At 56.8% G+C, this 52,131-nt stretch carries 56 protein-coding genes and 9 pseudogenes; 40 read left to right on the forward strand and 25 right to left on the reverse strand.

All coding sequences use genetic code 11. The features are described 5' to 3' along the window. Positions 1-64: 64 nt before the first annotated feature. A complete protein-coding gene (locus ACT4MF_RS15835) occupies positions 65-883 on the reverse strand; it encodes a UbiA family prenyltransferase (RefSeq protein ID WP_444683468.1) in 819 nt (272 codons plus the stop codon). 88 nt (positions 884-971) lie between these two features. On the opposite strand from ACT4MF_RS15835, the gene ACT4MF_RS15840 reads away from it, so the two are divergent. The 8 genes from ACT4MF_RS15840 (at position 972) to ACT4MF_RS15875 (ending at position 7,007) form a co-directional block, all read left to right on the forward strand. Next, entirely contained in the window at positions 972-1,454 is a 483-nt protein-coding gene (locus ACT4MF_RS15840) for a metal-dependent transcriptional regulator (RefSeq protein WP_444683467.1), read from the forward strand. Positions 1,455-1,525: 71 nt separating this feature from the next. Next, positions 1,526-1,759, forward strand: a complete 234-nt coding sequence (locus ACT4MF_RS15845) for a DUF2249 domain-containing protein (RefSeq protein WP_444683466.1) — start codon at positions 1,526-1,528, stop codon at positions 1,757-1,759. Positions 1,760-1,884: 125 nt separating this feature from the next. Continuing rightward, entirely contained in the window at positions 1,885-2,364 is a 480-nt protein-coding gene (locus tag ACT4MF_RS15850; RefSeq protein ID WP_444683465.1) for a redoxin domain-containing protein, read from the forward strand. Between the two features lie 76 nt (positions 2,365-2,440). Next, on the forward strand, positions 2,441-2,794 hold the full coding sequence (locus ACT4MF_RS15855; protein ID WP_444683464.1) for a glutamyl-tRNA reductase: 354 nt from the start codon (positions 2,441-2,443) through the stop codon (positions 2,792-2,794). A gap of 225 nt (positions 2,795-3,019) precedes the next feature. Next, complete coding sequence (gene nirK, locus ACT4MF_RS15860; protein WP_444683463.1) at positions 3,020-4,090, forward strand: copper-containing nitrite reductase; 1,071 nt, start codon at positions 3,020-3,022, stop codon at positions 4,088-4,090. A 209-nt stretch (positions 4,091-4,299) separates the two neighbouring features. Beyond that, on the forward strand, positions 4,300-6,138 hold the full coding sequence (locus ACT4MF_RS15865) for a multicopper oxidase family protein (RefSeq protein ID WP_444683462.1): 1,839 nt from the start codon (positions 4,300-4,302) through the stop codon (positions 6,136-6,138). A 186-nt stretch (positions 6,139-6,324) separates the two neighbouring features. Next, positions 6,325-6,705: a cupin domain-containing protein gene (locus ACT4MF_RS15870; RefSeq protein ID WP_444683461.1), complete on the forward strand. Its 381-nt coding sequence runs from the start codon at positions 6,325-6,327 to the stop codon at positions 6,703-6,705. After that, positions 6,702-7,007 carry a cupin domain-containing protein gene (locus ACT4MF_RS15875; RefSeq protein WP_444683460.1) on the forward strand — a complete coding sequence of 102 codons (306 nt, stop codon included), beginning with the start codon at positions 6,702-6,704 and terminating at the stop codon, positions 7,005-7,007. Before ACT4MF_RS15870 ends, ACT4MF_RS15875 begins: the two co-directional genes overlap by 4 nt. A gap of 305 nt (positions 7,008-7,312) precedes the next feature. Here the strand turns inward: ACT4MF_RS15875 and ACT4MF_RS15880 are convergent, their stop codons facing one another. Then, positions 7,313-7,465: a DUF7837 family putative zinc-binding protein gene (locus ACT4MF_RS15880; protein ID WP_186313447.1), complete on the reverse strand. Its 153-nt coding sequence runs from the start codon at positions 7,463-7,465 to the stop codon at positions 7,313-7,315. Positions 7,466-8,861: 1,396 nt separating this feature from the next. On the opposite strand from ACT4MF_RS15880, the gene ACT4MF_RS15885 reads away from it, so the two are divergent. The 5 genes from ACT4MF_RS15885 (at position 8,862) to ACT4MF_RS15905 (ending at position 15,302) form a co-directional block, all read left to right on the forward strand. After that, positions 8,862-9,497 (forward strand): helix-turn-helix domain-containing protein, encoded by a 636-nt coding sequence (locus tag ACT4MF_RS15885; RefSeq protein WP_342765018.1) that lies wholly within the window; start codon positions 8,862-8,864, stop codon positions 9,495-9,497. A 2,611-nt stretch (positions 9,498-12,108) separates the two neighbouring features. Then, positions 12,109-12,498, forward strand: coding sequence for a hypothetical protein (locus tag ACT4MF_RS15890; protein ID WP_444683459.1), 390 nt, complete (start codon positions 12,109-12,111; stop codon positions 12,496-12,498). Positions 12,499-12,578: 80 nt separating this feature from the next. Further along, positions 12,579-12,830, forward strand: coding sequence for a hypothetical protein (locus ACT4MF_RS15895; RefSeq protein ID WP_137703760.1), 252 nt, complete (start codon positions 12,579-12,581; stop codon positions 12,828-12,830). Positions 12,831-13,177: 347 nt separating this feature from the next. Further along, a complete protein-coding gene (locus tag ACT4MF_RS15900) occupies positions 13,178-13,708 on the forward strand; it encodes an HNH endonuclease (RefSeq protein ID WP_137703761.1) in 531 nt (176 codons plus the stop codon). 1,084 nt (positions 13,709-14,792) lie between these two features. Then, positions 14,793-15,302, forward strand: a complete 510-nt coding sequence (locus ACT4MF_RS15905; protein ID WP_137703762.1) for a hypothetical protein — start codon at positions 14,793-14,795, stop codon at positions 15,300-15,302. A 2,171-nt stretch (positions 15,303-17,473) separates the two neighbouring features. On the opposite strand, the gene ACT4MF_RS15910 is transcribed toward ACT4MF_RS15905, so the two are convergent. Continuing rightward, positions 17,474-18,793 (reverse strand): methyl-accepting chemotaxis protein, encoded by a 1,320-nt coding sequence (locus ACT4MF_RS15910; RefSeq protein WP_444683458.1) that lies wholly within the window; start codon positions 18,791-18,793, stop codon positions 17,474-17,476. A gap of 442 nt (positions 18,794-19,235) precedes the next feature. On the opposite strand from ACT4MF_RS15910, the gene ACT4MF_RS15915 reads away from it, so the two are divergent. Beyond that, the gene (locus ACT4MF_RS15915; RefSeq protein WP_444683457.1) at positions 19,236-19,541 is read left to right on the forward strand and encodes a MarR family transcriptional regulator; all 306 of its coding nucleotides are present in this window, start codon (positions 19,236-19,238) and stop codon (positions 19,539-19,541) included. Positions 19,542-19,562: 21 nt separating this feature from the next. Here the strand turns inward: ACT4MF_RS15915 and ACT4MF_RS15920 are convergent. The 3 genes and pseudogenes from ACT4MF_RS15920 to ACT4MF_RS15930 all read right to left on the reverse strand — a co-directional run. After that, a pseudogene (locus ACT4MF_RS15920) lies at positions 19,563-20,297 on the reverse strand (IS5 family transposase); the annotation flags it as partial. Positions 20,298-20,332: 35 nt separating this feature from the next. Next, complete coding sequence (locus ACT4MF_RS15925) at positions 20,333-22,288, reverse strand: transposase (RefSeq protein WP_444683456.1); 1,956 nt, start codon at positions 22,286-22,288, stop codon at positions 20,333-20,335. A 53-nt stretch (positions 22,289-22,341) separates the two neighbouring features. Then, positions 22,342-22,885, reverse strand: a pseudogene (locus ACT4MF_RS15930) (IS6 family transposase); the annotation flags it as partial. Positions 22,886-22,934: 49 nt separating this feature from the next. Here ACT4MF_RS15930 and ACT4MF_RS15935 point away from each other — a divergent pair. From ACT4MF_RS15935 to ACT4MF_RS15950, 4 genes and pseudogenes are all read left to right on the forward strand, one after another. Then, positions 22,935-23,239, forward strand: a pseudogene (locus ACT4MF_RS15935) (DUF6788 family protein). Between the two features lie 89 nt (positions 23,240-23,328). Further along, positions 23,329-23,691, forward strand: a pseudogene (locus ACT4MF_RS15940) (DUF7437 domain-containing protein); the annotation flags it as partial. A gap of 84 nt (positions 23,692-23,775) precedes the next feature. Further along, positions 23,776-24,177, forward strand: coding sequence for a type II toxin-antitoxin system death-on-curing family toxin (locus ACT4MF_RS15945; protein WP_444683455.1), 402 nt, complete (start codon positions 23,776-23,778; stop codon positions 24,175-24,177). 30 nt (positions 24,178-24,207) lie between these two features. After that, on the forward strand, positions 24,208-24,378 hold the full coding sequence (locus tag ACT4MF_RS15950; protein WP_444683454.1) for a hypothetical protein: 171 nt from the start codon (positions 24,208-24,210) through the stop codon (positions 24,376-24,378). 86 nt (positions 24,379-24,464) lie between these two features. Here ACT4MF_RS15950 and ACT4MF_RS15955 read toward each other — a convergent pair whose 3' ends face one another. Next, entirely contained in the window at positions 24,465-24,725 is a 261-nt protein-coding gene (locus ACT4MF_RS15955) for a winged helix-turn-helix domain-containing protein (RefSeq protein ID WP_444683453.1), read from the reverse strand. A 121-nt stretch (positions 24,726-24,846) separates the two neighbouring features. Here ACT4MF_RS15955 and ACT4MF_RS15960 point away from each other — a divergent pair, with 121 nt between their 5' ends. After that, positions 24,847-25,107: a HalOD1 output domain-containing protein gene (locus ACT4MF_RS15960; RefSeq protein WP_444683452.1), complete on the forward strand. Its 261-nt coding sequence runs from the start codon at positions 24,847-24,849 to the stop codon at positions 25,105-25,107. Continuing rightward, positions 25,100-25,464, forward strand: a pseudogene (locus ACT4MF_RS15965) (transcription initiation factor IIB family protein); the annotation flags it as partial. The gene ACT4MF_RS15960 and the pseudogene ACT4MF_RS15965, both read left to right, overlap by 8 nt. Here ACT4MF_RS15965 and ACT4MF_RS15970 read toward each other — a convergent pair. Both ACT4MF_RS15970 and ACT4MF_RS15975 read right to left on the reverse strand, forming a co-directional pair. Further along, a complete protein-coding gene (locus tag ACT4MF_RS15970) occupies positions 25,461-25,949 on the reverse strand; it encodes a hypothetical protein (RefSeq protein ID WP_444683451.1) in 489 nt (162 codons plus the stop codon). The pseudogene ACT4MF_RS15965 and the gene ACT4MF_RS15970 overlap by 4 nt on opposite strands. 17 nt (positions 25,950-25,966) lie before the next feature. After that, on the reverse strand, positions 25,967-26,518 hold the full coding sequence (locus ACT4MF_RS15975; RefSeq protein ID WP_444683450.1) for a DUF7342 family protein: 552 nt from the start codon (positions 26,516-26,518) through the stop codon (positions 25,967-25,969). A 204-nt stretch (positions 26,519-26,722) separates the two neighbouring features. Here ACT4MF_RS15975 and ACT4MF_RS15980 point away from each other — a divergent pair, with 204 nt between their 5' ends. Together ACT4MF_RS15980 and ACT4MF_RS15985 are read left to right on the forward strand one after the other, a co-directional pair. After that, positions 26,723-27,316 (forward strand): DUF7437 domain-containing protein, encoded by a 594-nt coding sequence (locus tag ACT4MF_RS15980; protein ID WP_444683449.1) that lies wholly within the window; start codon positions 26,723-26,725, stop codon positions 27,314-27,316. After that, complete coding sequence (locus tag ACT4MF_RS15985) at positions 27,313-27,822, forward strand: PIN domain-containing protein (RefSeq protein WP_444683448.1); 510 nt, start codon at positions 27,313-27,315, stop codon at positions 27,820-27,822. Before ACT4MF_RS15980 ends, ACT4MF_RS15985 begins: the two co-directional genes overlap by 4 nt. 277 nt (positions 27,823-28,099) lie before the next feature. Here ACT4MF_RS15985 and ACT4MF_RS15990 read toward each other — a convergent pair whose 3' ends face one another. Continuing rightward, the gene (locus tag ACT4MF_RS15990) at positions 28,100-29,464 is read right to left on the reverse strand and encodes a restriction endonuclease (protein WP_444683447.1); all 1,365 of its coding nucleotides are present in this window, start codon (positions 29,462-29,464) and stop codon (positions 28,100-28,102) included. 159 nt (positions 29,465-29,623) lie between these two features. After that, positions 29,624-30,310, reverse strand: coding sequence for a nucleotidyltransferase domain-containing protein (locus ACT4MF_RS15995; protein WP_444683446.1), 687 nt, complete (start codon positions 30,308-30,310; stop codon positions 29,624-29,626). Between the two features lie 176 nt (positions 30,311-30,486). Here ACT4MF_RS15995 and ACT4MF_RS16000 point away from each other — a divergent pair, with 176 nt between their 5' ends. Next, positions 30,487-31,317 carry a type IV toxin-antitoxin system AbiEi family antitoxin domain-containing protein gene (locus tag ACT4MF_RS16000; protein ID WP_444683470.1) on the forward strand — a complete coding sequence of 277 codons (831 nt, stop codon included), beginning with the start codon at positions 30,487-30,489 and terminating at the stop codon, positions 31,315-31,317. 5 nt (positions 31,318-31,322) lie between these two features. Next, positions 31,323-32,126 carry a nucleotidyl transferase AbiEii/AbiGii toxin family protein gene (locus ACT4MF_RS16005; protein WP_444683445.1) on the forward strand — a complete coding sequence of 268 codons (804 nt, stop codon included), beginning with the start codon at positions 31,323-31,325 and terminating at the stop codon, positions 32,124-32,126. Between the two features lie 197 nt (positions 32,127-32,323). On the opposite strand, the pseudogene ACT4MF_RS16010 reads toward ACT4MF_RS16005, so the two are convergent. Next, a pseudogene (locus ACT4MF_RS16010) lies at positions 32,324-32,572 on the reverse strand (transcriptional regulator TrmB); the annotation flags it as partial. A gap of 73 nt (positions 32,573-32,645) precedes the next feature. Between ACT4MF_RS16010 and ACT4MF_RS16015 the strand changes: the two are divergent. Both ACT4MF_RS16015 and ACT4MF_RS16020 read left to right on the forward strand, forming a co-directional pair. After that, positions 32,646-32,983, forward strand: a pseudogene (locus ACT4MF_RS16015) (DUF6788 family protein). Between the two features lie 38 nt (positions 32,984-33,021). Continuing rightward, positions 33,022-33,390 (forward strand): UPF0175 family protein, encoded by a 369-nt coding sequence (locus ACT4MF_RS16020; protein WP_444683444.1) that lies wholly within the window; start codon positions 33,022-33,024, stop codon positions 33,388-33,390. 228 nt (positions 33,391-33,618) lie between these two features. On the opposite strand, the gene ACT4MF_RS16025 is transcribed toward ACT4MF_RS16020, so the two are convergent. Continuing rightward, a complete protein-coding gene (locus tag ACT4MF_RS16025; protein WP_444683443.1) occupies positions 33,619-34,731 on the reverse strand; it encodes a transposase in 1,113 nt (370 codons plus the stop codon). 89 nt (positions 34,732-34,820) lie between these two features. On the opposite strand from ACT4MF_RS16025, the gene ACT4MF_RS16030 reads away from it, so the two are divergent. Beyond that, positions 34,821-35,312, forward strand: coding sequence for a PIN domain-containing protein (locus ACT4MF_RS16030; protein WP_444683469.1), 492 nt, complete (start codon positions 34,821-34,823; stop codon positions 35,310-35,312). A gap of 42 nt (positions 35,313-35,354) precedes the next feature. Here ACT4MF_RS16030 and ACT4MF_RS16035 read toward each other — a convergent pair whose 3' ends face one another. Genes ACT4MF_RS16035 through ACT4MF_RS16050 form a run of 4 tightly spaced genes read right to left on the reverse strand, consistent with a single transcriptional unit; the run spans position 35,355 to position 37,690 of the window. Continuing rightward, positions 35,355-36,008, reverse strand: coding sequence for a restriction endonuclease (locus ACT4MF_RS16035; protein WP_444683442.1), 654 nt, complete (start codon positions 36,006-36,008; stop codon positions 35,355-35,357). Beyond that, the gene (locus ACT4MF_RS16040; RefSeq protein ID WP_444683441.1) at positions 36,001-36,249 is read right to left on the reverse strand and encodes a hypothetical protein; all 249 of its coding nucleotides are present in this window, start codon (positions 36,247-36,249) and stop codon (positions 36,001-36,003) included. The genes ACT4MF_RS16035 and ACT4MF_RS16040 overlap by 8 nt, the downstream gene beginning before the upstream one ends. After that, on the reverse strand, positions 36,246-37,361 hold the full coding sequence (locus ACT4MF_RS16045; RefSeq protein WP_444683440.1) for a hypothetical protein: 1,116 nt from the start codon (positions 37,359-37,361) through the stop codon (positions 36,246-36,248). The genes ACT4MF_RS16040 and ACT4MF_RS16045 overlap by 4 nt, the downstream gene beginning before the upstream one ends. Continuing rightward, a complete protein-coding gene (locus ACT4MF_RS16050) occupies positions 37,361-37,690 on the reverse strand; it encodes a PadR family transcriptional regulator (protein WP_512053312.1) in 330 nt (109 codons plus the stop codon). The genes ACT4MF_RS16045 and ACT4MF_RS16050 overlap by 1 nt, the downstream gene beginning before the upstream one ends. A gap of 387 nt (positions 37,691-38,077) precedes the next feature. Here ACT4MF_RS16050 and ACT4MF_RS16055 point away from each other — a divergent pair, with 387 nt between their 5' ends. The 4 genes from ACT4MF_RS16055 to ACT4MF_RS16070 all read left to right on the forward strand — a co-directional run bounded on the left by ACT4MF_RS16055 (position 38,078) and on the right by ACT4MF_RS16070 (position 40,877). After that, positions 38,078-38,380 carry a winged helix-turn-helix domain-containing protein gene (locus tag ACT4MF_RS16055; protein WP_512053313.1) on the forward strand — a complete coding sequence of 101 codons (303 nt, stop codon included), beginning with the start codon at positions 38,078-38,080 and terminating at the stop codon, positions 38,378-38,380. A gap of 93 nt (positions 38,381-38,473) precedes the next feature. Beyond that, positions 38,474-39,424, forward strand: coding sequence for a helix-turn-helix domain-containing protein (locus ACT4MF_RS16060; protein ID WP_444683718.1), 951 nt, complete (start codon positions 38,474-38,476; stop codon positions 39,422-39,424). Then, on the forward strand, positions 39,421-40,290 hold the full coding sequence (locus tag ACT4MF_RS16065) for a hypothetical protein (RefSeq protein WP_444683717.1): 870 nt from the start codon (positions 39,421-39,423) through the stop codon (positions 40,288-40,290). The genes ACT4MF_RS16060 and ACT4MF_RS16065 overlap by 4 nt, the downstream gene beginning before the upstream one ends. Before the next feature lie 338 nt (positions 40,291-40,628). Then, positions 40,629-40,877: a hypothetical protein gene (locus ACT4MF_RS16070; protein ID WP_444683716.1), complete on the forward strand. Its 249-nt coding sequence runs from the start codon at positions 40,629-40,631 to the stop codon at positions 40,875-40,877. On the opposite strand, the gene ACT4MF_RS16075 is transcribed toward ACT4MF_RS16070, so the two are convergent. Further along, positions 40,803-42,101: a HEAT repeat domain-containing protein gene (locus tag ACT4MF_RS16075; RefSeq protein WP_444683715.1), complete on the reverse strand. Its 1,299-nt coding sequence runs from the start codon at positions 42,099-42,101 to the stop codon at positions 40,803-40,805. The two genes, ACT4MF_RS16070 and ACT4MF_RS16075, sit on opposite strands and share 75 nt — an antisense overlap. An 82-nt stretch (positions 42,102-42,183) precedes the next feature. Between ACT4MF_RS16075 and ACT4MF_RS16080 the strand changes: the two are divergent. Next, positions 42,184-42,445 (forward strand): annotated as a pseudogene (locus ACT4MF_RS16080) (RNA polymerase subunit sigma-70); the annotation flags it as partial. 541 nt (positions 42,446-42,986) lie between these two features. Here the strand turns inward: ACT4MF_RS16080 and ACT4MF_RS16085 are convergent. Together ACT4MF_RS16085 and ACT4MF_RS16090 are read right to left on the reverse strand one after the other, a co-directional pair. Next, positions 42,987-43,268 (reverse strand): helix-turn-helix transcriptional regulator, encoded by a 282-nt coding sequence (locus ACT4MF_RS16085; RefSeq protein WP_444683714.1) that lies wholly within the window; start codon positions 43,266-43,268, stop codon positions 42,987-42,989. 167 nt (positions 43,269-43,435) lie between these two features. Next, positions 43,436-44,215, reverse strand: coding sequence for a transcriptional regulator TbsP domain-containing protein (locus ACT4MF_RS16090; RefSeq protein WP_512053314.1), 780 nt, complete (start codon positions 44,213-44,215; stop codon positions 43,436-43,438). 258 nt (positions 44,216-44,473) lie between these two features. Here ACT4MF_RS16090 and ACT4MF_RS16095 point away from each other — a divergent pair, with 258 nt between their 5' ends. From ACT4MF_RS16095 to ACT4MF_RS16125, 7 genes are all read left to right on the forward strand, one after another. After that, positions 44,474-44,833 (forward strand): hypothetical protein, encoded by a 360-nt coding sequence (locus ACT4MF_RS16095; protein WP_444683712.1) that lies wholly within the window; start codon positions 44,474-44,476, stop codon positions 44,831-44,833. A 442-nt stretch (positions 44,834-45,275) separates the two neighbouring features. After that, positions 45,276-46,013, forward strand: a complete 738-nt coding sequence (locus ACT4MF_RS16100) for a hypothetical protein (protein ID WP_444683711.1) — start codon at positions 45,276-45,278, stop codon at positions 46,011-46,013. A 106-nt stretch (positions 46,014-46,119) separates the two neighbouring features. Beyond that, positions 46,120-46,650, forward strand: a complete 531-nt coding sequence (locus ACT4MF_RS16105; protein WP_444683710.1) for a hypothetical protein — start codon at positions 46,120-46,122, stop codon at positions 46,648-46,650. A gap of 107 nt (positions 46,651-46,757) precedes the next feature. Beyond that, positions 46,758-47,684, forward strand: a complete 927-nt coding sequence (locus tag ACT4MF_RS16110; RefSeq protein WP_444683709.1) for a hypothetical protein — start codon at positions 46,758-46,760, stop codon at positions 47,682-47,684. 319 nt (positions 47,685-48,003) lie between these two features. Continuing rightward, entirely contained in the window at positions 48,004-48,165 is a 162-nt protein-coding gene (locus tag ACT4MF_RS16115) for a hypothetical protein (protein WP_444683708.1), read from the forward strand. A gap of 181 nt (positions 48,166-48,346) precedes the next feature. Then, positions 48,347-48,505, forward strand: coding sequence for a hypothetical protein (locus ACT4MF_RS16120; RefSeq protein WP_444683707.1), 159 nt, complete (start codon positions 48,347-48,349; stop codon positions 48,503-48,505). Positions 48,506-48,830: 325 nt separating this feature from the next. Continuing rightward, entirely contained in the window at positions 48,831-48,995 is a 165-nt protein-coding gene (locus ACT4MF_RS16125; protein ID WP_444683706.1) for a hypothetical protein, read from the forward strand. Between the two features lie 58 nt (positions 48,996-49,053). On the opposite strand, the gene ACT4MF_RS16130 is transcribed toward ACT4MF_RS16125, so the two are convergent. The 4 genes from ACT4MF_RS16130 to ACT4MF_RS16145 are packed head-to-tail and all read right to left on the reverse strand — an operon-like array spanning position 49,054 to position 50,473. Continuing rightward, positions 49,054-49,389 carry a hypothetical protein gene (locus ACT4MF_RS16130; RefSeq protein WP_444683705.1) on the reverse strand — a complete coding sequence of 112 codons (336 nt, stop codon included), beginning with the start codon at positions 49,387-49,389 and terminating at the stop codon, positions 49,054-49,056. A 10-nt stretch (positions 49,390-49,399) separates the two neighbouring features. Next, positions 49,400-49,621, reverse strand: coding sequence for a hypothetical protein (locus tag ACT4MF_RS16135; RefSeq protein WP_444683704.1), 222 nt, complete (start codon positions 49,619-49,621; stop codon positions 49,400-49,402). Positions 49,622-49,645: 24 nt separating this feature from the next. Beyond that, the gene (locus tag ACT4MF_RS16140) at positions 49,646-50,065 is read right to left on the reverse strand and encodes a DUF8161 domain-containing protein (RefSeq protein WP_444683703.1); all 420 of its coding nucleotides are present in this window, start codon (positions 50,063-50,065) and stop codon (positions 49,646-49,648) included. 6 nt (positions 50,066-50,071) lie between these two features. Beyond that, positions 50,072-50,473 carry an HVO_A0114 family putative DNA-binding protein gene (locus ACT4MF_RS16145; protein WP_444683702.1) on the reverse strand — a complete coding sequence of 134 codons (402 nt, stop codon included), beginning with the start codon at positions 50,471-50,473 and terminating at the stop codon, positions 50,072-50,074. Positions 50,474-50,731: 258 nt separating this feature from the next. Here ACT4MF_RS16145 and ACT4MF_RS16150 point away from each other — a divergent pair, with 258 nt between their 5' ends. After that, a complete protein-coding gene (locus tag ACT4MF_RS16150) occupies positions 50,732-51,055 on the forward strand; it encodes a DUF6788 family protein (protein ID WP_444683701.1) in 324 nt (107 codons plus the stop codon). A 159-nt stretch (positions 51,056-51,214) separates the two neighbouring features. Here ACT4MF_RS16150 and ACT4MF_RS16155 read toward each other — a convergent pair. Beyond that, positions 51,215-52,054: pseudogene (locus tag ACT4MF_RS16155) on the reverse strand (cell division control protein Cdc6); the annotation flags it as partial. Positions 52,055-52,131 lie beyond the last annotated feature (77 nt).

Here is a 52,131-nt window from a genome sequence, read left to right on the forward strand (position 1 = left end):
CTATCACCAACTACGAACGCGGAGACAATCCGGGGAGCACGATCATCACGGTGTGACAAGAGTTCTATGACACCCTCATGTTAACAAATACGACCATCACTGCCATCGAGGCGATGACGAGCGCGACGCCGAAGCCGGTCGCGCGTCGAACGCCGACCCGATCGGTCGCGATCGGTCGGTCGGAGGTCCGTCGCATCTTGCGGTCGCGGTCGCGCTCGTACACGTGATTGAACGTACCCGACGCCCCGATCGCGAGGACGCCGCCCCCGAGGGTCGCAACGACCGACACGCCGTCGAGTTCGGCGCCGGCCGCGACGGCTAGTCCCATTCCCGCCAGAGCGAGCAGGCACAACAGCCACATCAATCGGGGCTTCGTCAACTCGAGGTACGCCCGAACGCGGTCGCGGAATCGAGGTAACTCCGTTTCGGACACCGGAGACGGAGCGCCTTCTTCCGACATGGCCGGCGACACGCGGTCGCCTGTTCCGTTTGGAAAGCCGTCCTCAACCGGTTCCTTCGCGGTCGTCTCTACTCGAATCACGAGCGTCACGAGCAGGACGGAGAACACTGCGATCCCGCCCAACAGGTGGAGCCCGCCGTCGAAGGGTACTACGTCTGCTCGGCCTGCGAGCCCGATACCGGCCTGTGCAAAGTACGTGAGTAACACCGCGATTGTTCCGACACGGACACCGCGTGAGGCCATCGTTCGATGGGCGAGAAGCGCCGTGGCAGCAAGCAGGACGCCGACGGCCACCGCGGAGGCCTGGTGAACCGCGGCGACCACTGGGCCGGCGTCCGCGGCGGCGGTCGCTCCGAGTGCGACGAGTAGGTACGTCCCCACGACTGACCAGGTCAGCAGCGTCGTGAGGCGTGGTCGATCCATACCTCCGGTCCGGCTTCGGACCCTGCGTCGTTTCCGCCGAACATATTCGGAGGTACCCTCATGTCCGGTGCACGTCGGACGTACGATAATGGCTATCGACCACGCACAGGCGGACCTCTGCGGCTGCGTGCGGCCCACCGCCTGCGTCGATCGGAACGGCGGGCTGTATCTTGTCACCATCAGGCGGCTCGGTACCGACCGCGACGACTGGGTTCGGACCGGGGAGGTGAGCGAACGCCTCAACGTCGCGCCCTCGAGCGTGACGGAGATGTTCAAGCGACTCGCCGACGCTGGGATCCTCCGACACGAGAAGCAAACGGGAGTCGAACTCACCGATCACGGGAGGGAGGTCGCGTTGGAACTCGAAGCGCGTCAGTGCGCCGTCCGGACGTTCTTCCGCCGTCGAACGGGGTTCGACATGCCCCTCGAAGTGGGCTACCGAATCGGATACGTGCTTCCGGACGAGGCGATTGAACGCCTGCAAGTGCTCGTAGACGGAACGTCGAACACGTGCGCTGTGGGTGCATCAACTGGAGTCGAACGGTGTCCGTTCGCAGGCACGGAGTGTTGAAAACTACCGACGGGTACGTCCCCGAATACGTTCGGGGGAACACCCACCCTCTCGTCGATGCTTGAACAGATATGGCCGCCGAGCGAAACGAAACCGATCGACGTCTGGATGTCCGAGAAATCGATGGAGAACCGTTTGGAGACATCATGGCCGAGCTCGAAGCGCTCTCCGACGACGAGACGCTACTGTTGATCAACAGCTTCGAGCCGGAGCCGCTGTATCAGGTCCTCGAAGAACGCGGCTTCCAGTACGAAACGACGTCTGACGGGTCCGACGTGTGGTATATTGAGATCCGACACGAGTGACCTGATTTCGAGAAATCTGTCGATTCCCAACATGACCGCTTCAGAACCGGTACCCACGTGGACTCGATTCACTCCGAACATGTTCGTGTAAAGCTTATCCTTTGGCCAACAAGAAATGCATCCTGATGGTTGAACGTTCAGATACTGCACCGCTGTTCACCGCGACGCGTGGAACGAGTGATCACGAGACGTTCGAATTGGAAGACCACCTGGGTGACGGACCGACTGTGCTCGCGTTTTTCCCGGGCGCGTTCACGCCACCGTGTACGAATGAGATGGTCGCGCTTCAAGACAATCTCGAGGCCTTCCAAGAGGCCGGAGCGACGGTCTTCGGCGTGAGCGCCGATTCACCGTTCTCTCAGGGGGCCTTCCGCGACGAATATGGAATCGAATTCGATCTCGTTAGCGACATGAGCGGTGACGTGATCCAGCAGTACGATCTTGAGATCGATATCGAAGAGCTCGGACTGTACGGGATCGCGAATCGAGCAGTGTTCGTACTCGATGAGACGGGGACGGTGACGTATCGGTGGATCGCAGACGATCCAACAAATGAGCCGGATTACGAGGAGCTGCTCGAGGCCGTGAAGACGGTAACCGAGTAGAGCGATTCCACTACGACAGACAGATCCCTGCTCATGATCGCGTAGTTCTCCTTCCAAGGGTACTCTGTATTCGACTATGACCTCTGAACGGCATAACACTGAACCGCAGCGGAATCGTCGCGACAACGTATCTGATACTGAGATCGACGCCCGCCGCGTCCGGAGACGGTTACAACATCGTACGGCACGGATCGAACGCCGTGAGGTCGGCAAGGCGCTCTCCAAACTCGAGACGCAGGATGGCCTCACCGACGAACAACGGCAAACCGTCCGGCTGCTCGGGGGCACTCTCTCTCGGCGGCTAATTGCGAACTTTGAGTCACCACTGAACGAACGTACTCAAAACAAGCAAGCAACTGCCCGCGCTGTCGCACGACTGTTTAATCTCATTCCAGAAAGCCATTTTGACAATAAGTGCGAGCAGCCGTGATACGTTCATCTTCGTGTGGCCCGGGTGTGTTCATGGACCACGGCTCGAGAACCACTTCCGTTTGATTCCGTACTCACCATTCTTATTAAGTATTTAAGGCCCCGTATATGGTGGTAGATAGTCGTTTTAACCCCGATATTAGGGAATAGTATATATTATATATGTCACTAGGGCGCCTCTGCTGAGATGGGAAGCATCATGTCACAAGACCTCAGCAGGCGGAAGATGGTTGCAGCACTCGGGATCGGAGCGGTCGGCGCCGTGGCCGGCTGTATCGGCGCGCCGGTGAACGCGGAGACACCGCCATCGCAGGACGCGAACGAGGAAGTCGTCCCTGAACTGGACCCCGCACGCGAGGTCGATGTCAACCGGATTGCAGCGGACCCGACAGACGTGCCGGCCCCCGTCGACTGGGACGAGCCGCGCGAACACGACATCACCCTTCGCACGAAGGAAGCCGTCGCGGAAATCGAGCCCGGAGTCACGTTCAAGTACATGACGTTCGAGGGGCAGGTCCCCGGGCCGATGATCCGGGTCCGCCGGGGCGACACCGTAAACCTCCGATTCGAGGTGCCAGCCGACGACAACAGCGACATCCACAACGTCGACTTCCACGCCGTGTACGGTCCGGGCGGCGGAGCCGTCGACACAACGTTGGTACCCGGCGACGACGCCGCGGAACTGAGCTTCCGCGCCGCGTTCCCCGGTCTATTCACCTACCACTGCGCGGTGCCAGCGATGGACCACCACGTCAGCTCCGGCATGTTCGGCGCAATCCTCGTCGAGCCCGAAGAGGGACTGCCGGCGGTGGACCGCGAGCTCTACCTCGGCCAGCACGAGCTGTACACGACGGGTGACCTCGGCGAGAAGGGCCACCACGCCTTCGACCACGGCGCGATGCTCGCCGAGGATCCGACGTACGTCGTGTTCAACGGCGAACACCACGGCTTCACGAAGGATCGGCGCGGCGCGATCGGTGCTCGAGTCGGCGAGACCGTCCGCGTGTTCTTCGTGAACGGCGGCCCGAATCAGTCCAGCTCGTGGCACCCGATAGGGAACGTCTGGTCGCGGCTGTACCGCGACGGAGACCTCGTCTCCCCGCCCGGACGATACGTCGAGACCACGCCGGTCGCGTCTGGGACGGCAACGGTCGGCGAGATGGAGCTGCCGGTTCCGGGACCGATCAAGATCGTCGACCACGCGCTCTCGCGGGCCGGACGCCGCGGCGCGCTCGCGGTCGTCGACGTCGACGGCGAGCCGAACCCGGACGTGTACGACCCCGGAGCCGACGAGTAGGATCCGATAGTTCGCCAAATTCTGGTTCCAAGTAGCTTGTCCGGCGTCTTGATTTGGAAGGGCCGAACGGGGAGGATATTCGTTGGAGGAGTTGACGAGAGAAGACTTTTGATTCAGATACGCTGTCTTTGTCGGCGAACATGTTCGAACTAATCTCATTAAATGGGGTTTGCCCGGTCCCCTATTTGTACGAACTGGCTAGCGCGTACATGGTTGGTGACAAGGCTGGACGTTCCCGGAATGGTGTGGCACGGCGGCGAGTTCTCGCAGCTGTGGGTCTCACCGGTGCCGCGACACTCGCGGGCTGCGCCGGGAAGAGTATCGGCGCCCCGGTCGCTGCAAAAGAGCGGGAAGCCACCGAAAGAGCATCCGACGTGACTCATACGTCTCCGGATCTCGAACGATGGGTCGACGAGGTACCTCGCCCGGGCGTTATCGAGCCGAGCGGAACGAAAGATGGTCAGCCACATTACGAGGTGGAGATGGCCGAGATCGAACAGAAACTCCACCGTGACCTCCCACCGACGACCCTGTGGGGCTACGGCGGCCAGTTTCCCGGACCGACAATTGAGGCCGAGCAGGGTGAACCGATCTACGTTCGGTGGCAGAACCATCTGCCCGACGAACATCTGCTCCCGGAGGATCCGACGATCCACGGCGACATCATCCCGTATGACGAGCCGGGTGCCCGCGTCGTCCCGCACCTCCACGGTGGCAACGTCGAACACGAGAGTGACGGGAAACCGCAGGCGTGGTTCACCCGCGACTTCGAACAGACGGGCCCGGACTTCGAGAAGAAGGACTACTACTACGCGAACGACCAGCCGCCCGCAACCCTGTGGTACCACGACCACTCGCTCGGTATCACGCGGCTGAACGTCTACGCCGGCCTCGCGGGGTTCTATCTGCTTCGGAACGATCACGAGCGAGAGCTCGACCTCCCGACGGGCGACAACGAAATCCCACTCGTATTGCAGGACCGGAGTTTCAACGAGGACGGCTCGTTGTACTACCCGACGGACGTCCCGGCGACAGAAGGGGATGAAAACGATTCACATCCCGACCCAAGCATCGTCCCTCAGTTCTACGGCGACACGTCGACGGTCAACGGGAAGGCGTGGCCCCGACTGTCCGTCGATCCCGAACAGTACCGGTTCCGCCTACTCAACGGTGCCAACAGCCGATACTACAACCTCAAGTTGCTCGAATACGACGAGAAATCTGGCGAGACGGGCGATGCGGGGCCGCCGTTCGTCCAGATCGGGAACGACGGCGGGCTCCTCTCGGAACCGGTCGAGACCGCTGACCGCCTCGAACTCGGATCGAGTCAGCGCGCGGACGTCGTCGTCGACTTCAGCGAGTACGCGGGCGAGACCCTGCTCCTGCATAATAACGCCCCTGCGAAGTATCGCGGGACGAGCGGAATCGGGCCGGACGACGCCGAACCCCTCCCGGAGGTCATGCTCATCGACGTGGCAGCCGCGGAGAGCAAGCAGGAGCCCACGCAACTCCCAGACGAACTGACGCAGGTCCCCGATATTCCGATGGAGTCCGTCGACACCGAACGCTTCCTCACGCTCGCCCGACAAACGGACGAGTACGATCGGCCCCTCTACGCGCTCGGGACTCGCAACGAAAAGACCGGGTACGAACTCACGGACCCGGTCACCGAGACCCCGACGCTCGGCGACACCGAGATCTGGAGTCTCGCCAACTTCACGGGGATGTCCCACCCGATGCATCTCCACCTCGTTCACTTCCAGGTGTTGGGACGGCAGTCGGCCGCTGATTACGATCCCGCCGAAGACGACATCGATCTGGACGCGCTCGACGCCCCCGAGTCGTACGAACTCGGATGGAACGACGTGGTCACCGTCGACCCAGGTAATGTGGTGCACGTGATCGCACACTTCGGGGAGTTCAAGGGGCTGTTCTCCGATCAGACAGGCGATTACATGTGGCATTGTCACATGATCGAACACGAGGACCACGACATGATGCGACCGTTCAAGGTTCGATCGCCCGATGACGAGGGTGGAAGCGAGTAGTCGTCGACGGGGGCCGTTCTGACGGGAACATGTTCGTCCCAACCCTATTACCGCTCCGTGCCGCAGGTTGAGTCGCATGAATTTAGGCCAACCTAAAAATCATCGAGCGGGCAAATCGTCCATCGCCGGCGCCCGAGCGGCGGTCCGGACAAACGACCGCGGCGCCTGCCGAACGGGTGATCCGGTATGACGGCCGTTGACTTCGACGCGGAACGGACGTACGACGACGAGAAGTTCTCGACAGTCGAAGTATTTCGGAGCGAACGGGTGAAAGTCGTCTGCGGCTATTTCGAACCGGGACAGTTTATCCCGGTTCACGCTCCATCAAGTGACGTGGTGATCGATGTCCGTTCCGGCACCGGGCTCATCCGCGACGGGGATGCGGAACACCGCGTCGAACCAGGAGATGTCGTGACCGTCGGAGCGGACACCGACCGCGGTGTCAAGGCCGACGACGACTCGCGGCTCGAAGCGCTGCTCGTCACCGCTCCACCGCCGACCGACGCCGAACACGAACCGGTCCGCCGAGGACTCCGAACCGACGAATTCGATCCGACCGATACATGACGACGATACACACCCTCAACGAACTGAACGGACAGCCCCACGCCAACGTCTTCCCCGACGATGAACCGAAGACGATCAGACTCACTCTCGACGCGGGCGGCGAAGTCGCTCCTCACTCGCATCCCGACCGCAAAATCGTGTTCCATCTCATCGAGGGGACGATCGAGTTGGAAATCGACGGCGAGACACATGAGCTGTCGGCAGGCGACGTGGCTTGCTTCGACGGGGACCAAGAGATCGCTCCCCATGCCGTCGAGGATAGCACTGCACTAATCGTCTTGGCGTCTCGGTCAGACGAGTAGCCAGAGGAGAGTGGTACTGCCTCTGTACACGGGAGACTACCTCTGGTGAAACCTCGGTCTTCAGACGCACTATGGTAAGGAACTACCGGTCGCTGAAGACTGCAACCTTGGTCTCAGAGGGAAAATGCGTCGCGTCTGCCTCTAGATCGCCAAGGCAGAACGCTTGCTCCAGTATCTCAACTACATCTGATCCGTGATGCTATGGAACTTTGCCCGAGCAGAGACACCTAACTTCCGCTGAAATCTCCACTTTTCGAACTTATACTAGAGGCGCGACGAAGAACACTTTATTCCGCTGTCTGCGACTACTCCGGTGCTACAACATCTTCACACACTGGACACTCGGCCCACACGCCCTTGGTGCCGTCGTCCTTCTCATATTCAACAAGAATCCACGCCTCCGAGATGTCCTCACCACATTCCGGGCAATGACCGAGAGATGATTCGTCAGCGGTCATGGAAAGGGATGGAAGAGGCGTGTGACAGTGTTCCTTCCAAACAATTGTCAATCGGCCTTGAACGTAAGCCTTTGGCGGCTACTCGGGTCGAACGCACCGAATTTCTAGGGAATACAGATCACCAGTAGGATTAACTCACAACCACCAGAACTCTGGATCCCATGAGTGTCCGCACAGTACTTACACGGCTACTACTCGGTGACAAGACTGAGGTAGTCGTGGAGAGCCGCCAGTGCGGTGAGAATCTTTCATCGGGGGCAGATGAGTGTCCCACATGTGGGTCGGATGAAATAGAGCGCTTCCAGATTTGAGTAGACTACCGCGGTTGGGATACATCGGTTAATGTCGTCAATCAGGAGAAATGCGTCGGTGTTGCGCTGCTCGGCGCAAAAGCGGGGTTCAACGGACGCAAAAGCGGGGTGTACGCCGGGAGGGCCCTCCCGGCGGTCTGAATCTCGGCGTTGGCTGTGGCGAGAGACTGCCCGAGGAGACCGGGTGTGCGGTCGAGGATGTCGGTCGACCGCGAGAGCGCCGAGGTGGCGATTGACCTTATGTATACTCAGGTCCGTAATTAGGTCGAGATGCTACATAAGGTGACAGTACCAGAAGTCGGGAGATCCACGTTATACTGATGTGTGGAGCCACTTTGGCGGCGCGACCGACACCCGATGTCGACGCAGTCGGGCGTGTTCGATCCGATAGGTAAACCGCCAGCAACGTGTCTGACGCACCGAACTGTCAGGACGCCCGACGGGACGCGGTCAATCTTAACTACAATCCGGGCGGTGAAGTGACAATGTTGGTTAATCTGGGTCGCTCTTGTGTAGAGCTGCGGAAAGACGATTTTACATTTTGTACACCTGCCGCCGTCCAGCGATCTGAGTCCTAGTTGGCGTAGTTAATTCGCTGTGGGTACAACTCAACGGCCCCTTTCCGTGTTTCTACGTAGAAGCGCCGGATCTCGCTCAAGCGCAGCCGTTGACACAGTCCCAACTACGTCGGCAATACTTCTAGAGTCATACTCGATCATCATGGCGATCAGTTGCTCAAATACTTCCTCAGAAACGGTGAGACTGGTGTATCTGTCCGACGGCGTTACCAAATTGCGGCAAGTACGGATCAGCCTACGGTACGATGTTGACCTCAACTAGGGTTAAATCTCGGAAGTACGATTAGCCAATACAACGTGCTCCGTCGAAAAGTGGCGGTCAGTCTCTTACGTCCCATGTCCTAGTTCACACGCTCATAATATAGCGGCTTTCTATCGGATCAACACAGCAAATTATCGGTGTTTCTAGGTCTTCTATCCCGTTTCTAACAATGTGTTATATGACATTACGAGACCACAATATCTAACATCTAATTAGTCATTAGTTCATGACATGGTGGTACTCAGATGGATTTGAACAAGACTGACCAGCTGATTTTAGCAAAGCTCAGAGAGGGGCGATGTACCCCCCGATATTTAGCCGATGAACTCAACCGAAACCAGTCATACGTGAGTCAACGACTACGACATCTTCAGAATGAAGGACACGTTGATCGTGTACATCGAGGGTTGTACCGCAGTGCTGCCGTTGACTCATCTCATGTTTCAGCTGAAGATCTGGTTGAATCGTATGAGCCAGCGGAATTAGTGTCCTCAGTTACCAACTGTAGTCAGCACGATGCTACTACTAATGAAGTGTTCCCAAAGCCGTCATCACTCTCGATCGAATTCGGTACCGATGATGTCTCGACCGTAGTTTCACGTGTCTGTCAATCTGGAACGAGCGAAGAGCAACAAGTCTTGGAGTCCATCTTTCGCGATATCTTATGGACACTCATTCAGGATGGCCAGATAACGAGCAAGGAACTGCGCGCAAAAGTAAACCGTCTAACTGATATTGATGTCGTCGACCTTCGTGATATTCATCAATATATGACTAAAATAAAGAACCGACTTACAACCCACCCCCAGATTACTTTGAAACGTAACTCACCGTCGCAGAAGATAATCTATACTCGCGAATCACCTGTCCTCCGTATATAATGGCAGACCACGTTCAGAATGAAACTGACCGTGGTGAAAGAGACACTCAGCCCGATTAATGTAGACACCGTCAGGCCGAAGTTCCAGACAAACAACACGCCCGCCCCACACTAACCCACTCCTAAATACACTAGCACCCCCGGCCATCTCCCACACGACTCCTCACCCACGCCTGTCTCACTCTCGACGCAAAACTATTGGACGACTCTCTTCAGGCTCACTATCCACTGGCCGTTGAGGTACAAGAAGCGTGTCCCATACTCGCTCATCACCATCGAATCCCTCAAACTCGGAATCGCACTTCCGAGAGCGATATTATCGAGTTGCTGTTTCGACCCAGCGGGATGCGATCAGTTTCTCCTACCGATTTTCCCACTTCAGCGGTTCCTGGCGCGAAAATGGAAAACGACCCCCCGACTGTCGACGCAAAAATGACTCCCGAATGGAGCGCGACCCCCCGACTGTCGACGCAAAAATGACTCACGAATAGAGCGCGACCCCCCGACCCTCAATACAAGGCTAACACACGAGTAGAACGCAACCCCTCGACGAAGTATTCTCAGCAAGCCACACCAATACTGACTCTCTAGCTCTCAGCTATCGAAGACTAACTTGTGCCAGCGTCCTCACACCCCACACCTCTCAAGTCAGCCTCACTCCTTTCGCGATAGCTACCGGCTCGATCACCTCACTACTCTGTGCTTCCTACCACATTTAGTATGATTTTCACAGCCCAACTGACCCTGTAAATACCAGACAGCACCGGGATTGCGGTAGTCCGTATATAGTTTCGTAAATACCAGACGGCACCGGTATTCGGCAGGTGCGTATTAATTAGCAAGTCCCAATCGCACGACCACCTGGCATTTACCTATTTACCAGACGGCGGCATGATATGGCCGTCTTGTATATAGTCTCGTAAATACCAGACGGCACCGGTATTGCGGGGCTGTGTATTAATTCTCAGAACACGAGGTGCGATACGCGAACCACCAGCATAAATACCAGACGGTGGCGTGATACGGCCGTCTCGTATATAGTCTCGTAAATACCAGACAGCACGGCGATTGCGGCATTCTGTATATAGCCGGTGATCTTGATTCAAATTCCCCAGTAATACCAGATGGCGTTGCGATTGACACCTCCTCTATTAATTTAGGTATTCTATCTGTCTTTTCCTGTAAATACCAGATGGCGGCCGGATTCGAGGGGTTCGTATATAGAACACCACCCACAAAATCAGGCGTGTACGTTCAGCCATACGCTGAGAGTGCTTCAGAGAGTCTATAAAGGAATCTCTCGTCCCCGTGTACGTTCAGCCGAATTCACACAATTAGGGTTCAGGGCAGATGAAGTTCAGTAGATAGTCGCGTAGCGAACGAGTCAGGGCGGAGCCGGGTAACGGACGAGGGGAAACGAGGGAAACGGAAAGCGGACGAGGGGGAGACTATCAAGGATATGATAGTGGCTGGAACCCTGAGTGAGCGGCGCAGAGAGACGGGGGCACGAGGCGGTGAAGAGGAACCGACATCGGGGGAAGACACCAGCCGACAGTCGAAGCGACAGAGACGACAACGGAAGAGCCACCAGCGTCGACGGCGACAGGAGACATCGATCAACCCGAAGCGACGAACGACCCCAACCGGGATGACCGACGATCGGCACAACGAGAAAGCGAACCCGACGCTCGACGACGGACCACCAGCTGATCGACAACACCCCAGAGGCGATCCGCGACACTACCAACAAGACCACTCCGACGGCGACAACTCGACGAGCGGCGACAGGCGAGGACGGACCAGCAGGGACACCGACCAACGACGAGCGGCGGGGACAACCCGACGACCAGAAAGCGACACAACGACTTCGAACCACGACCGACATCGAAGACGGACCAACGAGGGCGCAGCGACGAGGGGGACCACCGAGACGACACGACACCCGACGACGAACAGCGGCGGCGGGGCGACGACAGGAGGTGGGGCCAGATCACGATGCGAGAGTGCGGGGTGGGGGCGCGGTCGACGACGTCGAGAGTCGCGGTCGCGATGTGAGCGGTGACGGTGGGTGTGCGGGAGACGCGATCGAGACCGCACCGAGCGCGAAGCGACGGTGGGGGGAGAGGGGCGACGACGGCAGCGAGGCAACGACACTGCGGGGCCGGCGAAGCGACGGGGACGGCGAAGACAACGGCGACGTCGACGAGGGGGCGGCGAGAGCGACTCGACGGTGGGGGTGGGGCGGCGACGAGCGACACGATCCAAAACCACCGCAGCGAGGAACAGCTATCGACGACCGTTCAGCAGAGCGCAGCAATCGGCGAGGAGACGAGAGAGGCGAGAAGGGGGAAGGGGAGATGGAGGGTGGAGCGAAAACTCGATCCCCCCAGATTGCCGTAGGCAGATCGTTCAGGACGGAGCCGACGTGGACGATCAGGGCGGGGCCAGATGGCGACTCGGGGGCGGGGAGTAGCCGGGGTCGGCAGAAGAGGAGGGAATCCCCAAAGAGTAGGTGGGAGCGAAGCGCAGTTGATGTCCCACAAAGACTCGCCCGGAAGGCGACTTACTACGTGGGAGCAAATCGAGTCGGTATGGGAGACCAAATTAGCGCGATGGTAGACGAGGATCTGAACAGCGTTCTCGAAGCGATGGCCGCCCACCATGACATCCCGAAGAGCAGAGTGATCGAACTGCTCCTCCGGGAGGGGGTCCACGCACGCGAGATGCGGTACCGCTACGAACAGATAGACGCGAAGCTCGATCACCTCATCGACAGCCTCAATGTGGGGTCGACCGCAACGGACGAAGTTAAGGACCGATTCGAAACAGTCAGCGAACGGTCGTTGCCCGCCGGCGTCGCTGGTGTGGAGTTAGCCGACAGCCCACTGCCGTACTTTCAGAGCGCCGGGAGCTATCCAGACCGATCGGACGAGGAGGCAGTTGTCCGGGACCAGGTCCTCGACGAACGGGATGCGGTCGGGGCAGGGGATGACGACGACTGATCGAGGGGGGGGGGGGCGATGAGCGATATAACAAGAACGAGTACTTCACACTGAAGCAGCTCGGCACCCACCACCATCTGATGGTGATCGGGAAGCCGAACACCTACACCACAGACGAGAGCGAGACGAACGTTTCAGTCGATCCCGAGGCACTCATCATCGTCGGCGAACCGACTCGAGAGAGGTGGGAGGCAGAAATGGCCGAGTTCACCCTCGACCAGATCGAAGCGTACGAGGACGGCACTGCGCCCCACTTCGACGAGGTCAACATTACTATGAGTACAACATCGACGAGCTTCGAGAATACGACGGAACCGTCGTCGACGGGCTGACCGAAACCGACGCCGAAGCTGCTACCCCAGACCCCGGCAGTCCAGACGACGAATCGCCGACTCCCGAGAGGGACTGTCTCCCGGTAGCTGTGACTTCTCTGTAGTGCGCTACAAGAATGTTAGCTAGCGTGTATCGCGTCTGGTGGGCGGTGATCGGTCTGTGGAGTCTGTTTTTATTTCTCGATTTGGGTGAGGTGAACAGTCAAAAGGGAAGCACCGCACGGGAGAGAGCTCCCACAGAGCCGTCTCGATTTTTAACCAGTTTGCCGCTCGCGTCATAGTGTGGACACACACTGCCGGCAGGGTCCAGACGACCAGCCACGCGAGCGGCCATTCAACATCAACTAATGCGACCAGAACATCTTGAACAATCAGTCTTCGACCGTTGGGGCCAGCAATGCGTGGTCTGCGGTCGAACCGTAGAAGAGTGGCTTGAAACTAACTCCGGAGCGCGCAACCAGGACAAACTCTCTTTTCACCACGTCAACGGCGACGATACGGATCAGCGTGTCGAGAACGTGATCCCGCTGTGTCAGAGCTGTCACGTCCACATCCACAAGGTGGACGAGCCACCCTACCGGATATGGCATCGACAGCTCCCGATCGAACACCGTCATGCATGGAACGAGTACCACCACGAATACTACGAGGGGCCACGCCTGACTCGTGAAGAAGCTGTGAACCAGTTCGGCGACGATGGGGGCGTCCCAGTGAGTGTAAAGTATCTCGTTCATGAACGCGAGGGCTTCGACCCTGATGAGTTTGAAGCACCTGATATCGACTTGCTTCCCGACGATCATGCTGACGATGATTGTGACGAGTCCGCCCAAGACGACGATGGCGGCGACTGTGACGACGACGGCACCGCCACGTCGTAGCGGCTGATCTTAGCGGTTATTTTTCACGGTAAAGGGTCTCTGCGCCCACTAGAGTCGACTTTTAGAAAAGTGTTAAACTTCTTATATGGTTAGGGATAACCTCAAACTAAGTATGCCCTAGTAGCGTGGAGAAACCACCTGTCGCATGCGGCAGGTAGAGGTGAGTCAAGGGTTACAACCCATGTAGGTCGCCTAAGAAGCGATCAGGCCGTCACCGTGGTCGAGCCACTCACTCCAGTTGGGAAGTAGTGGCTTGGGCGTCGGTCGGCTGACAACGGCATCTGAAGTACATGATTCACTCGGTACTACCGACTGCGAGGCTCCGAGGCGGATGTTGACGGGGAACTCCCGTCTATAGTGAGCAACACTGTAGCTACCCCCCTCCTCCAGCCGACAGGCTGTCGATTGCGCTTTACTGCTCTTACTGGCTACGGGAGCACCCCCGCCGGGATTACAGGTCCTGTGTTGAGATCTATTGGTTTAGGAGAATGGTGAGCACGCTCTCGTTCAGATCTGTTCAGTAGTCACAGCTGACAAGTGGACAACTGGTGAACCGTATCCGGTCGGAGAGAACAGGGGTTGGAGCCTGCTTGGGTGGGTCGCTGCGAGACGAGCCGTTTGTAACTCTCGAGTGGGGTGAGGTGGGAATAACAGGGGTGACTCAGCCACAGCCCAGCACACGATGGTGCTGACGTGGTCGCCCGCCGTTCCCGCCTTGACCACATGAACGGACGTTACAACATACTACTGCCACGTTGTTTCGACGTTCAACTGCGTCTCGCTGGCTCCCATGGAGGCAGCGATGACTAGTCCCCGCCGACGCATACGGGAACGGACGGCTCGCGAAGCACTCGATATACATCTCGCACACGCACAAGCAATCATGCGGTGTGAGTCGACTGTCGTCCGTGCGCATCTTGAGGCAGCACGTGAGCAGTGTCAACGCCTTCCACCGACACCGATTGTTGAGTGTCCCGTCTGCGGAGCGGCCGGTCTACCAGAACGGATCGCCGACCACGGCTGTCCCGTGGAAACTCACAACGACTGAATTCCCCTGACCTCTCACGTTCTTACAACACAATCTATGGATAAGCAGGAACGAATATTTCGGTCTAACGCCACCGATGAGGGCTTCGACATCTTCCACGGCCGTGAGTACATCTCCTTCCGCACAGATAGCCACCTCGCGCCAAATTCAACAGTAGTTGAACAGCATCTCAAGGGAAAAGAAGCCGTCATCCTCGCGTACAACGAAGCCAATAATGAGGTCGCACTCATCCCGCTATCAGCAGATTACGATCGGGGTGATGTCTACTCGCTCAAACGCAGCGATGGGAGTACGGTAATCGCCGCAACGGGATTCTTCAAAGAACACGATCTCTCCGTGGACCAAACTATTCGGTATTCACCGGAATGGAACGGCGACATCGGCGGCGATAACGTCCCTGGTGGGTTGGTTATCGACCTCGATGAAGACGGAGAGATCTACGCGGCTGCCCACCATCAACATCTACTGACGAGACCTAGCACGGCTACACACCTAACTAGGCTCCCACACAAACACGATAGATCGCCGGACTGGCTCTGTCCGTAGACAGTCGACGTGCGCTCCGAGACCAGCTATTCTTTTTGCGTCGTTCGTCCCGTCTCTAGATCGACCCGACATCAGCCATCGTAACACAGCCCAGTATTCTAACCCCCCTCTGCGGATACTTAGTCTAGGAAACGAACCAGCGACACATCAGCGTTGAATTGGAGACGAACTGGGAATACATCACCGTAGAACTGGAGACGAACTACCGGCACATCAGCGTTGAATTGGAAACAAACTGGCGACACAACAGCGTGGAACTAGAGACGAATTAGCATCAAATCCCCGTCCTAACAGCTCCAAGCCAAGACTTTCAGAAAGCAAAGGTGTAGATCGGTACTCAATAGAAAACCTGCTTCCAGCAACCACAGTTCTTGCCCATTATTGCTACCGCCACCAAGCGTTCTATCATATCCTATATGGTTTTGGGGGAAATTTGAGGCTATAATTACAAGACGGCAGCGGGATTAGTGGGGGTGCTTCATGAAGTGCGTAATGACAAGACGGCGGCGGAGTTAGTGGGGTGCTTCATGAACCAATCCTGAATCGATCAAGTACCGATTGGCCTACCGTAATGACAAGAAGGCGGCGAGATTAGTGGGGTGCTTCATGAAGTACGTAATGACAAGACGGCGGCGGGATTGGTGCGGTATTTCATGAAGTAATTCTAAATCCATCAAGTAGCGATCGACCTACCGTAATGACAAGACAGCGGCGGGGTTGGTGGGGTGCTTCATGAAGTGCGTAATGACAGGAAGGCGGCCAGATTGCGGGGGTGCTTCATGAACTGGATTTGAACCCACCAACCACCGACAAATATCCTATAATGACAAGAAGGCGGCGGGATTGGGGGTATGATTCATTAATTTCATATCTATATTGGCAGGTCATCTAATGACAGGAAGGCGGCGAGATTGCGGGGGGTGCTTCATGAAACCGCTACCAACCAAATCGGGCGTCGTTGTTCAGCCATAACCAGAGATAGCTTTAGAGGCCCTATGGAGCAATCTCCTACCCCCGTCGCAGTTCAGCCGAATTCACACAATTAGGGTTCAGGGGAGATGAAGTTCAGTGGATAGTCGCGTAGCGAACGATTCGGGCCGGAGCCAAGAAACAGGCGGGGGAAAGTGGGGGAGACGGGAGGCGGACGAGGAGGAGACTATCAAGGATATGATAGTGGATGGAACCCTGAGTGAGCGGCGCAGGGGACAGCGGATGCGAGGCGATGAACAGGGACCGACGACAGGCGAGTAACGACCAGGGACGACGGAACACTACAACGTCGACGGCGACGCGAGACAACCGACCACTCGAAACGACGACCGAACCCGACGAGACTGACCGACGATCGATACACCGAGAACGCGGACCCGACGGTCGACGACGGACCACCAGCTGATCGATAGCACCCCAGGGGCAATTGACGACACCAACACCGAAACTGGCCCGGCGGCACCAATCCGACGAGCGACGACGAGGACTGGCCCGGAGAGGACACGGATCAACGACGACCGGCGGCGACCAGCAGAGACCAGACCGACGACCAGGAAGCAACACAGCGACCTCGACCACCATCAAGAACGGACCACCGAGCGCGCGACAACATTGAGGGACCGCCGAGACGACACGACACCCGATGACGAACAGCGGCGGCGTGGCGACGACAGGAGGGAAGGGCAGATCACGATGCGAGAGTGCGGGGTGGGGCGCGGTCGACGACATCGAGAATCGCGGTCGCGATGTGAGCGGTGTGGGGTGGGTGGGCGGGGAGACGCGACCGTGACCGTACCAGATGTGACGCGACGGTGGGGGTGGGAAGGCGACAACAGCGAGACAGCGATACTACGGGAGCGGCGAAGCGACGGGGACGGCGAAGGAAATGACGACATCGCGGACCTCAAATTAGAGTGCTGTAGTTGTCTTTTAGGGTTAACAAGAAGTTAGTGTTATACTCTCTTTATATACTTCGTGCTGTGGTCTGCTGAGATCCCGAGTATATGGTCTCGGTCGGATCGTCTCTCGTCCTTTTGGGACCTCACTCCAAACTGGGGGTCCCCGTGTGTGGACTACAGAACCACGGCTGCGGGAGATAGTCAGGAGCGTCGAAACTCTGGAGATTTGGAGCGGAAACGTGGGGTGGGGTTGTCCGCCCGTCCGATCACGATACGCCTATCTCAGACAGAAGCGTCCATGACCTCCGCCAGTTCGCGGTCAATCTGCTCGACCTGCTGGGTCAGCCGTGAGACCATCTCCGTTTGGCTCTCGTTTTCGTCCGCGATCTCCGCGATTTCCTCATTCACGACGAACGCTCGTTCGGAGACGTCGTCGACGGCACTCGATATCTCTTCGGCCACGCTTGCCTGCTCGTCTGTTGCGGCCGCGATCTCGCTGATCCCGCTTTCGGTCTGTTCGACCGCCGTTAGGATCTGTTTCTGGTTCTCGAGGACGCCTTGGATGTCGTCTCTCGCAGACTGGATCTCGTCGTTGGCTGCTTCGACCTCTTCGGTCGTTTTGGAGGCCTTCGCCTTGATCCTCGCGACGATGTCTTCGATCTCGTCGGCTTGGTCCTGCGAGCGATTCGCGAGGTTCTTCACCTCGTCGGCGACGACCGCGAAGCCGTCACTGTCGCTGCGTGCTGCTTCGATGTTAGCGTTCAACGCGAGCATGTTCGTCTGTTCGGCGATATCGTTGATCACGCCGACAAGCTCTTCGACTTCTTCGATCTCGTCTCTGAGGTCCGCGACGTCGTCTGCGACGGAAGCCGACTTTTCGGCTGTGTCGTCTACCTGGTCGATGACCTCACCCGCGGTGTCGACGGACTCTTCGGCGAGGGTTCTCGACTCCGCGCTTTGGTTGCTGACCTCTTCGGCGCTGGACGCAATCTCCTCGACGGTCGCGCTGAATCCGGAGACATCGCCTTGGGTACTTTCGAGTTCGGCTGCTTGCTCGTCGACGAGCTGAGTGATCTCGTTTGAGCGATTCGCGACTTCGGTCGTTGACTCGCCCAACTGTTCCATGGATGTCTCGACATTGTCCGAGAGCTCTTCCTGGAGGTCGGTGAGTGTCTCCCGCTGTTCGACGACGGTGGTGACGTCGAAGAGCAGCTCGACAGCCCCAACGACCTCGCCAGTGGGTGTCTGGATCGGAGTCCCAATCGCGCGGGCGTGTGCTTTCGTGCCGTCTGGTCGTTCGGCAGATCGGAACTTCTCTTCGCGGATGGGTGTTCCCGTGCGGACGACTTCTTCAGCGAGGGTCTCGTCTTCGCCCTCGGTGCCGAACACGTCGTATGCGTTCATCCCGACGGCTTCGCTTGCGGGGAGGCCGAGGAGATCAGCCGTTGCCCTGTTCCACTGCGTGATGTCGCCGGCGTCGTCGACGACAAACGCCGCTTCAGGAAGGTCTGCGATGAATTGCTCGAAGGTGTGCCGCCAGAAATCTCCGCCAGATTCGGCACTACTCTCTTGGAGCTGGTCGTTGTCCGTGGCTGCGGCCATACCTGGAGGCGTCATTCGGGGTTCATGTGGGTTTCGTCCGTGTTACTACATTTGATAGACTTGTCAAATTCGAATGAATTAAAATGATATAGTCGGCTTTGTTGAAATCCCATTCTTCAGACATATTCTCATCTTAAACAGGCGGTCGCTGAAGAGTGCGAATTCAGCTATAGGCCATACTAACAGGACCTAGCGTCTGATCATCATCTAAGTGTACTATTCCCTGCTTCAGTACAACAAGCCTCGTCTGAAACTGCTGTTATTGTAACGAACCCCGTATCAATACACTACTGACCAGAGTGCGAAATATGTACCCTGCGTTGACCGCAACTAGGTCAGGATATGTCTCCTGTAGAGGGTTTCAACAGAGCCATATGGGCAGTACCCAAAAAAATACAGTTCTGCGAAACATGTAATATCAGTTAGCGACACAAGTGATGTAATGCCTGTCCCCGTCGATGATCTCATTACTGACGAGCCCTTTCCGGTCAATCCAGAATCGGTCGAGTATGAGGTTCTCAGTTTCCTTGTAACAGCCCACGAGTACGGCTTCACACCACAAGAAATCGCAGCTCAAACAGGCCACAGCAAAGCAACTGTATCAGACACGGTGGCTCAACTTGTCGAGAACGGACTCATCAAACAGACAGAGAGCGTTTATTATATCGAGCCATGGCGAGTTGATAAGTTAACGAATCGACTGAGATCGCTTGACGCAGCTGTCAAACTCTTCGAAGGGCCGTGTTGAATCGCTGTAAGGCGGAGAGATTCACTGTTTGACGAAGCGTTTGATGTTATAGACGACACACATCAGCGCGATCTCGCGGAACTCACGGAACCATGACCGCGCTCGCACGGCGAAGCCGAGCGAGCGCTTCACAGCCGAGTTCACAGTTTCGGTCATAGAGCGCTGATTGTAGCGATTATCGTCGATTCTGGCGTTGTGTGCGTGGTCGTACGGTGCGAAGATGCGGTGCTTGATCAGCGGTCTGATCCCGAGATCGCGTAATCCTTCGCGGAGCGATTGCTTGTCGTAGCCTTTATCGGCCGCGAGAGACCGCAGATCGCCCGCATTCCGGCAGGCGATCTGCTCAGCAAGATCGGCGTCACTTCCCTCCCGGTTCGTTGAACAATGAACGTCAAGGACGGCTTGCGACGCTGTGTCGACGAGTTTCGTGACTTTGAGCTTCTGAACGCGGTAGCTGATTCGCTGGCAGTAGTGGCGGCTCGCTGGTGAGCGGTCGTAGAACGTGGCGTCGATCGCGGCGTGTTCAGAGAGATCGTGCAGCTGCGCCGACTGGCGCAGCAGCACTCGGCAGACGCTCATACTGATCCGGTCGAACGCCTTACACAACGTGGACGGCGCGGGGAGATCGGCCGCGTTGAGGCCGATCTCTCCGGTTATTTGTGGCATCTCTTTGAGCAGGTCGATCGTCATGCGGTACGACGTATCGAGGTAAATTCGCAGACAGTGGAGGGAAACGAGTGCGTAGTCGGCGAATCCAGTAGTGACCAGTTTGTGGCTATGTTGGATACCTATCAGATTAATAGATTGTTCCCTGGTTTACCCACCTCGAAGTCGGCCTCGCGGAGCGCGTGTAGTGTTTCGAGACCGGTGAGCCGAAATCTTCCGGGGTCGCCGAGGTGATAGGGAAGTTCACGATTGAGCGCGACCCAGAAGTTGAAGAATAGTTGTGCAGCTCCGAAGTAGACCGTTCGGGTCAACCGGTCCGAAGAGCGGCACTGCCCCTGAAAGGTATGTTTGAGTTGGCGGATAGCCGTCTCTATCTTCCACCGGTGGCGATACTGGTAGCCAAGCCCGTCGAGGTCCCGCTCGTCGACGTCCATATCTGTAATCCAGACGGTGTGTGTATCGCTTTCACCGGTCCCCTCATCAGCATCCAAGTAATCTGGTGTATCTTTTGGGGCGGGCATATCGCCGCCGAAGTCGTCGAGTTGATTTTGTACAGGGCCGTCGGGAGCCGACCCTTCTGAGACGGTGCTATCGCCCCCACCCTCTCTTTTGCTTGTATCGCGATAGCGAGTGAGTTTTGTTTCCGGTGTGATTTCTTCGTAACCGACTTCCTCCTCGTGAATCGGACAGATAATGGCGTTAAACGTCTGATACGAAGCATTAAACTTGGTGAATGTGATATCGCTCACCTTATCTGACTCTCCAGGGGGTGCACTCGCAGCCATCTTGGTGTATAGTTCCGCCTCTGGGGCCTGTATCATCCAGTTCAACCCATGTTCTCGGCACGTTGTGACGACATCAGCTTGGAACAACTGGCTGTCCATGTAGATCCTGCCGAAGTCAGGGTCAGCGTTTTGACGAACCTGGCGGAGCATCCGATTCAGTGCTTCAGCCTTCTCGCTTCGCTCTTTGATGGGGGTTGCACCTAAAATATAATTCTGACCGGGTGAGACGGTCGACAGAACAGCATAGTGCCAGAATTCTGTTGTGTTATCCTTTTTGACTGACCCCGTCACCCATTTGTTTTCTTCTCCATACCAGCCAACAGTCGTAAGGTCATAGGCCAAGTGGATTGGTCCCGACGGGGCGAGTGTCTCTCGCTCAAGTAGGCGACAGGTAGCTTCAATAAACTTCTCTTCGATGTCTTCTACTTCTGGCTTTCCGTCTTCGGGCTTTTCTGAATCCCCAGAGGTTGGGATGTACTCCGAGAGAGTCGAGGCCGAGGGGGTATCCCTATCAGACTGCCAGGCGAGAAGTTCTGCCCCGTTCTTCGCGGCGCACTGCTCGATGGCAAGGTGTGCTAACAGTCGGTAGATGTCCCCGATTGAATACTGGTAGTTGGGAGCCGATCGGTCGCGATCGAACCGGAGAGAGGGAGCAACCAGTGCCATGTACTCGGCGACGACCCGGCTTGCCTCGGTTATTTTTTGATCCATACCGACCGTCCATTCCTCGCCATTCTCGAGGTAGTAGGCGCGCGGCTTCGACGGGTACGGGGGGGCGCGATCGAACGAGCGTCCTCGGGGGGTCAGTGAGTAGAGCGCGGCGTTGCGACTATACTCAGCGGCCTCAGACAGAAAGTCAGCGTCGAACTCGCTGATGGCGGCCGAAAGTGTCGAGTAGTTGGTGCCATCACCGGGAAAGAAGCCGGCTTCACGAGCGACCGGACCCCCCTTCTCCAAGATTTCCTCAAGTTCACGATACCCCCCGACGAACTTTTTCAGAATACCGGCACGATACATCCGTTGGGTCCGGCGGTCGAGAGCGTTCCAGTCGTCGATCTCGTCACACTGAGGGGCTATTCGTAGCTCGAAATGCCGGAGGGCCCAAAGCATCTTTTTGATCTCTTCGTCGTACTCTGTGTTACCACCGAGCTCCACGATCTGGTTTTTTTCCTCCCACTGGTCGACATCGTAGGTGGGGGGTGGAGTATACGCAGCAAAGGGGTCAAGAGATGGATCGACGCCATTGGGATATTGAGGGGGGTCATAACGGTAGAGATCGTCACGTTCGAAGCCCATCAGCAGGTGTCTCTCACCGGGGGTATTAGCCTATTCGACTGGTGGGGTAGTGTTCAGGCAAGCTGGTTCCATGCGAAGGCTTGAAGCCAATTTGAGGGAATCTGCTTCGGCGTGGCTAAAACGGTTTGAGAATTAGTTAGTTTGTCGTTTTCATTTATAATTGATACGTTTGGCGCCATTCCGATTCCCAGGTATAACGTGTTGGAATCGGAGCCCGTGACGGAGACAGGCGGAGTGAAGCCAAGATGCGCCATCAACGAGAAAGATCGCATCGTCGACGTGATGTTCTCGCGGAGCTCGGAGAGAAACATCGAAGAGATCGCAAAATTTCTCGTTGGAGAGAGCTTGACGTGTAGCAAACGGTTCGTTGCGAGATCGACGACAGCGTACAGCCAGAATCGTTCGTCGTTGAGCTGGATCACTGTTTCATCGATCGCAACGTGATCCGGGGCAGCACCCCCACGCGGCTGTAGATCGGCTTTCTGAACCCAGTTATGGACGGTGGTTCGAAACCAATCGATCCCCAAATTATCAATAATTAAAAATGTATTTAAAAGAGAAGGTTTAATGGAGTCGGATACCTAGCTTCATCGCCGGCGGCAGCAGAAACACCACATAGTTTACATACCTCCAACATAGCCACAAACTGGTCACTACTGCTAAACAGGATACGGAGACACTCCAAGAGGTACAGATCTACATTGAAGCGCTCATCGAGTACCGCGACCAGTCGGTTGACACTGACGAACTTCCCGAGACTGCCGAGCCCGTCGACGACTCCGATAGCGCAGGAAGTGGGATCGTCGTCAAAGAGAAAGTTGCCTGTGGCGACGACAGCTGTAAGTGCGCCAGCGGGGATCCCGCAGATATCACGGCCCGTATCTCTATCGCTACTATCGTGAGAACGGGACGATGAAATCGGAGTACGTCGGCAAGCCAGGAAGTGAGTAAAGGTAATTGAGACAGTCAGAGCCTCGACAACGCCATCCCTACAGATCGTCCCCAGCAAATCGACGTTACAGCGCCTGTGAATCGTGTTCAACCTGATCGTGACGACGGCCGCCGGCGACCGTGAGTACACGATCACGCCAGCCCTGATCGACGCGGTCAGCCGCCGCGAGACGAACGCCGACATCGATACCTACATCCACCGTCACGGCGTCGCCAGCCTCGCGACGGCACTCACCTATGCGGTCGCCCGCAAACATGGTGAGATAACACATCGACTGATGGCCGACGATCTCGATATCTCCCCGCTGACCGCGGAGATGATCCTCCAGGCACTCCGACCCGTCGTCAACAAGCACTTTGACGTCGAGGAAGCGGGCGCATCGCTCGAGGAGTTGGATGTCGACGACATTAACGAGATGACCGTCGACACCGTTGACGGCGACAACGCATAATTAGATCACCTAAACAGTCTGTGATGAGCCCCTGTTTGCGACGGGTGAGAAACGGTTAACGGGCGGCGTGAGAAAGTTGGATGCGTGACTGACGAGCTCGCGTATCCCTCTGTCGAACTTATTCTGGAACTCCACGAACAGATCGTGGCGGAAGGCGATACCACGGAACCAGGGGTTCGATCAGAGGACGCAATTGCCTCCGCGTTACAGTATATTTCGGAGGGATTCTTCGGGGAGGTACCCGAGACGATCCACGACAAAGCAGTCCATCTGATGCGACTGCTCGTTGCAGAGCATCCGTTCGTCGACGGGAACAAGCGAACAGCCCTCCGAACGGTGGTCGTTTTTTATATGCTGAACGGGTACACGTTCGACTACGGCGATGAAATTCGGGCCCTCTTGCACCACTTTGCAACCAACGAAGCCGCAGTCGACACAGATACTGCAGTTATCTATTTCCGGGCGTGTGCTCGTCGCAACAGATAAAGGGAAACACAGAGTATATTCAACAGAATAATGACGTCCAGCACTGATTCCTCGACGGCGGTCGACGACGAGGTCCGGCAGCTCTACGAGCGGTATCAGGCAGCCGAGAGCGACGCTGAACGTCGCGAGCTCGCCCTCGAGATGGGGAAGCTCGACGGACGCCGGCACGCGGAGATCTACGCAGCGCTTGAAGACGAGTGAACGGTCCTTCTTTCAGGCACCGTAAGCGAAGTCGGTCAGGACTGACAACTAGCTAGTGTTCGATCCCAAGGTATCTCCAGCGGGGTTCATTCAGCCTTGAGGCTCCGAGCGTCGAGTTCGCCAGTGAGATACTGTTCTCCCCTTCGGGTAATGTCGTAGACCCCGTTGCCAAGGTGGACGACAAGGTCGTATTCGACGAGCGTCTTGCAACGAGCGTTGATGTGTTGCCGGGAGAACCGTACGCGGTCGCTGTCAGCCATTTCTTTCGGGGTGTCGGGGCCGGCTTCGGATAGATGCTCCAGAATACGGTCATCGGCGCGAGACATCCAGTCGGCATCAAAGCGCATAATCGCTTGTGGTTGCGCTAACGCTATCCCGAACGCGCTAAGTCAAGTGTGAAAGCGTAGAGATTCTACAGTTGACTCCTTACCCTTTAAACGCCTGCCACCCGAAGCCCCGAGCGTTCAGATGCATTCCCCTCCATCAGACAGTTCGGGTGGATCGAGTGATCTTCTTGTCGAACTCATTGAGACACTAGAGGCGTGTGGCCTGGAGGACGATGCCTACCAACTCCACAATTACGTCGACGTCGAGGCACTCCAGCAGCTACTAGCCTCGGCAGATGGCGACCTCGCCGTCCAGTTCACCGTCGAGGGAATTCCCCTCGATGTATCACCGGATGGCGTGGACGTCATCGTCGAGGACGAGTCCGACTCTATCACTGAATAACGACATCAGTAAGATGGCCTGCGCCCCGGAGTCACGAATCACAAACGCGTACAAAGCCCTGAACAAAGAGCTGGGCCTTCCCGCTGAGCCCGTCTCTCCCAGTATGTTTGTGCCGCGACTGGCCTCGGATCTTGAATGTCCGGACGAGATCCGACAGCGGGCCCAAACGCTCGCGGAACAGGCCGAAGACCACGGCGTCACGACGGGCGTCCATCCGGCCGGGTTCGCGGCTGCCTCTACAAAGCGGGGCAGGAACAGGTAAAGTGGGTAACGCAAAGTGATATTTCCGAGTCCGGGAACGTCACCCCCACGACCATCCGGACGCATCACGAGACGCCCGATGAACTAGCGGTCTAGACCAGCCAAGTAGGAAGCGAGGGCGTCCCATTCTTCCAGCGAATCGCCTCTACCGCCGTTGTGAACTGCTGTAGTCGGTCATCGAGGACCGCGAGTGGGTGCGCATCGAGAAACGCGACACCATACCGATCAACGGGCGTGTCTTCGTGATTGAGTTGGATGTGGCAGGGCCCAAGATCCGGATGGTCGGCGTCCTGGTGGAAGCCGATCATTAGGTTCCGGTCCGGTTCGACCCAGTTGATGCGGTAGTATTCGTTGTCGATACCGGCGGGGTACCAGAAACGAATCTCCAGTCGTACAGCTTCCGCGTCGTAGGAGTTCCCTAGGAACGTCGTCGGATCGACACCTGCGATGACGTACCGCGGTCGGCGTCGAGACGGGCGATAGCGTACATCCTCACACCCAGCCTGTCTCGTCAATCGGTCGTGAACGTCGTGGAGAAGGGTCCGCTGTGTATAGCGGTCGCGACCGGCAAGAAAGATCATGCTGTGAGAGAAGAAGATTAGCTCGCGGCGCGGTCGGCCACGTCGGTCGTCTGTTCGCGAGTAGCTTCGACGTCGGAGTAGAGTTCCAGTGCGTGCTTGATGAGCCGACGGTCCTCCTCGTTCTCGCGCCAGAACGTGATGACGTCGCGTCGTTCGCGAAGCTCGTCGCTTGCGAGGTCACCGTCGGCGAACGACTGTTCGAGCTCCTCCCAAGTCTCGATGTCGTAGGTTTCCTGCCATTCTTCGATCTCCTCGGTGATCGCGGCCAATTCGTTCCGCAACTCCTCGCGCGTGTTCTCCGCGATGAGCGTGCGAATTTCTTCGAAGAGCAGTCGCGTGTAGTCCGGCTGATAGCGTGTCGTCTCGCCCGCCTCAATGCGGCGCAGCTGTCCCTGCTTGACGAGGGTCTGGATTTCCTCGTTGGTCGTGCTCCAGGCGGCGTCGGCCTGCTCGCTGATCCAGTTTACTGACTGTGGTTCACGAAGCGTCTCGGCGACCGCCCGAATACGGTCGCGGGCACTCATTGACTCGGACCACGACTGGACGCCGTCTCGCGAGGATTCGGACATGCGTGGCACCTCTTGCAACAGTGTTGTCGCTGTGTTCTCATATATGTTTGGACTCTCTTGTATAATCAAGAATCTATTTTAAACCCGGATGTCCGAACGTTGAAATGCGATACCAAGAGGAGTTGCTCATCCCGACTGGTGAATCACCGTTCTTGATCCAAACAGTTTTACTGTTTCGCTGTAAACTGTAACTAAGAACGATCCGTGTCACGTACCTCAAACCGCGCCAACGGCGACATCGTCCGGGACTTCCTCTCGATCGCAGACCTGCTGGAAGAGACACAGCTTGCCCAGCTGTACGCCTACCTCGCTCGAGGAGGCGAGGCCACCGTCCAGGACGTGATGGACGATCTCGATCTCGCACAGGGAACGGCCTACAGCTACGTGAACCGGCTCGTCGACGCTGGCGTCGTCGAGGTCACTGACGACGAACAGCCCCGGCAGTACGCCGCCCGAGAGATCGATCTAACCGTGACGCAAGCTGGCGACCGCGAGTACACGATCACGCCAGCACTGATCGACGCGGTCGGCCGCCGCGAGACGAACGCCAACATCGATACCTACATCCACCGTCACGGCGTCGCCGGCCTCGCGACGGCGCTCACCTATGCGGTCGCCCGCGAACGCGGCGAGGTAACGCATCGGCTGATGGCCGATGATCTCGATATCTCCCCGCTGGCCGCGGAGATGATCCTCCAAGCGCTCCGGGCTGTCGTCCACGAGCACTACGACATCGAGGAAGCGGGCGCGTCGCTCGAGGAGTTGGACATTGACGACATCTCCGCTGACGACGCGTGAACCGGTTCTACATCGCTGACACCGGCCTGTTCGTCGCGATGGGACAGCCGTCGAACAGCCGGTATCAGGCGGTACGGCGATTTGCCCGCCAGAACGACGTTACCTTCGTCCTGCCTGAGCGAGTGTACGAGGAATTAACCGTCGACGATCCCGACGTCGAGGACGTGCCGGTCGACGCCGCGATCGACGAGGGATGGGCGATGGTTGCGACACCACTCGAGTTCTCCGAGCCCATCGTGTCTCGGGTGATGGACGGCATCCAGCGGTACATCGCGAACGCCGACGACCGGCCAGCGGACGAGGTCGAGCGGGCAGACGCTGCGCTCGCCGCGCTAGCTGCCCAAGAGCTCAGTATGGGGGCGGCAACAGAGGTGTACATCTACACGACCGATATCGCCGCCGGCGAAGGCGCTGAAACCGTACTCGCGAGCGAGGGTTATGGGGACTCAGTGACGTTCGTGAACGGCTTCCGGTTCATCGAAGATCTGCGTTCGACCGGTCACTAACGGTTACTGAGCTTCAATCCAGTGTACACGACACCTCGAAAAGTCCTCAGCTGCTCAACCGTCTCCCAACCGCCGCTGTGTGCCTCGTCCCTGCGGTGCTTTCGGGGTCAGGGGACGACCGAGACAGCCTCTCGACAATCGACCTGTATCTGGATGGCGATCTGAGCGAACGATCGACGCAGCGCAGTTTTCAGACCCTCTCGATCCGCCCAATATGGAGCACCACGATCAACCGCTGTTCCAGCTCGGCCATCGTTCGGCGTGAGAACGCGATGGGTTAGATGATACCGCCGATAACGAGTAGTCCAACGACGAGCAGCAGCGTCGCGACCACGCTCCCACCGGCCAGTAACTTGTTCTCCATCGCCTTCTCGTGGAGCGGCATGGCGGCGTACTCCTCGCGGAACGCCTCCAGATTTTGTTCGTCGTAGAAGTACTTCGTCTTCAGCGCGAACCGCTCGGTCACCGCACAACTCGTACAGACTGGCTCCTGGTCAAGCCGTTCGGTCTTGGTGTGGCTGTCGCAGGCGATTGCCCCACAGTTGGGACAGTACGTGTACGTCTCGTCGACGCCACTGGTCTCACAGTGGACACAGCGATGGATACCGTCCTCGGTGGTAACTCGAGAGGGGCCTGCCACGTAGTACTCGTAGGGGTAGGTGTACTCCTGAATGTCAGTCGTGTGCCGAACCTCGGGGAGGTAGACTGGCTCGATCGACTGGACGGAGATGTCCGAGCGGTTCGGCTCGCAGGTCTTGTTGTACGTGACGTTGTTGTCGCCGGTGTAGGTAACCGTCGTCGTGTGGTGGTCTTGAAGCCGCTCGACAGCCCACTCCTTGTACTCGGTCTGAGTCTGCCCGAATCGGTGCTCCTCGACGTCGTCGAACACCTCGCCAAATTGTCCAGAGTCGAGTTCGATCCTCGTATGGAGATTCTCGGTGACCAGTGCCGCGACATCCTCGCCGACGACCTGTGGGGTTCCACGTTCAGCGTGAACCACGAACTGCGTCCGGTCGTTGATCCGGTGGATGACGCCGACCGATGTCTCGAAGACAGCGTTCGTGTCCGCAGTGACTGCCACGACCGGGCGAAACGTCACCGCCGAATATGGGTCTGGAAGGTCGGCCGCCTCGATATTCTCGATATCGCGGAACGCCTCCACTACGGGTGCGTCGACGTCTGCCGCTGGATCGTACGGCCGCAGGGTCTCGTCACAGAGAATCTCGATACGACCATTGTAGAGATCTAGGCCGATCTCATCGGCTATCTCCCGAAGGTCTTGGCCGTCAAGCAACTCGATAGGATACGGATCATCGTTCTGTTGGAGGCGGCCGGCATACTCCCTCGCGGGACTCGTGAACCGGCCGGTCGTGACAACCATCCCGCGTTTGGGACCGTCGAAATCAAACGTCGAGATTGCCGAATGGAGCTTCTGGACGACTGGCCGGCCAACGGTCGCCGTATGTTTACACTCGACGACGATCGCGCGGCGTTGTCCGTCGACAACTTCCTCCATAATGACATCTCGGCCCTCGTCTGCCGTCTTCTCAGCCTGACGGACGTTCTCGTAGCCGAGGTTCCGAAAGACATCCTCGATCAGATCCTCAAATTCGAACCCGGAAAGATCGTCTAGAACGGCCATTCGATGTATCTAGATTTTATTTCGCCACAACCAAATACATTGGTGAGCGCCAGAGAGCTCATCGATTTCGATAGAGTAGTACTCCCGTGCCAAGAGTTCATATCTGCCTTGTTGACGGCCTCGACAACCGGATCAGCGGCCTCTCTGAGCGCCCCCGGATCACCCATCAGCATGAAGAACCATACTACGGACGGTGTCAAAGTCATCTGTGTGATAGACTGCGATGCCGTCACGAAGAATTTCTTGGAGCTCCTCAGTATACGTCGGGATCCCTTGGAGAGCCTCAACATCAATATCGAATGCGTATCGATCCCCGCCAAACGTATCTTCCTCAAGTGATTGCCTGATGTGGTTCGCCTGTCGTTGGTTGCTCGGTCGGTCGTCGCGAACCAACACCCAAAGATCAATATCGCTGCGACGGTCAGCCTCACCGCGAGCAACGCTTCCATACAAAACGACAGCGAGGACGCCATCAAGTTTGGTACGGAGTTGGTGGGTCGCGTCCTGTACCGGCACGTGGAACTCCGACTGAGGAATTCCGAGGAACGGATCGTCTGGGATAGTGAGCCGATCACGGTTGATCTGGACAAGTCGGCGGGTTCCGTCGTGTTCTTCGACAACGAGATCGTTCTTGGAGAGTGTATCAACCGTCTTGGTGATCGTCGGTCGCGTGTAGCCAACTGCGTCAGCAAGGTCTGTCATCGAAAACGACTCATCGTGATGTCGGGTTAAAAAGAGAAGAATATCAGCTGTCGCATCTCCACTGAGTAACCGGTCGTCTTGGAGTGGTAAGTCGATGAATATCTGGATACCATCAGCAAGAGTACCGTTCGTATCTGTTTTCATTGTAAAGTATTTCTTAGCGTTACTACTTCAACCTAATTACTAAATGAGTTCTTGTTAACCAACGCTCAATCCTCTAGATCTCTGTCCGTTGGTTAACCAGAATTTGTGTCCGTCAGCGAGCAGTGGCACAACACTCAAACCGGTACGGATATATATTCTATGTAAGAAACGCAGGTATGAGTACCATAAAACAATTACAAAGTAAACGACAGGGCCTCTCAACTCGGGAGAGTCGACTCCTCTCACGACTCGCCGGCGCGGGCCACCAGATCATTTCGATCGACGATATCGAGACAACGCTGGAGGTACCCTCCAATACAGCGAGAGAAATCGCGTCGCGACTTACCCAGAAGGGCTGGCTCGACCGCCTCTTTCCGGGGACATATCTCATCGTGCCGCTGGCAGCCGGCGAGGAGGCCATGTACACGACCCACGAGTATCTCATCGCCGCCCACATGGCTGAGCCGATGTACATCGGCTACTACAGCGCCCTCAGCCACCACGGGCTGACCGAGCAGGTCCCTCGGACAGTCTACGTTGTCACACCGACTCGGGCCCAGAATCGGGAAATCCACGGCGTCCCGTACCGCGTCACGATGGTCACTGAGCAGAAGTTCTTCGGCACCGAATCGACCTCCATCGAGGGTACCACCGTCCAGATCAGCGACCTCGAGAAGACCCTCGTCGACTGTGCGGACCATCCCGAATTCTGTGGCGGTATCCACGAACTTGCGAGCGCGATGCGCACCGCCGACGAAGAAGGCTGTTCATGGGGCACCGTTGGGGAGTATCTCGATCGCCTCGACAACGGTGCCGCGACCAAGCGGATCGTCTACCTCGCCGATCAACTCGGTATCGACATCACCGACCGCGAAGACCTCGTCGAGTCGTTCACGAGTGGCTACTCTCTACTAGACCCTACACGGCCCGAAACCGGGGCGACAGACAGCATGTACCGACTCCGCGTCAATGTCGAGCCAGCTACGCTGGAGCCGACGGAGTCCTGATCGCGATGATCAGCCAAGACCGGCTCCGAATCCTTGCTCGGGAACTCGGTGTTCGCCAGGGATACGCCGAAAAGAACTACGTCAACTCTTGGCTCCTCTGGGGCATCTTCACGAGCGACTACGGTTCTAACCTCCTGTTCAAGGGCGGCACCGCACTAAGCAAGCTGTATTTCCCGCAATCGTGGCGATTCTCCGAGGACCTCGACTTCGGCGTTAAGGGCCAGTATCAAGGGTCGAAGAGCGAGTTGCGGGCCCTACTCGATACGGTCACCGACCGCTCCGGGATCGAGTTCACGGTTCGAGAGCATCACGAGTCTCAACAGGAGCACTATCCAACTCACTACGTCGACATCAGCATCCAGTATCGTGCTATCCTCAACCATCCCAACACGACCAGTATCGATGTGATGGTCGACGAGCACGTCACCTTCGATCCAGTCCAGCACACCCACACCTACGAAGACATCCCCAAATTCGACCTACAGGCCTACAGCGTTGAGGAGATTTTCGCCGAAAAGCTCCGTGCGATCTACCAGCGCGGAGCCGCTCGCGACTACTACGATCTCTACCAGTTGCTCGAAACTGATTCGGTTACAATCGATTTTTCCGAGGTGCAGCCTGCGTTCAAGGCGAAGTGCGAACATGATGGACTCACCGTCGATCTGTCGATGGGGCTTCCAGAAGACCAACGGGACGTAATCCGTCAGCAATGGGAGACAACGCTCCCGGACCTTACGGGTGAACCGCCAGCATTCGAGACAGTTTGGGAACAGTTGGACACGACAATCTCGCAGCGGGAGTCACCGTAGGTCGTAGAGGCTTTTGATAGCCGACCCAGAGGAATTGAATTCGGTAGCTCGAGTATTAACCAACATAGCGGAAGTTAAGCCAACGATGTTGGTTAATCAACCCACCGTGAGCGTCGCGAAGTCCACTACCTCTGGCCGGAGGACCATCCAGTCGAGAAAGTGCTCCACGAGGTATTCGCGTCCAAATGTTGGCCTCATTAGGGGAGGTCCACCTCGTAGTCGGCCGCCAGCTTCTGGAACTCGCCCCACTCGAGGAGACGATCGTCCGTAACATCGCCATGGGTCTCGAGGTAGCGGAGCAAGGCATTGAGTTCGTCTTCGAGGTCATACTTCGCAGCTTGTGTTCGGAGGTCGACCTCGTCGACGTCGACGTGACTGAGCAAGAGGAGACAGTACGAACGGTAGCGGCTGCCGTCGTCGACCACCAGCGTGTGACAGCAGAGCTCACAGTTGATAGGGAGGATTCAGAACCTTATGTGTCAGTCAGGTACTGAAATGGCTCCAATTGTTACATAAGGTATAGAGCAGCCGTCGGCACCGACCTCGCTACCGAACCACCTCGCGGAAGGCTCCCGAAACAGAATACTGAGACACTCCAAGAGATACAGCACTACGTTGCGGCACTCATCGAGTACCGTGAACAGTCGGTCGACACCGACGAGCTTCCCGAGACTGCCGAGCCCGACAGTTCAGGAAACGGGACCGTCGTCAAAGAGAAGGTCAGCTGTGGCGACTACAGCTGCAAGTGCGCCAGCGGGGATCCCGCAGATATGCACGGGCCGTGGCCGAATCTGATCCGTGCTCAACCGTCAGAAGTTGAGACCGGTCACCTCAATGTATCTAGCAGTCCGGCGTAGTTCATAAATAGTATGAAGACGTAGGCTAGAACACAATAATGCCACGAATCACCGGGTCCTATCCAGACGACCTCGACCTCTTCATTGAGGGGGCTGTCGAAGCTGGTGTGTTCGGGGGCAAGAGCGATGCGTTACGAGAGTTCGTGCGTGAATACTTTGAGGACAACGAAAACGAACGTATTGCAGCTGCGGTCGCCCTCTACGAACGCGAGCGGATCACACTCGGTGACGCTGCGAGACTCGCCGATGTCGACCGTTGGACGATGCGGGATATCCTCCGTGAGCACGGCGTCGAACTCCGTCTCGGACTCGTCGACGAAGACGACGCAGCCTACGAGGTAGAGGCAGCAAGCGAACTCGAATTCGATGATGAGGACTCGGACGACGAGGAGTCACGCGCGAAATGACAACAGCAAGCGGAAGCCCACCCGTTCACAGTAGGTGCCGAAGTTCGGAAAAGATTCAACCGATTGCTGACCTCGGAGAGTGATACGGGCTTGATTTATCGGCGTTTGCTTCCGGCTAGACACATTTGTCAGGTAGTCAGAGAGCCTCGAAAGAGACTGTAGAAAGTCTTGCCAGTCGGCAGCGGCGTGCTGACCCGGGCGGGCCCGGGTCAGCCGCCGCACTCCCTCCTATCCGTCCGGAATCGACAGGACGAATAGCCGAAACAGAGCTGTCGAGACAGCCGGTCGATCAGTTAACACTCGCTGATCGACCAAACAGAGGCATACCAGAATCCAGAGATTGTACAACCCCACCGCGAACAGAAACTCGAACAATCGCACCGCGAACGTCGGCGACGACGTTCGTGGAAGGAATTCACCGATCTTTCGGTAAGACATCTCTATCCCCCAGCGACGCCGGTACGCCTCCGCAAGCGGTTCTGCAAACTCTACCGAGACATCACGGTTGGTCACCAAACAGAACGAGTCGTCGTCCCGACTGCGGTGCGGAACGGCGACGAGTGTTACTGGCACTCGACCAGTCGGAGGGTTCTTCCGCACTATCTCGTAGTCGGTGACGAATGGGGTCTCCTCGTGGGCGTCAAGCGCGCGCTTGACGCCCACTGTCTTTGGCGCACGTACGACGAATTCGACATCAAGATCGGCGAGCGTCTCGACGAGAGGAACTCGGTAGAATTCGCGGTCACAGTAGACGCGGTTGATCTGGACGAACTGCCGTGCGGTGGTGATAAGTTGGCGAATCGACTCCCGCAGGGTGCGAGAGTCATTCGCCTCGATCGACTCACACGCTAAGGTGAATCGAACGGCTGGATCGACGACACAGAGTGTAACGAACGCGTACGCAAGGTTTGTTCCGCGGTCTGGATTGATTGCGCAGACACGCGGTGTGTCGGTCGAGCCGTAGTAGAGCCATTCGTGAATGTCTAATGCAACATCGACAGGCCGAGTGAACGCCCGCTGTCGGCGGGCGTGAGCGAATGTTGCCGCCCGGACGCCATCGAACTGAGCGTCGATGGCGTTCGGGCTCAGTCTCCGGAGGTGATAGAGGAGGGATTTGGCAAGCGGACTCCGTTGCTGGAGATCGATGTCTTCACTCCGAGCAAGCTGAAGCCCTTTCGCGGTCGTATGAACGAATTCACCGTTGAAAGCACTCCGAGCGAGGACTTTCTCGAAGTCCTCGCTCGGATACTGCCCGTTCGGTTTCGTTGCGAAGTCGAGTTCCGTGAACAGCAGCGAAGAAGCAGCACGAGACAACTGTTTCGCCTCAGTTGTGTGGATCATACAGTAGATACGTTACCGACGAGGAAAACAACGATTCAGCTACTTCGGCACCTACTGTTCAGCCGTGGGAGGATGTCAAAGGTGACGAGATTCCAGCGAATCCAAGCGTTCTGAACACGACCGTCCTCTCAAATTTCGCGTACACTGACCAGTTGTGGGTCGTTGCAGGACTCTCTGGAATCTGCACGGTGCCAGTCGTTCGTGAGGAACTCGAACACGGTGTCAACGACCATCCGTATCTTCAGTCAGCGCTCAATACACTTGACGACGACATTCCAGTCGCGACGATTTCGGACACCGTCGCAAATCGAGAGTCAGTTGTTGGTGGCCATCTCGATGCCGGCGAGGCCCAAGCGTTCGCCCTGGCGGACGCGGAGGATGGTCGCCTACTGACTGACGACGGAGATGCCCGATCGTTTGCAAAAAATCAGGGCGTGACTGTTGTCGGATCGGTTGGGGTTCTGTTGGCTGCAATCGATGCTGGGAAGATCGATGAAGCGACTGCTGACAAGTGGCTATCGACGTGGATATATGAGATCGGGTACTACGTCCCATACCGAACGATCTCGGAGTATCGGTGACGGGCTTGCTTGGAGTTCCAAACGCCTGATGCCAATTGGAACTCACCCGAAGTCGTAGTCGCTGTCGTACGCATCGACGTACGCATCGTTCCCCACCCGGTCGGGCACGTAACACGGGCCTTGACCGGTACCAAAGAACACCGGCGCCTCGGCGTCGAGCTCGCTGTGCCGTCTCAACAGATCCGGCATTCGATCTCGAATCTCGTTCACCCGTGGTTCCCGGCGAGTCCGGAACGTTCCGATGGGCGGTCGATGTTCGGTCAGCGGTGGTAGCGATCCCTTGGTGAGGTCATTGATGGTGACGATCCGGACGTCAAGCTGTTGGGCAAGACACCATGCAGACGTGGTGACACCCCAAGCAACGACCAAGACGGGCATTGCCCGAGCGAGCAGCGCTCGATGCGAGATGGATGCGACGGCCTCGCGTCCGACCAGGGTTGTCTGCCAATCTTTGCACTCGGCGACGATGAAGTCATCCGGATCGCCTTGGAGGTCCTCTCGCCGCCCGATCACATCGGTTTCGAGCCCAAAGAGATACTCATTGCGAGCCGTGTGATAGCCCCACTCTTCGAGTGTTTCAGCGAACGTCTTCTCGAGCCATCGCCCGTTTACGGGGTCGTGATCGACGTCGACCCGGTCGTCAGTGCCACCCAATGCGTCGATCTGTGCTTGGAGATCGTCTCTGAGGTTACTCATCTTGTGAGTCCTCCGAGCGGGCGGCGGCCGCTCGCACTGCAGTGTGTTCGAGCGCTGTCGCGATCGCTCGTGCTTCTGTGGGTGTGAGTTCCGCGTATGTCGTTCCCCAAGTGCCACCGAAGCTGAGCGTGATCAGCGACGCGTCGGCCTCGTCTTGGCTCACTTGGATAGCCCCCTCCGTTTGGGTGACCGGGCGATCACGTGTGACGCGTGTGTCGAGATCGATCGCGGGTCGTGTCATTGTATCTCGCCCCCGTATTTCGGCTGGTGATTCGGTGGTGTCGTCGGTACCGCTGTCGGTCGGTGTGGTGAGTCTCTCATTGGGTAGTCAGGAAGCTCGTTGGCGAACTGTGCGTCGGGATGTTGTCGATCCGGTACTCGAAATCGCAAATTCTGGTGTATTCGGTTCTGCAACATGTAGCAGAGTGGCAGACGCAGTAACATATTCACAGGAAACGAGGTGTCTCGGATTCTATGGCTGACGGTCGCTGTGGAACGCGGAGTGGGTGCGCTGACAGGGATGTGGACACGCTGTCGCCTCGGCGCCCACATGGTGGTGTTCACAACGCCGTCGCCGGTGTCATTCGTGTATCGGGACGCTAACACCGGCGTGGATGAAGACGTTGCTCCGACGTGTGCTGGCCACCACGAAACGGATGGGACCGAGGCTGTTGCGTCATCGATGGTCCACTGTCGGTGTCCCTCCACCTGGACGGCACGCACGCGCTCGAGTGCTTGGATGGCACTCACTCTGCGGTCATAACTACTTGCGGAGATCGCTGCGCGGTCGATCAGTTCGGTGCGACCGAGTGGTTGCTCCGCCCGGAGGAGTGTGGCGTACAGTTTCGTTGCTGTTGGCGTGAGATCGGGCCGAAAGCGTGTGGGTGGCAGGATTGCTGCTGCGCGTTCGACGTCGGCAGATGTTGGGTGCTGTGACTCGCTCAGCGCTCGCAGGAGGCTCACTACGACGTCGTACGGACACGCCCGGCGTGTGGTGTCCGACGGGCCGAACGAGCGCAGACAGAGCCGCACGAGCCGCTGTCGCTCGTGTGGTGTCCACGGAACGTCGTGAGTCATCGCAATCTCGTCGATCACCCGTCGGATGGCGGGGTATGTCGTCCCGTCGACGACAGGGATTTTCAGGGTCGGTGCCTGTTCGGTGCTATCAGCGATCGCCTCGCGGACGTCGGTGAGTCCGTCGCTGAGAGCCATGGTGATGGCGTTTTGGAGCGCAGTAGCTGTCGGGCCAGCAACCACCCATGACATTGTGAGATCCAGTTGGGTGTCGGGTTCGACCTGATAGAGGAGCCGGCAGCTATCGGCGATCAGCTCGTCACTGGTGTCTTTCGACATCAGTTGCGGCCTCCCACAGTGGTGTCGTCACCACTCCCAGCTTGCCACGCTTGCCGCACGGAGAGTGCACGACGGACTGTCTCGGTGAGGCGGTACTCGTTAAGATAGTGATCCCGTGTGTGTTCGATGACGAGATCGTTTTCAACGAGTTCGGTGAGAATGGTATAGAGACGGGAAGAGTCGATTCCATCGGTGTAGTAGTTACTGAGTGCTCGCTTGAGCGGGAGGCTCTCGCTGGGACCCATCTGTGAGAGCACCCAGAGCAGATCGCGATGGCCGGCGGGGAGATCAGCGACGGAGTCGGGGCTGTCGCTGTGTGTGCTATTCATTGCGACCCTGCATGAACTCCTCGTAGAAGTCGCTGAATGCGGTTACGCAGGTACGACAGAGCGGGCCCTTGAAGACAGCATCGTACCCATCGGCTGCGTTTTCACAGAGGTGACAACCGTGTCTATGGTCGTTCAGTCCCTCAGTCGTCTCGCAGGGCTTAAGCCCCGCAGTTGCCAGCATTAGCATGGTTCTGTGTTACTGCACAGAACCCGTCCCGGTCGGGTGCTGTCACACCGCGGCCGGGTTTCCTACACTTTCTCACGAGCCAGGGGTTCGTCACTCGAGCTCTGTATAAATTCAATATTGCCGTTAGAACTTATAGGTTGTGTATGTTCCTATTAGTTCAAACCATTTCTAATAGGTGTGTTCCAAACAGAGATTGGTTTATGAGGCATTCTGGTGATTGGATGGTGCTGGTAGATGACAGAGTACTCGAATATCTACGCGAAAATGAGACTGGAGCTCCTACAGAGATGATGAATGAGGGGCCGGTTCGATATTCGAGCCAATACATCGGTCGTCGTTGTAAGAAATTAAAGGACAAAAAATTGGTTCGTCATCTTGGAAATGGGGTTTATACCATCACAGAAGATGGCGAGGCGTATCTTGAGGGCCGTTTGGACACCGAAAATTGGAATTATATCGACGAACAGAGCGATGAACAAGTTCTAGACGAGAGCGTCTCGTAGAGAATACACTCACGAAACGCGTTACTAGATAGCCCGTTTATCAACGTAAATCCAGAAACGTATTTATATGAGTGTAAGTTAGAGTTTACATAGATGATTTCACAGGCCGGACTTGCTGTGATCGACGTGCTGAGTACCGGCCGCGAAGCGACACCAGCCGAACTCGCGACAGAAACCGAGTATTCACAGACACACATCTACGAAGTGCTTGATAAGTTGTACGCAGCGGGACTCCTCGCCGAAACCCGTGGCGCAAACAACTTACGGCGTGTCTCCGTTACGGATCATCCGGTCATCGAAGCATATCGTCGCCTGCAGTCAAAACTCGGACACATCGAATGGGCTGACCTCCTTACACCCGCCACCCTCCGAGTGTGCTGGTTTCTCGATGAACCACGTCGCGTCACAGACATTGCAGAACGACTGAATATCACTCGTCAGGGTGTCCACAAGGCACTATCCCCGCTCAAGCATCGAGCGATGCTCTCCCCGTCCGGCCCCGAGTACGCGGTGAGTGATGATCTCGCACCGCTGCTGATGTTCGCCCAAGCCGTCGTTACCCACGGACACCGATCGCGGGCCCGAGAGATCGCTCCGAGTGCGACTGTCGAGTGGTGCGATCCAAAACGAGCACTCATCAACGTACAGACCGCCGAAGATACAGAGGCGATGCTGGACGTACCTGATTGGCAAGTAACTGGACTCGGTCGGTTCGAGGAGTACGGACTACAGTTTTTCCTCGCGGGTGAACCCGCGTTCTGGTATGCCCCCAACGAGGAGCTTACACCTGCTGATATAGTATGTCACACGCTCGTCCTCGATAGTGGATCCCGCCGCATCAGCTATACGATGTTGTTAATCGAAAAGTTGGACATCGATCAAGAGACACTCACAGACACTGCAACGTGGTATGATCTAGAGGCCATAGTCGCTACGATGTACGAGGCACTTCAGGACAGGGTCGATAGTTCGGAGGAATCCCCTGTCGTCTTGCCGAGTGAATCCGAATTTATGACGCTCAAAGACCAGTACGGTGTAGAATGACGGTATTCAGTGGTGGGCAGGCGATCAAAGAGTTTCTCCAGGAGTTCGATAATTGGCTGTCGGAGTCCGTGACGGTGTATCTCATCGGCGGATCTGCAATGACAGTGCAGGGACTGAAAGACCAAACCGAGGATATCGATCTTGCGGTGGGTATTATCTCTGAATTCGAGCACGTCTACCAGACGCTTGCGTCGCAGGGGTTCACGGTTATCAACGAACCAACGGAATCGTTCGACGGGGTTGGAAAAACCGTCGAACTGCATCACGAGGAGCGCGGGTTTCGGATCGATCTCTTCGAACGGCAGATCGTCGGGAAAGTCTGGATCACCGATCGGATGCACAACCGGACTGAAAAGTTCTGGACTGGGAAGCACGTGACAGCGCTCATTCTTTCGGATGAGGACATGTTCCTGCTCAAAGCGGTCTCTGGCGGTGATTTGGCGAGTGGCCGTCGACGGGATATCGAAGATATGCGGAAATACGCCCAGCGTGGGTTGGACTATGAAATAATTCAGAACGAGATTGATGAGCAGCGACCGTTCAATACCGGCATGACTGAAGCACGACAAATCTGTGATCGCTCGCATCCGCTGTTTGCGATCGAAATGGCGGTGAATTCCCTCTCCGGACTACCGAATACGTTCACCACCCAGATAGAAGAATTTGCGACGGAGTTCGAAATCGAATATACGATTCTTGGGTCTCTTGACGCTGAAATCGACGATATCGAAGCAATTAGAAAACGTGTCCTTGCGAATGTGCGAGCGCTGTCGGACGACCAAGCAAGCGCCGTCGACAAAGCGATTGACCGACTTACTACGAAGCAGGTTACCAAGCGGGACGGGAATACGGTTCAGCTCCGGTGAGAAGGTACCTCATGAACACTCTCTGGGTCTGTCTATCCGCGCCAAGAGGCGTGATGTGAACCTCGTTCGACTCCCCAGTTTTTCGCGACCGTGATGGGCTCGGAAACGTCGGTACTGCGCGAACCGACATCTAGTGAAGCGAGATGGGAATGTATTCGTTCCACTACGTCGATAGCGAAGACTGTAATTAGCAATTTGATTGCCATCTGAGCACACACTCTCCCGAGATCTATTTCTACCCCCCGTCCGACACCACCACGACGGCAGCCGAACCGCCCTATATCGACGTGATCAGGGTCTCACTCGTGACTCGTGCAGTCCACTCGATGTGGCGAACCGTGTACGAGGACAGCGTCCTTCAACTCTACGTCGACGCCGACACGGACCCGAACGTCTCAACGGTTCTAAAATTCCTCGACGACGAGATCGATCTGAAGATCGCGGCCGAGGACGGACAGTTCGTGCAGCGGGGGTGGCGGCTCCGCTCGTCCTTTCAGGCCCCTCCGGACGGTCTACCACTCGTGCTTCTCGGTGTAGTCCGCCGGCCGCCGCACGTAGACATACTCGATCGATCGGTCTGCAGCTGACGCCGCCGTCTGTCGCTTGAGACGCTTGAGAACGGACTGTGCACGTTCTCTCGCGGCCTGGTCCGCCTGTGTGTCGGCCGCGAGCGCTCGGACCTCTCCTTCAATGTCCGGGGCGTCGAGTCGTGGCAAATAGGCACCAGCGATATCGGCGACGTACGAATCGTCGTGCGCCAGCGCGTCGAGCAACCACGAAACAGCGTCGTCGTTGGGGCTCAGTCCCCCCTCGTCATGCTCGACGAGCTCGCAGCACAGCCACATCGCGTGCCGCTCGGCCGCCGGGGTGACGCTGACTGATTGCTCACCCGACGCGACCCTGTAGAGCAGCCGTGCGGCCGTGTTGTCGCCGTCGCTTCGAGAGGGACGGTAGGTTAGCAGACGCTCGAGAACGTCTCGTCCCCTCACTGCGTCGCCCTCCGCGACGAGCTGCACCAGCGACGACGCCGCGACGCGCCGCACCACAGGCGAGGGATCCCGGATCGCGTCGAGCAGGACCGCCGCCGACTCGGAACGGTCCAGTTCATGAAGCCGCTCGACGACGATCTTCCGGAGGCGCTTTCCTCCGTTGTCGACCGCGGTCGCCAGCAGGTCAGTCGCATCGGGAGTCCCGATCGATACCAGTGCGTCGACGGCGGTGCGTCGGACCAGCCCGTTGTGCGCCCGCAACAGCGGCCAGAGCGGATCGATCCGCTCGCCGCCGAGGGCCACGTACGACTGTACCGAGCGAGCCTGTACCCGTGCGTCGTCATCGTCGAACGCCTCTCGCAGCCGGGCGGTTGGATCCGGGGCGCTCCTATCCGCTGACGCCGCGTCAGAGGCACCCCGCATATCCGAGGATCCAACCGTACCCAGCCCAGTCGCACCGACCATCCGGTAGGCGGCGTTATCGCTCGTCAACCACCGGGCAAATACGATCTCGGGGACATCGCCGCCATCACGACGCTGGACCGCAGTCGCAACCCGCGAGACGAGTTCGTCGACGTACTGATCTCCGTGGAAGTACAGTGCGTCGATCGCCTCCGCGCGGACCCTCGCGTCATCGTCGGTGAGCACAACTCGCAGCAACCGATCAACGATCCGGCGCTCGCTACCCGTCATCGAACTCGACGGGTTCCCGAGCGCCTCGACGCCCTCGAGTCGGGTCGCCGCGTCGTTGCCCTCGTCGATCAGGGCGAACGCCTGTGGTCGTTCACCGCTGGTCCGGCCCGATTGCGAGTCGCCCGTCATCTGTTAACATGTTAATTACAACGAGAATTAAATGTGCCCCAAAAGCAGGCTGTCGACCTCGCTATCCAAACAGTGATTACAAATATATGAGGTGCTCGACGACACGGCAGCGCAAGTCATCCTCACTATTGAGAGTGGTGACTCCATCCGCCGCGTCGGACAACACCTCCACACGCCGTACGAGGCGGTGAGACAGTCTGTCAATCGGCTCGACAGGCTACGTCCATTATCACGATGGCCTCTCCGTCGTGGACGAGCACGTGAGAGACGCTGCACGCAGCCTCGTCGTGCCAGCACCAGCGTCAGTTCGCCCTCTATCGAGAAGGCGTATATCCTCCCACAATTGTTCGAAATGACGCTGACGGTCCGCGAGACGGACAGCAACGGTCTATCACGAACTAGCGGATACTGGGAGTGCCGATTCACCGACAAATCCGTACCTCGATACGGCTATCGAAGAGGGGTGGCTTCGAGTAGTCACACCGCTGCCAGGTGATCGCACTAAGGGGTTCGATAGTAGCGCTGGACCGGTTGAGAAAGCGCGGTTCGTTGCAGATGAATTTCTCAACCAGCAGAGCAAGTATCCAGAGACGAACAACTGGCAGGATGCAGCGGGAGTCGCGTTGGCAGTTCGATTGTTCGATAAATGCTCGAATTCGCGTGATCACCCACACAGCGGACGAATATCTGGCAGCGGTGTGTGTACGTATTCCACTTGAATTCGGGTACTACGATATTAAGTCCCGATACTACAACCCGCCCCAGACAGCGAAGGCTGAGTTTCCAACCGTTGACCGACTTAGGTGGGGGGAGGGGTAATTTTAATTTAGAAGAAGTACCCTGTGAACGACTGGGAGTGGACTGTCCTCGAGTACAGCAGTTCGGTCACTCGTCGTGGTCAATGTACTCGGCTTCCCATTCAGTCCGAGCTTCGATCTCTCTAGTGCCCCGGCGGGTAGTGGTGTACTCGTTGGTCCGTCGGTCGCGCTGACTTTTTTCGATGAGTCCCTTCTCAACGAGCGTGTCGAGGTTGGGATAGAGCCGACCATGATGGATTTCCTTTTCGTAGTAGTCTTCGAGTTCGTCTTTGATCGCGAGTCCGTGGGGGTCATCAAGTCCGGCAACTACGTATAGTAGGTCTCGCTGAAAGCCTGTGAGGTCATACATATCACAATTTACGTATTCGAGTTTTGAAATACTATTGATCTGGAGGCTGCGTGTCATAGAACCCGTTTCACACCCTATACGCCGTGATTTTGGCTGCTTCATCTCACGCTTGAGTCGGAGAAGCACCGTATTCTCGTCTCGATAGCCGGGGTATCGTGGAGTGGATGCTACAGCGGAGAGTGGATCTCGGTGGAGAGCGTTTTGAGGTCTGCTGTCGCGAGCTTGTCGGTTGCGATGAGCCGAAGTCGGGGACGGCCGATGTCTACTGGGACTTTCTCAGTCTCGATGAGGTCAGCGTCTTCGAGTGTTGATTTGGCTCGTGAGAAGGTTGCTTTCGAAGCGATCTCTGTATCTTCGCCCCACTTTGAGATGTCGTAGAGGAGAACCTCGTTGCGGGCTGCGAGGATAAGCATGACCTCGACGATACTGAGGTATTCGTTGGTGTTGGAAATGTCTTCAGCGTGTGCGAGGACCTCGTCGAACTCGTCTGCGACATCGTCGCCGATCTCCTCTCGGAGCGTCTGTTTCACTACTGAGAGGGCAGGTGTCCGGAGGTGATACTCTTCAGCGGCTTCGAAACGTGAGTCAAACTCACCGTAGACTGCTGAAACCAGTTCGCGGTCTGAACTCGAAATACTGTGCTTGCCCATCACAGGAACTACAGTCTCAGATTCGGTTGTGAAGATGGTATTCTGGGCTGGCTCCGTGAGCGTTCGAAGGTCGAGTTGTTCCCGGTGGATGAGTTCGGCTATCTTTGAGGCCGTGAGGAAGCTGTAGAGGGCGTCTTTGATTTCATCTGAGTCTGCGAGCAGCCGGACCTTGGGCTGGTCCTCACCCGTTACTGCTTCCTCTGCGAAGGCTGCGATTTGTTCAGAGCGGGGATTGATATACAGTGCTGGCTCGTCTCGTTCGGGAATCATCTGAGTGGAAATGTGTTGTCTGGCCATGTTCTGTAACTTTGCCGATATGTACTTAATAGACATGGTATCTGAGGATTGGACTACCTCGCCAGTTACAGAATAGAGCTGACTATCTCGTTTCGAGTACGCTCATAGGAAGCAAATTGTTGGTCGCAGTAGTGAACCTCGATCCGGGGTAGTAGAATCCGTGGTTCGCCTACCGACACGTCCCGATCCGCACCTAAATCGCCCCTTGCTATCCCAGTTCTACATGGTCTGTTGTAGGTTTAACCAGTATAGACTACTATGCGCCTCGACGACCATCCGGAGTGCGAAGATGCGAAGCGTGTCTGGCTCAACCAGACCGAAGCAAACGACGAGATCAAAGGTCTAATCGATGAGGCGCAGTCTCCGCAGCAGGAGATTACCTTTCAAATCGGCGCACAGGCCGGTCCCCAGCGCGAGGAAATCGCGAGCGTCACGGCGAACGACTTCACGCACGCACCTGACGGGTTCCTCCCCGTCTGGAACGACTATGCGAAGCGCGGGGAGTATCGCGAGACACCGACCCCTGAAGAACTCGCCAGTTCGGTCCGGACGATCTCTTACGACCGTGGTCCCGACGAACCGATCGTTGATGTTGAGCTAAAATCGATCTATCGTTGAGTGAAGCGTGCCGTCGACACGGACCAACCATTAGACGAGGACGCGGGCACCGGGAATAATATCAGTTAGTATATACTTAGTGAACAGGGACCGAAAGTACCACGATCCGGGATAGAAGTCGAGATCGGTGATGGGTGGTCCTATTTTGTTAGTATATCTCTCAATCCGTTTTAGACGTGGTCTGACGCGGTTTCAGACAGTTGCTGAAGGGTTTCAGTGGCCCCCTGAAACGGTCTCAGGCACCGATTGAAGATTTTCAGAGGTGGTCAAATAGTATTTCAAGCGGTAGTTGAAGATTTTCAGCAGCCCCGAGAACTGTTTCTGGCGTGTCAATACGATATGGGGTGCGTCCAATAGGTGAGGTAGAGCGACCCAGGGTGACGCGGGATGTCCCGTGTTCCTGAAGGCGGGTCGCGTGCGGACACAACGAGGTTACACAACTATGGCAAACCGACGTAAGTTCCTCGCCGGTCTGGGGGCATTGGCTTCAGGTAGCGCAGCTGCGGTTGGTACCGGTGCGTTCACAAGCGCGACGGCCCAGCGCGAAATCCAACTGGCCATTCAAGCGGATGGTAATGGGGCGTACCTTGACTTCAATCCGGTCAGCAGTTACGCCGATACGGGCGGCGAGTCAGGGACGCTCCGGCTGACGTTCGATGAGAACGGCGGAGGTAGTAGTGCTACTGGTCTTACCTCAAAGGCGAACACTATGTTCGACACAGTGTTCCAGATCTTCAACAACGGGACAAACGATATTGAGGTTGGACTCCCGGTTGATGGGGATCCGCGATATGTTCCTGGGCAAGCGTCTACTCAGTTCCTTATTGCTGAGGCTGATGCGAACGTGGACCCTGACGGACACGAATATAACGAGGCAGGTAACGCCGTCTCGTTTGATTCGGACTACGTTGACATCTCATGGCCTAATGACGTACCCGCGTACAACAAGCCGAGCAACCCGGTTCCAGAAATTGGGTCCTCGAACAGTAGGGATGACCGCGTGCTGACGGCATATAAGGGTAAGCGGTACCCCGGTGGCAAAGCCGTCATCGAATCGGGAACCTCGGTGGATGTCCACGTCCGGTTCACGATCTCTAACGCTCGGAGTAGCGAGGACGTCCGGCCTGGTGAAGGCGAGACCGCGCCGCTGGTCTTCGAGGCGGAAGAGCAGACAGAGTAACACCACGCTCACTACCGGGAGCTTCCGGTAGTCTCTCCCCATACTTATGAACAGACGACAATTTGTGTTCGGGGCCTGCGGGACCGCAGCCAGTGGGTCGCTACTGATGGGTACCTCAGCGTTCTCATCATCACAAGCACAACGTGAGATACAGATTGCAATCCAGCGCGACGATGATTCCCCGTACCTAGCACTTGAGAACCGGGGTGCCGGCGGACGCTCGACGAACACCGGTGGAAACCTTCGGTTCAGATTCCCCGGTGCGTTCGAATCAACGGGGGCAACTGGTCTCGGTCAAGAGACTGTCTACCAATTCGAACATGACACCGATGGCAACGGTAATGCGGCCACGAACCCACTGTTTGTCATCCAAAATCTCGGCACAAATCCAATCCAAGTCTGGGGTGACCAGCCATTTGAAACCACCGAGGAAGGGACTACACTCCCGGATGTCGACATCCTCGCTGTCGAGGGTGAGACGCAGGTCCTCTCCAGTAGCGACCCAATTGTGATTCCCACTGGCTCAGAACTCGGTGCCGGCCTCCAAATCGACACCCGTGGGGTCGATACAACTCCCGCCGGTGAATTCCTCTCTGTGCCGCTCGTTATTCGGACGGTAGAATCTACGGCTGATTGACACACCCTCCACACTATCTTCACGCACTGACTGGTCTCTCACCGGACCACCACAACAGGACCACTGATTAAAGTCACGCGACCCACTACTGGTAATACACACGACTGATGAAACGCCGCCACCTGCTCTCCTTAGCGGGAGCAACTGGCGCGAGCTCGCTTACAGTTGGATCCGGCGCTTTCACCAGTAGCACTACCCAGCGTGGTGTCAATATTAACGTTGTCCCTGATGGTCAGGCGCCTGTTGGATATGCGATTCAATCTGATCAGGAGACGGCCGATGGGACCCCTGTAATTACTGTCCCAGTTGCTGAGCGGCAGACGATACCGCTTGTGAAGATTCAGAATCGATTAACAGGGGCCGCACAGATTACTGGAGTGGAGATCGAACCGGCGGCACGCGGTGAGCCAGAACTTGTCGATATTGAGTGGGACACTGATCCGTTCCCAGCGGGCGAAGGCACCACAATCCGCGGGACAGTTGCGTGTACCGAGACCGGACACACTACTGTTGGTCTCAGCGTGAGCGTCGATGCCCCGACACTCAACGCAGAGGTTTCCGGTACGACTACAATTCGTCAGTTTCAGCTTCGCTGTGTCCCACCAGCAAGCCTTCCTAACCTTACTCCTGCCTTCACGATTCAAAACGGGGAGGAAGATGGAGACGGTGGGGACAGTAGCGTCAGTAGTGAATCCACTCGGGTGGTATTCAACGGACTCGGAACGGTCTCGCTCAGACACCCACGAGACGGTTTCGTCGATGTCAAATTCTACGTCGGGAATAAAACCGGCGCTAACAAGCAGATGTTTGTCAATCCTCGCTCTGTTGAGAAAGTCAAGACGAACGAAAAGGTGGGTGGTGATCGATTTAGTAGCGAGTCAGTTGTTGGTATTCGGATTGCGGACTCAGACTCGATCTACCTACATCCTAGTTGGAACCAGGATCGCTGTGCGTTTGATAAGGGGTCTGGTGGGACTGTTATGGATCCTGTGTCTACTGAAGACACTGGTTTTTCTGAATGTACGTCAGAGTAGTAGTTTTCACATCCTTCCCCTGAGAACGACTTCTGTACCAGTTGTGGCTGGTCGTGACCCTCAGTAGAACCATATCTCGAGATAAATAGGGGGATCCCAAAATAGAGGCAATATTGTTGCTTTTCTATACTGACCTATCTGTCAGCTTCCGATAATTAGGGTGGGTCCTGTGGTATTAGAGTTAACCATCTCGAACACTGTCCCCACCACCCCCCACCGTCCTGCGGCTTCAGTCTTAACCAACAGCCGATAGCCAAACCATCATCTGTTGGTTAAGACCGAGCGGAGCGGCTTTCCCGGACCACACGGATCAGTCTGCATGGTCAATATCTTCCGCGTCAAATGTCCGGGCTGTGAAGAGGAGAAGGGCCCGATCACGACGCACCCCGGTAGCGTCGGCATCCACTGCTCGTGCGGGATCACCGCAACCGTCGACATCGACGCGCAAGAAATCGACGAATGGTGGAAGCGGGAAAACTAACCTATTGCAACTCCAGCGAGGGCAGCCCGGATGTTGGCCCGACATTAAGGACGAAAGCCGTGAGGTTGAGTACTTTGTCGATATATTTCAAGAGGGTCGACCGCCGGGTCGCCCGCCGTCGTGGTCAGATGGTGGCGAACGGACACCTACGTTAATCCGTTTGCGCCGGGTAGAACGTGGTATGAGTCGTGAAAACCCGGCCGACGCTGACATGGTCCCGGACGAGGAGCTCACTGAGTTGCTCGCCGATGCTGAGGGGACAACGCCCGAGGAGATCGAGCGCGGCGCTGCCGAACTCGAGATTGCACCGCCTGAAGAGGCGACTGTCGTCGACGAGTAGCACGACTGTTTCGATGTGTCCTTAGTACCACTGAGCAACGGCTCTAACACAGTGGCCTCTCTCGACCGGGATCGGAAGGCCATCGACATGGGGGCTCGCTCCCACGGCGAGCTCCGACTTCTCGGGGGAGACTCACTCACGTGATCGGCAAGGTCGCCGACGGCGTCTTCGAACATTGCGAGCTCGGCGTCGATCAGGGATTCACCCGACGGTCGGATCGTTCTCGAATCCGTCCCTATTCTCCCGTATACACGCGTATTAGCGGTTCTAACATATTTTTTGCTGCGTGCCAAGGCTTATACGCACAGATTCGAAATAGCTGGACATGGCAATAGACGGGGAACAACCAGAGGAAGTCGATGAAGCTGAGATGCTCCCTGATGAAGCAGCGGTGCTCCCCGAACGAGGCGAGGCCCTCGACGATGCTGATGATGACGAGCTCTTCACCACCGAGGAAGCCGCTGAGCGTCTCGGCATCGATCTAGAGTAGCAGCGTGCCGCATCCCCCGGACGAACTCCGAATTCTCGATGTCGTTATCGACGAGGATCTAACGTCGATTCAAGCTCACAATCCTGACCACGCAGAGCGCATCCTCAACAAAGTCCACGACTGGGAGGAGAAGATCCAGTGGGGCCGCGTCCCGCAGGAGCATCTCACCTACCTCACTGGCTCTGGCCGGTACAATTTCTATTGAGAACGCGTTGGGAACAACGGCTATCGCGTTGTCTACGAGATCAGCGATGGAACCATGACAGCCGTCGCCGTGTTCCCGAAAGACGACAACGCCTACGACCTCGATGACTTTCGCGACCGGCTTGAATAGCATTATGACTGTAAGGCTTGTCAGATCAGGAAGTACTAGCCGGGAAAGGGCAGGCGTCACTACTTCGTGATCACCACCCAGTAGTCATGTCCCAGAGGAGGGCGACGTCAACGACACCAAGGATAGCCCCAGCCAGCACCCAAGCATCAACTAACGATGTGAGGTCGAAGACCGGGCCGGAAGTTGCAAGCTCGAAGGCCGACATCCAGCTCGTCACCTCAAACAAGACCACCCCGATGATGATCCAAAGGACAGTCGCACCAGCAGCGAGAAGGAGTTTGTTCTCACTCATCGTTGACGCTCTATCGATATCCAGCTACTGTCCATCATACCACGGAGGCGCGCCGAATACCCCCAGCGTAGCAGTCCGGGTGACAGGGCTCCTTTCGGTTGTCAGGCCACGCCTGAGCGAGAGGAACCTGTTCTCCGCACAGTCCACACTCGGCACTATGGCCAGCCTAACGGGTGTCCGGCGAGAGATTCTTCGCCTCGGTGTAGAACTCGTGTAACGCCCGCGGAGTGACACGGACACCAACGCGCTCGGCAGCTGCTGGCTCGCCGCCGGCATCGCGGCCGAGACCGTGAGCACCCAATCATCGCCCGGCTCGCCGTCGGTCGCAGGGCCGAGAGCGATCGTCGACGCTAGTTCGTCGTCGACGTAGAACCGGTCGGCATCTCGATCGACATGGTAGTAACCGTCGGGGCGAGGCTCATCAGGATCGACGTCGTCAGACATGGTGTCTCAGCGCTCAGGCGTCGCCTTGCGTTCTCGTCCCGACGGCGGCGTGAGCGGGAGGTCCGCGTCGATCTCGTCGTACCACACAACGGGGCGCTTCGCGCTGCCGTTCTCTTCGAGCTCGAGGAGACTGTAGTCGGCCAGCTCGTTCACATTATCGAGAACCTCCGGTGGGTTCCGGTCGACAAGGCGAGCGAGTTCACGGATGCTCTCCGGCTCGTGTGCAACGATTGCTTCGAGGAGTTCGAGGTTGGTCGACCGAAAGACGCGACCGAACGTCTCGAGGTCCTCGATTGACAGTGTTGGCTCGCTGGGTTCGACGTCGTCGCCGGCGTCGATCACTTCGAGCCGGTCCTCGAGGCTGCTACGATCCGCGGACGTGATCTGGACGTGGAGTGTTCGGGTCATGATGAGGTGGGTTGGGCTGGGGTTGCGATGATACGTCGGTCAGCGTGCTCGGAGAGTCACCGGTTCGTTTCTCTGGGGAGGAGTGTCGCCCGCCATGCACGGAAGATTTCTCTGGGTGGAACGTAGGGACGTACCGGCCACGGTCGACGAAGCCGAATACGGTGTGTCTGTGAATATAGATGTGGGAACGAACCTTCACAGACTTAACCAACAAAGCTATGGATTTGGGCTCTGCGTTGGTTAACACAGAAGCATCCGATGTCAGACGAGCCACCGATCCCACCGACAAGCTTCTCAGCGGAGCTAGTCGATGCGCTGAACCAGTCCAATCCTAAGCAGCTCCGTGACATTGCTACGTACGCTGAGGAGCTGGCTGAACGCAAAGAACGGGAGACACATCGCGAGGAGGAGCTAGACCAAGACGAAGCGGACGAGCGACCAGATGATCTCCCAGACGGTGTCCCTGCAAAAGCGACGATCACAATCAAGGAAATTAACGACAATCGCTACTACTACTGGCAGTGGCGAGATGGAAACCAAGTCAGGTCCCAATATAAATCACCAGTCAGCCCTGACGAGTAGAGCTGGTCAAAACAGAACAGACGGATCACCCCGGGCGTCGAGTGTAAATTAGCGTTTACCTGCGTATCAGACCGTATAGGCGCGATTTGAGATTTTACAGAATGCGTACGTCCGAGAAGGAAAATGAGACACCCCGGGTGTCGAGTGTAAAACCATGAATTACAGAGCAGGGGAGAACCGCTGATCAGATTCAATAGCGCTTTGTACGACTTCAGGTTCTTCGAGTAAGTAGTAGAAATTAGTCATCCCCTTCCCGCGACCACGGCCAACTCGATCAGTAACACCAAGAATATCGAGAAAAGCTTGTTCATTCAACCGATCAGACATCCGTCTTTGTGAGAGAGTGTCAATATCCAGTGATTCAGCGATTTGCTCATATTGTTCGTAGATTTCGCGGGTAGGGAATTCTTCCTGTTTGCTTTCATCTGCGATCAATGAAAGAGCATACACTGCTGCTTTCGATTGTGTTGGCTGGTCTTGAAGCAGTTTGGAGAATCGATCGATATCCGCCTTCTCCCGGGCATTTCGAACATGCTCTTCTCGGACAACATCACTGCCATCATCTTTCGCAAGTTCGCCTGCGTTTCGGAGAATATCCAGTGCCTTTCGAGCGTCGCCGTGCTCCTGTGCAGCGAACGCAGCCGCAAGGGGAATCACATCATCGGTGAGGACACCTTCGTGAAATGCGTCTTGACGATGACGCATAATTTCGCGGAGCTGGTTTGCATCATAGGGAGGAAAAATAAACTCACGCTCTTGGAGACTACTCAGAACTCGCTCGTCCAAGGAGTCCTTAAATGAAATTTTGTTGCTGATCGCGAGGATACCAACCTTACATGAGTCGATCTTTCCAGCTTCTCCAGCTCGGGAGAGTTGCATTAGCACATTATTTTCTTGAAGTTTGTCAACCTCATCGAGAATGATGATGACGACATCGTGGAGAGTGTCGAGAATCTGCCAGAGGCGATCGTAGTATGCATTCGTCGATAACCCAGAAAGGAGGGTGTCATAGAACTCTTGTCACACCGTGATGATCGTGCTCCCCGGATTGTCTCCGCGTTCGTAGTTGGTGATAG

The sequence above is a fragment of the Halorubrum sp. FL23 genome, assembly GCF_052439115.2.
Taxonomy (GTDB): Archaea; Halobacteriota; Halobacteria; order Halobacteriales; family Haloferacaceae; genus Halorubrum; species Halorubrum persicum.

What these genes read in the sequence shown, in the direction of transcription:
- ACT4MF_RS15835 (WP_444683468.1), bottom strand. Translation starts at nt 883, where the DNA reads ATGGATCGACCACGCCTCACGACGCTGCTGACCTGGTCAGTCGTGGGG.
- ACT4MF_RS15840 (WP_444683467.1), top strand. Translation starts at nt 972, where the DNA reads ATGGCTATCGACCACGCACAGGCGGACCTCTGCGGCTGCGTGCGGCCC.
- ACT4MF_RS15845 (WP_444683466.1), top strand. Translation starts at nt 1,526, where the DNA reads ATGGCCGCCGAGCGAAACGAAACCGATCGACGTCTGGATGTCCGAGAA.
- ACT4MF_RS15850 (WP_444683465.1), top strand. Translation starts at nt 1,885, where the DNA reads ATGGTTGAACGTTCAGATACTGCACCGCTGTTCACCGCGACGCGTGGA.
- ACT4MF_RS15855 (WP_444683464.1), top strand. Translation starts at nt 2,441, where the DNA reads ATGACCTCTGAACGGCATAACACTGAACCGCAGCGGAATCGTCGCGAC.
- nirK (WP_444683463.1), top strand. Translation starts at nt 3,020, where the DNA reads ATGGTTGCAGCACTCGGGATCGGAGCGGTCGGCGCCGTGGCCGGCTGT.
- ACT4MF_RS15865 (WP_444683462.1), top strand. Translation starts at nt 4,300, where the DNA reads ATGGTTGGTGACAAGGCTGGACGTTCCCGGAATGGTGTGGCACGGCGG.
- ACT4MF_RS15870 (WP_444683461.1), top strand. Translation starts at nt 6,325, where the DNA reads ATGACGGCCGTTGACTTCGACGCGGAACGGACGTACGACGACGAGAAG.
- ACT4MF_RS15875 (WP_444683460.1), top strand. Translation starts at nt 6,702, where the DNA reads ATGACGACGATACACACCCTCAACGAACTGAACGGACAGCCCCACGCC.
- ACT4MF_RS15880 (WP_186313447.1), bottom strand. Translation starts at nt 7,465, where the DNA reads ATGACCGCTGACGAATCATCTCTCGGTCATTGCCCGGAATGTGGTGAG.
- ACT4MF_RS15885 (WP_342765018.1), top strand. Translation starts at nt 8,862, where the DNA reads ATGGATTTGAACAAGACTGACCAGCTGATTTTAGCAAAGCTCAGAGAG.
- ACT4MF_RS15890 (WP_444683459.1), top strand. Translation starts at nt 12,109, where the DNA reads ATGGTAGACGAGGATCTGAACAGCGTTCTCGAAGCGATGGCCGCCCAC.
- ACT4MF_RS15895 (WP_137703760.1), top strand. Translation starts at nt 12,579, where the DNA reads ATGGTGATCGGGAAGCCGAACACCTACACCACAGACGAGAGCGAGACG.
- ACT4MF_RS15900 (WP_137703761.1), top strand. Translation starts at nt 13,178, where the DNA reads ATGCGACCAGAACATCTTGAACAATCAGTCTTCGACCGTTGGGGCCAG.
- ACT4MF_RS15905 (WP_137703762.1), top strand. Translation starts at nt 14,793, where the DNA reads ATGGATAAGCAGGAACGAATATTTCGGTCTAACGCCACCGATGAGGGC.
- ACT4MF_RS15910 (WP_444683458.1), bottom strand. Translation starts at nt 18,793, where the DNA reads ATGGCCGCAGCCACGGACAACGACCAGCTCCAAGAGAGTAGTGCCGAA.
- ACT4MF_RS15915 (WP_444683457.1), top strand. Translation starts at nt 19,236, where the DNA reads ATGCCTGTCCCCGTCGATGATCTCATTACTGACGAGCCCTTTCCGGTC.
- ACT4MF_RS15925 (WP_444683456.1), bottom strand. Translation starts at nt 22,288, where the DNA reads ATGGGCTTCGAACGTGACGATCTCTACCGTTATGACCCCCCTCAATAT.
- ACT4MF_RS15950 (WP_444683454.1), top strand. Translation starts at nt 24,208, where the DNA reads ATGACGTCCAGCACTGATTCCTCGACGGCGGTCGACGACGAGGTCCGG.
- ACT4MF_RS15955 (WP_444683453.1), bottom strand. Translation starts at nt 24,725, where the DNA reads ATGCGCTTTGATGCCGACTGGATGTCTCGCGCCGATGACCGTATTCTG.
- ACT4MF_RS15960 (WP_444683452.1), top strand. Translation starts at nt 24,847, where the DNA reads ATGCATTCCCCTCCATCAGACAGTTCGGGTGGATCGAGTGATCTTCTT.
- ACT4MF_RS15970 (WP_444683451.1), bottom strand. Translation starts at nt 25,949, where the DNA reads ATGATCTTTCTTGCCGGTCGCGACCGCTATACACAGCGGACCCTTCTC.
- ACT4MF_RS15975 (WP_444683450.1), bottom strand. Translation starts at nt 26,518, where the DNA reads ATGTCCGAATCCTCGCGAGACGGCGTCCAGTCGTGGTCCGAGTCAATG.
- ACT4MF_RS15990 (WP_444683447.1), bottom strand. Translation starts at nt 29,464, where the DNA reads ATGGCCGTTCTAGACGATCTTTCCGGGTTCGAATTTGAGGATCTGATC.
- ACT4MF_RS15995 (WP_444683446.1), bottom strand. Translation starts at nt 30,310, where the DNA reads ATGAAAACAGATACGAACGGTACTCTTGCTGATGGTATCCAGATATTC.
- ACT4MF_RS16000 (WP_444683470.1), top strand. Translation starts at nt 30,487, where the DNA reads ATGAGTACCATAAAACAATTACAAAGTAAACGACAGGGCCTCTCAACT.
- ACT4MF_RS16005 (WP_444683445.1), top strand. Translation starts at nt 31,323, where the DNA reads ATGATCAGCCAAGACCGGCTCCGAATCCTTGCTCGGGAACTCGGTGTT.
- ACT4MF_RS16020 (WP_444683444.1), top strand. Translation starts at nt 33,022, where the DNA reads ATGCCACGAATCACCGGGTCCTATCCAGACGACCTCGACCTCTTCATT.
- ACT4MF_RS16025 (WP_444683443.1), bottom strand. Translation starts at nt 34,731, where the DNA reads ATGATCCACACAACTGAGGCGAAACAGTTGTCTCGTGCTGCTTCTTCG.
- ACT4MF_RS16035 (WP_444683442.1), bottom strand. Translation starts at nt 36,008, where the DNA reads ATGAGTAACCTCAGAGACGATCTCCAAGCACAGATCGACGCATTGGGT.
- ACT4MF_RS16040 (WP_444683441.1), bottom strand. Translation starts at nt 36,249, where the DNA reads ATGACACGACCCGCGATCGATCTCGACACACGCGTCACACGTGATCGC.
- ACT4MF_RS16045 (WP_444683440.1), bottom strand. Translation starts at nt 37,361, where the DNA reads ATGTCGAAAGACACCAGTGACGAGCTGATCGCCGATAGCTGCCGGCTC.
- ACT4MF_RS16050 (WP_512053312.1), bottom strand. Translation starts at nt 37,690, where the DNA reads ATGAATAGCACACACAGCGACAGCCCCGACTCCGTCGCTGATCTCCCC.
- ACT4MF_RS16055 (WP_512053313.1), top strand. Translation starts at nt 38,078, where the DNA reads ATGAGGCATTCTGGTGATTGGATGGTGCTGGTAGATGACAGAGTACTC.
- ACT4MF_RS16060 (WP_444683718.1), top strand. Translation starts at nt 38,474, where the DNA reads ATGATTTCACAGGCCGGACTTGCTGTGATCGACGTGCTGAGTACCGGC.
- ACT4MF_RS16065 (WP_444683717.1), top strand. Translation starts at nt 39,421, where the DNA reads ATGACGGTATTCAGTGGTGGGCAGGCGATCAAAGAGTTTCTCCAGGAG.
- ACT4MF_RS16075 (WP_444683715.1), bottom strand. Translation starts at nt 42,101, where the DNA reads ATGACGGGCGACTCGCAATCGGGCCGGACCAGCGGTGAACGACCACAG.
- ACT4MF_RS16085 (WP_444683714.1), bottom strand. Translation starts at nt 43,268, where the DNA reads ATGTATGACCTCACAGGCTTTCAGCGAGACCTACTATACGTAGTTGCC.
- ACT4MF_RS16090 (WP_512053314.1), bottom strand. Translation starts at nt 44,215, where the DNA reads ATGGCCAGACAACACATTTCCACTCAGATGATTCCCGAACGAGACGAG.
- ACT4MF_RS16095 (WP_444683712.1), top strand. Translation starts at nt 44,474, where the DNA reads ATGCGCCTCGACGACCATCCGGAGTGCGAAGATGCGAAGCGTGTCTGG.
- ACT4MF_RS16100 (WP_444683711.1), top strand. Translation starts at nt 45,276, where the DNA reads ATGGCAAACCGACGTAAGTTCCTCGCCGGTCTGGGGGCATTGGCTTCA.
- ACT4MF_RS16105 (WP_444683710.1), top strand. Translation starts at nt 46,120, where the DNA reads ATGGGTACCTCAGCGTTCTCATCATCACAAGCACAACGTGAGATACAG.
- ACT4MF_RS16110 (WP_444683709.1), top strand. Translation starts at nt 46,758, where the DNA reads ATGAAACGCCGCCACCTGCTCTCCTTAGCGGGAGCAACTGGCGCGAGC.
- ACT4MF_RS16115 (WP_444683708.1), top strand. Translation starts at nt 48,004, where the DNA reads ATGGTCAATATCTTCCGCGTCAAATGTCCGGGCTGTGAAGAGGAGAAG.
- ACT4MF_RS16120 (WP_444683707.1), top strand. Translation starts at nt 48,347, where the DNA reads ATGAGTCGTGAAAACCCGGCCGACGCTGACATGGTCCCGGACGAGGAG.
- ACT4MF_RS16125 (WP_444683706.1), top strand. Translation starts at nt 48,831, where the DNA reads ATGGCAATAGACGGGGAACAACCAGAGGAAGTCGATGAAGCTGAGATG.
- ACT4MF_RS16135 (WP_444683704.1), bottom strand. Translation starts at nt 49,621, where the DNA reads ATGAGTGAGAACAAACTCCTTCTCGCTGCTGGTGCGACTGTCCTTTGG.
- ACT4MF_RS16140 (WP_444683703.1), bottom strand. Translation starts at nt 50,065, where the DNA reads ATGTCTGACGACGTCGATCCTGATGAGCCTCGCCCCGACGGTTACTAC.
- ACT4MF_RS16145 (WP_444683702.1), bottom strand. Translation starts at nt 50,473, where the DNA reads ATGACCCGAACACTCCACGTCCAGATCACGTCCGCGGATCGTAGCAGC.
- ACT4MF_RS16150 (WP_444683701.1), top strand. Translation starts at nt 50,732, where the DNA reads ATGTCAGACGAGCCACCGATCCCACCGACAAGCTTCTCAGCGGAGCTA.